The sequence below is a fragment of the Trinickia camelliae genome (assembly GCF_053525655.1).
The window spans coordinates 57,672-115,342 of sequence record NZ_JBCHAA010000002.1; the positions used below are offsets into that span (position 1 = coordinate 57,672).

Annotated in this window: 48 protein-coding genes and 1 pseudogene (2 of these 49 cut by a window edge); 17 read left to right on the forward strand and 32 right to left on the reverse strand. The window is 61.3% G+C overall.

Annotation, left to right across the window (positions count from 1 at the left end; all coding sequences use genetic code 11):
- Nucleotides 1–279: the final stretch of a LysR family transcriptional regulator gene (locus AAHK20_RS03750; protein WP_449180099.1), read on the forward strand. It extends 612 nt beyond the left edge of the window; only the last 279 of its 891 coding nucleotides appear in the window; its start codon lies beyond the left edge, outside the window; its stop codon occupies nucleotides 277–279.
- A 40-nt stretch (nucleotides 280–319) separates the two neighbouring features.
- Here the strand turns inward: AAHK20_RS03750 and cyoD are convergent, their stop codons facing one another.
- From cyoD to AAHK20_RS03825, 15 genes are all read right to left on the reverse strand, one after another.
- On the reverse strand, nucleotides 320–655 hold the full coding sequence (gene cyoD, locus AAHK20_RS03755) for a cytochrome o ubiquinol oxidase subunit IV (protein ID WP_449180100.1): 336 nt from the start codon (nucleotides 653–655) through the stop codon (nucleotides 320–322).
- The gene (gene cyoC, locus AAHK20_RS03760; protein WP_449180101.1) at nucleotides 656–1,270 is read right to left on the reverse strand and encodes a cytochrome o ubiquinol oxidase subunit III; all 615 of its coding nucleotides are present in this window, start codon (nucleotides 1,268–1,270) and stop codon (nucleotides 656–658) included. It lies immediately after the preceding gene.
- The gene (gene cyoB, locus AAHK20_RS03765; protein ID WP_449180102.1) at nucleotides 1,270–3,306 is read right to left on the reverse strand and encodes a cytochrome o ubiquinol oxidase subunit I; all 2,037 of its coding nucleotides are present in this window, start codon (nucleotides 3,304–3,306) and stop codon (nucleotides 1,270–1,272) included. The genes cyoC and cyoB overlap by 1 nt, the downstream gene beginning before the upstream one ends.
- Nucleotides 3,307–3,316: 10 nt before the next feature.
- Nucleotides 3,317–4,204: a ubiquinol oxidase subunit II gene (gene cyoA, locus AAHK20_RS03770; RefSeq protein WP_449180103.1), complete on the reverse strand. Its 888-nt coding sequence runs from the start codon at nucleotides 4,202–4,204 to the stop codon at nucleotides 3,317–3,319.
- Nucleotides 4,205–4,639: 435 nt separating this feature from the next.
- Complete coding sequence (locus AAHK20_RS03775; RefSeq protein ID WP_449180104.1) at nucleotides 4,640–6,241, reverse strand: peptide chain release factor 3; 1,602 nt, start codon at nucleotides 6,239–6,241, stop codon at nucleotides 4,640–4,642.
- 74 nt (nucleotides 6,242–6,315) lie between these two features.
- Nucleotides 6,316–7,437, reverse strand: a complete 1,122-nt coding sequence (locus tag AAHK20_RS03780; protein WP_449180578.1) for a glycosyltransferase family 4 protein — start codon at nucleotides 7,435–7,437, stop codon at nucleotides 6,316–6,318.
- Between the two features lie 95 nt (nucleotides 7,438–7,532).
- Nucleotides 7,533–8,741: a glycosyltransferase family 4 protein gene (locus AAHK20_RS03785; RefSeq protein WP_449180105.1), complete on the reverse strand. Its 1,209-nt coding sequence runs from the start codon at nucleotides 8,739–8,741 to the stop codon at nucleotides 7,533–7,535.
- The gene (locus AAHK20_RS03790; RefSeq protein WP_449180106.1) at nucleotides 8,738–10,234 is read right to left on the reverse strand and encodes an O-antigen ligase family protein; all 1,497 of its coding nucleotides are present in this window, start codon (nucleotides 10,232–10,234) and stop codon (nucleotides 8,738–8,740) included. The genes AAHK20_RS03785 and AAHK20_RS03790 overlap by 4 nt, the downstream gene beginning before the upstream one ends.
- Nucleotides 10,235–10,246: 12 nt before the next feature.
- Nucleotides 10,247–11,401 (reverse strand): glycosyltransferase family 4 protein, encoded by a 1,155-nt coding sequence (locus AAHK20_RS03795; protein ID WP_449180107.1) that lies wholly within the window; start codon nucleotides 11,399–11,401, stop codon nucleotides 10,247–10,249.
- Nucleotides 11,402–11,418: 17 nt separating this feature from the next.
- Complete coding sequence (locus tag AAHK20_RS03800; protein ID WP_449180108.1) at nucleotides 11,419–12,342, reverse strand: glycosyltransferase family 2 protein; 924 nt, start codon at nucleotides 12,340–12,342, stop codon at nucleotides 11,419–11,421.
- 13 nt (nucleotides 12,343–12,355) lie between these two features.
- Nucleotides 12,356–14,590, reverse strand: coding sequence for a polysaccharide biosynthesis tyrosine autokinase (locus tag AAHK20_RS03805; RefSeq protein ID WP_449180109.1), 2,235 nt, complete (start codon nucleotides 14,588–14,590; stop codon nucleotides 12,356–12,358).
- 82 nt (nucleotides 14,591–14,672) lie between these two features.
- Nucleotides 14,673–15,842: a polysaccharide biosynthesis/export family protein gene (locus tag AAHK20_RS03810; RefSeq protein ID WP_449180110.1), complete on the reverse strand. Its 1,170-nt coding sequence runs from the start codon at nucleotides 15,840–15,842 to the stop codon at nucleotides 14,673–14,675.
- Nucleotides 15,836–16,270, reverse strand: a complete 435-nt coding sequence (locus AAHK20_RS03815; protein ID WP_449180111.1) for a low molecular weight protein-tyrosine-phosphatase — start codon at nucleotides 16,268–16,270, stop codon at nucleotides 15,836–15,838. The genes AAHK20_RS03810 and AAHK20_RS03815 overlap by 7 nt, the downstream gene beginning before the upstream one ends.
- Nucleotides 16,271–16,935: 665 nt before the next feature.
- A complete protein-coding gene (locus tag AAHK20_RS03820; RefSeq protein ID WP_449180112.1) occupies nucleotides 16,936–18,342 on the reverse strand; it encodes a UDP-glucose dehydrogenase family protein in 1,407 nt (468 codons plus the stop codon).
- A 79-nt stretch (nucleotides 18,343–18,421) separates the two neighbouring features.
- Nucleotides 18,422–19,807, reverse strand: a complete 1,386-nt coding sequence (locus AAHK20_RS03825) for an undecaprenyl-phosphate glucose phosphotransferase (RefSeq protein ID WP_449180113.1) — start codon at nucleotides 19,805–19,807, stop codon at nucleotides 18,422–18,424.
- A gap of 449 nt (nucleotides 19,808–20,256) precedes the next feature.
- Here AAHK20_RS03825 and AAHK20_RS03830 point away from each other — a divergent pair, with 449 nt between their 5' ends.
- The gene (locus AAHK20_RS03830; protein ID WP_449180114.1) at nucleotides 20,257–21,789 is read left to right on the forward strand and encodes a mannose-1-phosphate guanylyltransferase/mannose-6-phosphate isomerase; all 1,533 of its coding nucleotides are present in this window, start codon (nucleotides 20,257–20,259) and stop codon (nucleotides 21,787–21,789) included.
- 13 nt (nucleotides 21,790–21,802) lie between these two features.
- Here the strand turns inward: AAHK20_RS03830 and AAHK20_RS03835 are convergent, their stop codons facing one another.
- The 5 genes from AAHK20_RS03835 to AAHK20_RS03855 all read right to left on the reverse strand — a co-directional run bounded on the left by AAHK20_RS03835 (nucleotide 21,803) and on the right by AAHK20_RS03855 (nucleotide 26,946).
- Nucleotides 21,803–22,948: a DUF6566 family protein gene (locus AAHK20_RS03835; protein ID WP_449180115.1), complete on the reverse strand. Its 1,146-nt coding sequence runs from the start codon at nucleotides 22,946–22,948 to the stop codon at nucleotides 21,803–21,805.
- Between the two features lie 598 nt (nucleotides 22,949–23,546).
- Complete coding sequence (locus AAHK20_RS03840) at nucleotides 23,547–24,128, reverse strand: DUF3501 family protein (RefSeq protein ID WP_449180116.1); 582 nt, start codon at nucleotides 24,126–24,128, stop codon at nucleotides 23,547–23,549.
- Between the two features lie 89 nt (nucleotides 24,129–24,217).
- Nucleotides 24,218–25,555 carry a (Fe-S)-binding protein gene (locus tag AAHK20_RS03845; protein ID WP_449180117.1) on the reverse strand — a complete coding sequence of 446 codons (1,338 nt, stop codon included), beginning with the start codon at nucleotides 25,553–25,555 and terminating at the stop codon, nucleotides 24,218–24,220.
- Nucleotides 25,556–25,724: 169 nt separating this feature from the next.
- Nucleotides 25,725–26,147 carry a rubrerythrin family protein gene (locus AAHK20_RS03850; protein WP_449180118.1) on the reverse strand — a complete coding sequence of 141 codons (423 nt, stop codon included), beginning with the start codon at nucleotides 26,145–26,147 and terminating at the stop codon, nucleotides 25,725–25,727.
- A 238-nt stretch (nucleotides 26,148–26,385) separates the two neighbouring features.
- On the reverse strand, nucleotides 26,386–26,946 hold the full coding sequence (locus tag AAHK20_RS03855; protein ID WP_449180119.1) for a TetR/AcrR family transcriptional regulator: 561 nt from the start codon (nucleotides 26,944–26,946) through the stop codon (nucleotides 26,386–26,388).
- A 205-nt stretch (nucleotides 26,947–27,151) separates the two neighbouring features.
- Here AAHK20_RS03855 and AAHK20_RS03860 point away from each other — a divergent pair, with 205 nt between their 5' ends.
- The 10 genes from AAHK20_RS03860 to AAHK20_RS03905 all read left to right on the forward strand — a co-directional run bounded on the left by AAHK20_RS03860 (nucleotide 27,152) and on the right by AAHK20_RS03905 (nucleotide 42,377).
- On the forward strand, nucleotides 27,152–28,180 hold the full coding sequence (locus tag AAHK20_RS03860; protein WP_449180120.1) for a YncE family protein: 1,029 nt from the start codon (nucleotides 27,152–27,154) through the stop codon (nucleotides 28,178–28,180).
- Between the two features lie 15 nt (nucleotides 28,181–28,195).
- Nucleotides 28,196–29,167 carry a sterol desaturase family protein gene (locus tag AAHK20_RS03865; protein ID WP_449180121.1) on the forward strand — a complete coding sequence of 324 codons (972 nt, stop codon included), beginning with the start codon at nucleotides 28,196–28,198 and terminating at the stop codon, nucleotides 29,165–29,167.
- A gap of 521 nt (nucleotides 29,168–29,688) precedes the next feature.
- Complete coding sequence (locus tag AAHK20_RS03870; protein WP_449180122.1) at nucleotides 29,689–31,365, forward strand: methyl-accepting chemotaxis protein; 1,677 nt, start codon at nucleotides 29,689–29,691, stop codon at nucleotides 31,363–31,365.
- A gap of 45 nt (nucleotides 31,366–31,410) precedes the next feature.
- The gene (locus AAHK20_RS03875; protein WP_449180123.1) at nucleotides 31,411–31,902 is read left to right on the forward strand and encodes a chemotaxis protein CheW; all 492 of its coding nucleotides are present in this window, start codon (nucleotides 31,411–31,413) and stop codon (nucleotides 31,900–31,902) included.
- Complete coding sequence (locus tag AAHK20_RS03880) at nucleotides 31,899–33,296, forward strand: CheR family methyltransferase (RefSeq protein ID WP_449180124.1); 1,398 nt, start codon at nucleotides 31,899–31,901, stop codon at nucleotides 33,294–33,296. The genes AAHK20_RS03875 and AAHK20_RS03880 overlap by 4 nt, the downstream gene beginning before the upstream one ends.
- Complete coding sequence (locus tag AAHK20_RS03885) at nucleotides 33,293–34,006, forward strand: chemotaxis protein CheW (protein WP_449180125.1); 714 nt, start codon at nucleotides 33,293–33,295, stop codon at nucleotides 34,004–34,006. The genes AAHK20_RS03880 and AAHK20_RS03885 overlap by 4 nt, the downstream gene beginning before the upstream one ends.
- Nucleotides 34,003–36,402 (forward strand): hybrid sensor histidine kinase/response regulator, encoded by a 2,400-nt coding sequence (locus tag AAHK20_RS03890; protein WP_449180126.1) that lies wholly within the window; start codon nucleotides 34,003–34,005, stop codon nucleotides 36,400–36,402. Before AAHK20_RS03885 ends, AAHK20_RS03890 begins: the two co-directional genes overlap by 4 nt.
- 22 nt (nucleotides 36,403–36,424) lie before the next feature.
- On the forward strand, nucleotides 36,425–37,429 hold the full coding sequence (locus AAHK20_RS03895) for a chemotaxis response regulator protein-glutamate methylesterase (protein ID WP_449180127.1): 1,005 nt from the start codon (nucleotides 36,425–36,427) through the stop codon (nucleotides 37,427–37,429).
- 61 nt (nucleotides 37,430–37,490) lie between these two features.
- Nucleotides 37,491–38,624, forward strand: a complete 1,134-nt coding sequence (locus tag AAHK20_RS03900; RefSeq protein ID WP_449180128.1) for a diguanylate cyclase — start codon at nucleotides 37,491–37,493, stop codon at nucleotides 38,622–38,624.
- 141 nt (nucleotides 38,625–38,765) lie between these two features.
- On the forward strand, nucleotides 38,766–42,377 hold the full coding sequence (locus tag AAHK20_RS03905) for an SIR2 family protein (RefSeq protein WP_449180129.1): 3,612 nt from the start codon (nucleotides 38,766–38,768) through the stop codon (nucleotides 42,375–42,377).
- A 305-nt stretch (nucleotides 42,378–42,682) separates the two neighbouring features.
- Here AAHK20_RS03905 and AAHK20_RS03910 read toward each other — a convergent pair whose 3' ends face one another.
- Nucleotides 42,683–43,666, reverse strand: a complete 984-nt coding sequence (locus AAHK20_RS03910) for an arsenic resistance protein (protein WP_449180579.1) — start codon at nucleotides 43,664–43,666, stop codon at nucleotides 42,683–42,685.
- 175 nt (nucleotides 43,667–43,841) lie between these two features.
- Nucleotides 43,842–44,837: a GlxA family transcriptional regulator gene (locus AAHK20_RS03915; protein WP_449180130.1), complete on the reverse strand. Its 996-nt coding sequence runs from the start codon at nucleotides 44,835–44,837 to the stop codon at nucleotides 43,842–43,844.
- Between the two features lie 141 nt (nucleotides 44,838–44,978).
- Here AAHK20_RS03915 and AAHK20_RS03920 point away from each other — a divergent pair, with 141 nt between their 5' ends.
- On the forward strand, nucleotides 44,979–46,031 hold the full coding sequence (locus AAHK20_RS03920) for a helix-turn-helix domain-containing protein (protein WP_449180131.1): 1,053 nt from the start codon (nucleotides 44,979–44,981) through the stop codon (nucleotides 46,029–46,031).
- 51 nt (nucleotides 46,032–46,082) lie between these two features.
- Here AAHK20_RS03920 and AAHK20_RS03925 read toward each other — a convergent pair whose 3' ends face one another.
- Nucleotides 46,083–46,583 carry a hypothetical protein gene (locus tag AAHK20_RS03925; RefSeq protein ID WP_449180132.1) on the reverse strand — a complete coding sequence of 167 codons (501 nt, stop codon included), beginning with the start codon at nucleotides 46,581–46,583 and terminating at the stop codon, nucleotides 46,083–46,085.
- Between the two features lie 210 nt (nucleotides 46,584–46,793).
- On the opposite strand from AAHK20_RS03925, the gene AAHK20_RS03930 reads away from it, so the two are divergent.
- Together AAHK20_RS03930 and AAHK20_RS03935 are read left to right on the forward strand one after the other, a co-directional pair.
- On the forward strand, nucleotides 46,794–47,237 hold the full coding sequence (locus AAHK20_RS03930) for a thioesterase family protein (protein ID WP_449180133.1): 444 nt from the start codon (nucleotides 46,794–46,796) through the stop codon (nucleotides 47,235–47,237).
- A gap of 58 nt (nucleotides 47,238–47,295) precedes the next feature.
- Nucleotides 47,296–47,721, forward strand: coding sequence for a VOC family protein (locus AAHK20_RS03935; RefSeq protein WP_449180134.1), 426 nt, complete (start codon nucleotides 47,296–47,298; stop codon nucleotides 47,719–47,721).
- Nucleotides 47,722–47,865: 144 nt separating this feature from the next.
- Here the strand turns inward: AAHK20_RS03935 and AAHK20_RS03940 are convergent, their stop codons facing one another.
- Nucleotides 47,866–48,462, reverse strand: coding sequence for an NADPH-dependent F420 reductase (locus AAHK20_RS03940; RefSeq protein WP_449180135.1), 597 nt, complete (start codon nucleotides 48,460–48,462; stop codon nucleotides 47,866–47,868).
- A gap of 144 nt (nucleotides 48,463–48,606) precedes the next feature.
- On the reverse strand, nucleotides 48,607–49,341 hold the full coding sequence (locus AAHK20_RS03945; protein WP_449180136.1) for an SDR family NAD(P)-dependent oxidoreductase: 735 nt from the start codon (nucleotides 49,339–49,341) through the stop codon (nucleotides 48,607–48,609).
- A 104-nt stretch (nucleotides 49,342–49,445) separates the two neighbouring features.
- Between AAHK20_RS03945 and AAHK20_RS03950 the strand changes: the two genes are divergently transcribed.
- A complete protein-coding gene (locus AAHK20_RS03950; protein WP_449180137.1) occupies nucleotides 49,446–50,387 on the forward strand; it encodes a LysR family transcriptional regulator in 942 nt (313 codons plus the stop codon).
- 265 nt (nucleotides 50,388–50,652) lie between these two features.
- On the opposite strand, the gene AAHK20_RS03955 is transcribed toward AAHK20_RS03950, so the two are convergent.
- The 5 genes from AAHK20_RS03955 to AAHK20_RS03975 form a co-directional block, all read right to left on the reverse strand.
- Nucleotides 50,653–51,264 (reverse strand): VOC family protein, encoded by a 612-nt coding sequence (locus AAHK20_RS03955; RefSeq protein WP_449180138.1) that lies wholly within the window; start codon nucleotides 51,262–51,264, stop codon nucleotides 50,653–50,655.
- Nucleotides 51,265–51,394: 130 nt separating this feature from the next.
- A complete protein-coding gene (locus AAHK20_RS03960) occupies nucleotides 51,395–52,816 on the reverse strand; it encodes an epoxide hydrolase family protein (RefSeq protein ID WP_449180139.1) in 1,422 nt (473 codons plus the stop codon).
- A gap of 103 nt (nucleotides 52,817–52,919) precedes the next feature.
- Nucleotides 52,920–54,263, reverse strand: a complete 1,344-nt coding sequence (locus AAHK20_RS03965) for an epoxide hydrolase family protein (RefSeq protein WP_449180140.1) — start codon at nucleotides 54,261–54,263, stop codon at nucleotides 52,920–52,922.
- 140 nt (nucleotides 54,264–54,403) lie between these two features.
- A complete protein-coding gene (locus tag AAHK20_RS03970) occupies nucleotides 54,404–54,712 on the reverse strand; it encodes a DUF4148 domain-containing protein (protein WP_449180141.1) in 309 nt (102 codons plus the stop codon).
- A gap of 139 nt (nucleotides 54,713–54,851) precedes the next feature.
- The gene (locus AAHK20_RS03975) at nucleotides 54,852–55,640 is read right to left on the reverse strand and encodes an SDR family NAD(P)-dependent oxidoreductase (RefSeq protein ID WP_449180142.1); all 789 of its coding nucleotides are present in this window, start codon (nucleotides 55,638–55,640) and stop codon (nucleotides 54,852–54,854) included.
- Nucleotides 55,641–55,748: 108 nt separating this feature from the next.
- Between AAHK20_RS03975 and AAHK20_RS03980 the strand changes: the two genes are divergently transcribed.
- On the forward strand, nucleotides 55,749–56,309 hold the full coding sequence (locus AAHK20_RS03980; RefSeq protein ID WP_449180143.1) for a TetR/AcrR family transcriptional regulator: 561 nt from the start codon (nucleotides 55,749–55,751) through the stop codon (nucleotides 56,307–56,309).
- A 66-nt stretch (nucleotides 56,310–56,375) separates the two neighbouring features.
- Here AAHK20_RS03980 and AAHK20_RS03985 read toward each other — a convergent pair.
- Nucleotides 56,376–56,609, reverse strand: a pseudogene (locus tag AAHK20_RS03985) (hypothetical protein); the annotation flags it as partial.
- A 321-nt stretch (nucleotides 56,610–56,930) separates the two neighbouring features.
- On the reverse strand, nucleotides 56,931–57,671 hold the 3' portion of the coding sequence (locus AAHK20_RS03990) for an arsenic resistance protein (RefSeq protein ID WP_449180580.1). It continues 243 nt past the right edge of the window; 741 of the gene's 984 nt are visible here — the last part of the coding sequence; the start codon falls outside the window, past its right edge; it ends in the stop codon at nucleotides 56,931–56,933.

The window sequence follows — 57,671 nt, forward strand, 5'->3', positions numbered from 1 at the left end:
CGCTACGCGGAAAACGGGATCGAGTTTTCGAATCTGGAACAGGCAATTCACGCCGCGCGCAAGGGCGTCGGGCTTGCGGTCGTCGATCGCAACATGATTACCGAGGAGTTGGTGGACGGCTCGCTGGTCCAGATCTCCGATGTCGAAGTCGAGGGACCGTATGGCTACTGGCTCGATATCGGCGCGAACCATGCGACGCTTGAGCACGTGCAAGCGTTCGCCAGCTGGATGCGTGAGGAAGTGCTGAAAATGTCCGACGCGGACGACGGCACGCACTAGCAAAGCCCGAGGCCAAACACCTCGGGCTTTGCGCTGTGCACTATCGCGCCATCATGTTCATCGCGACGTTATGCATCACCCACACCGTCCCGATGACGAGGATGAGGATACAGAGCACCGAATAGGCAAACGACATCGAATCCCAGCGCTGCTGAGACGACGCCAAGCCCATGTGCAGGAAGTACACGAGATGCACGAGGATCTGCACGATCGCCAGCGCGGTAATCACGATCAGCGACGTGCTCGGCGACAGATAGCCGCCAATCACGAGCCCGAACGCCGCAACGGTCAAAATCACCGACAGCACGAACCCGACGACGTAGCCACGCGGGCTGCCGTGCCCCTCTTCCACTTGAGTTGTATGCGTTTGAGCCATTTAGATCACGCTCGCAAGGTAGACAAAGGAAAACACGCAGATCCACACGATGTCGAGAAAGTGCCAGAAGAGACTGAGGCACGTAAGCCGCGTGATTTCGCGTTGCGTCAGGTTGGGCTTCTTGATGACCTGCACCATGAGCACGGCCATCCAGATCAAGCCGATCGTGACGTGCAAACCGTGCGTGCCGACCAGCGTGAAGAACGCCGAGAAGAACGCGCTGCGCTGCGGACCCGCGCCTTCGTGAATCAGGTGCGCAAACTCTTGCATCTCGAGCACGAGGAACCCGACACCGAGCAGGAACGTGACCGCGAGCCACTTGAGCACGGTGCCGGTCTTGCGTTTGTAGGCGCCGATCATCGCGAAGCCATACGTGATGCTCGACAGCAGCAGCAACGCCGTTTCCAGCGCGACGCCTGGAATATCGAACAAGTCCTTCGCTGTCGGCCCGCCCGCAAACTGATGCCCCAAGACCGCGAACGTCACGAACAACGACGCGAACAGGAAGCAGTCGGTCATCAGGTACAGCCAGAATCCGAACACCGAATGCGACTCGTGGTGGTCGTGGCCGTGGCCCAATTCGCCATGTGCGGCGACAAGGGTTTTCGTCGACATCAGTTGACCTCCGCTTCTTCAAACGCATCGCTGCGTTCTTTTTCCTTTGCCTTGCCCGTGCGCGCACCCGGCAACGAGGCGCGGTACTTGTCCTCGGTCGCCTTGACGACCGCGGCGGGAATGTAATAGCCGTCGTTATCCTGGAAGCTGCGACCGATCACGATTGCGAAGATCGAGAAAAGCCCAACGGCCGCCAGCCACCAGATGTGCCAAACCAAGGCAAAACCGAGCACCAGCGAGGACATGCCGATAAAGAACCCCGCGCTCGTGTTCGACGGCATGTGAATGTCCTGGTAGACGACATCCTTGCCGAGACCACGGCCCGTTTCCTTCATGTGAGCAAACGCGTCGAGTTCGTGAACCGTCGGAATAACCGCGAAGTTGTAGACCGGCGGCGGCGACGACATCGCCCATTCGAGCGTGCGGCCGCCCCACGGGTCGCCCGTCACGTCGCGATATTCCGGCTTCTTGCGGTTGACCACGGCCACCCACACGCTCGCGATCTGGCACACGATGCCGGCCGCGATCAGCACCACGCCGAAAGCCGCAACCATCAGCCACGGATGCCATGCCGGGTTGTCGTAGTGGTTCAGACGCCGCGTCATGCCCATGAAGCCGAGCACGTAGAGCGGCGTGAACGCCACGACAAAGCCCCACAGCCAGAACCAGAACGACGCCTTGCAGAGCTTCTCGTTCAGCTTGAAACCGAACGCTTTCGGGAACCAGTACTGGACGCCCGCCAGATAGCCGAACACCACACCGCCGATGATCGTGTTATGGAAGTGCGCGATCAGGAACACGCTGTTGTGCAGCACGAAGTCCGCGCCCGGAATCGCGAGCATCACACCGGTCATCCCGCCGATCGTGAACGTGATCATGAAGCCGATCGTCCACAGCACGGGCGCCGTAAACTCGATACGCCCGCGGTACATCGTGAACAGCCAGTTGAAAATCTTCACGCCGGTTGGGATGGCGATGATCATCGTCGCGATGCCGAAGAACGCGTTGACGTTGGCGCCGGAACCCATCGTGAAGAAGTGGTGCAGCCACACGAGGAACGACATCACCATGATGGCGCACGTCGCGTACACCATCATCCGATAGCCGAACAGTGGCTTCTTGGCGAACGTCGCGATCACTTCCGAGTAAATGCCGAACGCCGGCAGAACCAGAATGTAGACCTCGGGGTGTCCCCAGGCCCAGATCAGGTTCAGGTACAGCATGACGTTGCCGCCGAGCTCGTTCGTGAAGAAGTGCATGCCTGCGTAGCGGTCGAGGCCGAGCAGCGCCAGCGTCACGGTCAGGATCGGGAACGTTGCCATGATCAGCACGTTCGAGCACAGCGCGGTCCACGTGAACACCGGCATCTTCATGAGCGTCATGCCCGGCGCGCGCATCTTGATGATGGTCACGAAGAAGTTGACCGCGGTAATCAGCGTGCCGACACCCGAGAGCTGCAAGCTCCATATGTAGTAGTCGACCCCGACGCCCGGACTGTACGCGAGCTCCGACAATGGCGGATACGCGAGCCAACCCGTCTTCGCGAATTCGCCGACCACCAGCGACACGTTGATCAGAATCGCGCTGATCGCCGTCATCCAAAACGACAGCGAGTTCAGGAACGGGAAGGCCACGTCGCGCGCGCCGACCTGCAGCGGCACGATCAGGTTGAACAGACCCACCATCAACGCCATCGCCATGAAGAAGATCATGATGACGCCGTGCGCCGTGAAGATCTGATCGTAGTGATGAGGCGGCAGATAGCCGGGGCCGTCGAAGGCCATCGCCTGCTGCAAGCGCATCATGACCGCGTCGGCGAAGCCGCGCACCAGCATCAGCGTGGCGACTACGATGTACATGACGCCGATCCGCTTGTGGTCGACGCTCGTCAGCCACTCGGTCCAAAGATATTTCCACTTGCCGAAATAGGTGATCGCGCCACCCACTGCCAGCACCAGGATCGCCATGAAGCCCGCCGCGCCCATGATGATGGGCTCGTGGTATGGGATCGCGTCGAGTGTCAGTTTTCCGAACATCTCGTTACCCCTACAGGATTCGGCACACGTTCCCCGACATGTCGAGGTAGTGGCCGTTGTTGTACTTCGCCATGATCTTGTGGAACAGCTCCGGATCGCTCGACGAGAAATAGCGCACCGGATTCTTCTCGCTCGGCTTCGCCACGGCGTAGTAGGTATCCATGTCGAGCCGCTCGCTCGACGCCTTGACCTTCTGCACCCACCCCTTGAACTCCTCGGGGGACACGGCAAGCGCACGGAATTTCATGTCCGAGAAGCCTTCGCCGCTGTAGTTCGCCGAGATGCCCGCGTAGTCGCCCGCGTGGTCGGCGATCAGATGCAGCTTCGTCTGCATGCCGGCCATCGCGTAAATCTGGCTGCCCAGCTGCGGGATGAAGAACGAGTTCATCACCGCATCCGACGTGATGCGGAAATTGACTGGCGTGCCGACCGGAAATGCGATCTGGTTGACCGTCGCGATGCCGTACTCCGGATACACGAAGAGCCATTTCCAGTCGAGCGCGACGACCTGAATTTCGATTGGCTTGACCTCCGATTCGATCGGCTTGTACGGATCGAGCTCGTGCGAGGTTTTCCAGGTCAGGACGGCGAGGAAAAGAATGATGAGCGTGGGGATGGTCCAGACCACGACTTCGATCGCCGTGGAGTGCGCCCACTTCGGCGCATAGGTTGCCTTCCGATTCGACGCGCGGTAGCGCCACGCGAACACCAGCGTCAGAATGATCACTGGTATGACGACGATCAGCATCGCAAACGTTGCCGTTCCGATCAGCGATTTCTCCGCCACGCCGATGCTGCCCTTCGGGTCGAGCACTTCGAGATTGCTGCAGCCGGCCAACAACATGACCAGTCCGATCTCGAAGGGCACTAACCACCTTCTAATGGTTTTTCTATCCATACCTTAGCCCGGTTTATTGAACCACCCTGGTTGCTCCTTGGCATTCCTCAACGCAATGACCCACCCTGGAATGCGACCGGGATTGTAGGTAGAGTCCTTTAGGGCGTCCGTGATCTTTCTCAAACAAAGCGCATAAAGCGCTTAAGTTTGCGGAACGGTCGCGGGGAATGCTGGATGGAAGCGGGTTTGACGGGACGGCGGCGATCGAAACGCGGCGGTATGTCGCAGCAAAAAGCTATGTTTTTTGCGTCGCTTGCGGCTTGGCCTAACGGGGCGGCCCGGACGCGATTGAACACGCGATCACAATCAGTGGCCGCGAAGTCTGAAGAAGATGACGATTAGGAAATATCTGAAGCGGAACTGCGGCAGCAATGGACCGGCGGCTTCAGACTCGTCCCAAACGAAACGAGCGGAGCCGAGCCGCCGGCCGGCGCATCACATGCTTTTTCTGAACGGCGCGCCCGAGTGCTCGCGCAACTCGTTGAAGACGATCTTCGGCCACGCCTTCTGCGCGACCTCGATCTCCGAAATGTGCGATGCGAGGTAAGTTGGCGCATTCGACGCGTCGAGCGCAATGCGCACCGCGTAGGCGTCCATGAAGCGGCGCAGTTCGCCCGCGTCGTCGCAGGTGACCCAGCGCGACATCCGGTAGCGCGCCGGCATGATCCGCACGTCGACCTTGTACTCGGCGGAAAGCCGGTGCGACACCACCTCGAATTGCAGCTGCCCCACCGCGCCGAGAATCGTCAGGCCGCCGTGCGCCGGGCGGAACACCTGAATCGCGCCCTCCTCGCCCAACTGCTTCAGCGCTTCGCCGAGTTGCTTCGCGCGCATCGGATCGACCACCTCGATGGTCTGGAAGATTTCCGGCGCGAAGAACGGCAGGCCGACGAATTGCAGCATCTCGCCTTCGGTCAGCGTATCGCCGAGGCTCAGCGTGCCGTGGTTGGGGATGCCGATGATGTCGCCGGGATAGGCTTCGCTCACGGTTTCGCGCCGCTGCGACAGGAACGTCACGACGTTGTTCGCGCGGAACGTCTTGCCCGAGCGCGACACCTTGAGCGCCATGCCGCGCTCGAAACGGCCCGAGCACACGCGAATGAACGCGACGCGATCGCGGTGCGCCAGATCCATGTTCGCCTGCACCTTGAACACGACGCCCGTGAATTTCGGCTCGTCCGGCTGCACCGGACGCTGGACCGCCATGCGCATCGACGGCGGCGGCGCAAGGTCGACGAGCGCGTCGAGAATTTCCTTCACGCCGAAGTTGTTGATCGCCGAGCCGAACAGCACGGGCGACTGGTCGCCGGCGAGGAACGCTTCGCGGTCGAACGTCGGCGTCGCGCCCGAGATCAGCTCGACCTCTTCCATCGCCTTCTTCCAGGGAAAGCCGAAGCGCTGCTCGCATTCCTCGTTGCCGCTGCCTTGCAGCGTCTCGACGGCGCCGCCCAGCGAATCCTGACCCGCGCGGAACACGCGCACCTGATCGCGCTGAACGTCATAGACGCCATGGAATTCCTTGCCCATGCCGATCGGCCAGGTGAACGGCACGGCCGAGACGCCCAGGTGCTGCTCGATCTCGTCGAGCAGGTCGAGCGGCTCGCGCACTTCTCGGTCGAGCTTGTTGATGAACGTGACGATCGGCGTGCGGCGGCTGCGGCAGACTTCGAGCAGCTTGAGCGTCTGCGCTTCGACGCCGTTCGCGCCGTCGATCACCATCACGGCGGCGTCGACCGCGGTCAGCACGCGGTAGGTGTCTTCCGAGAAGTCTTCGTGGCCGGGGGTGTCGAGCAGGTTGATGACGGCGTCGCCGTATTCGAACTGCATCACCGAGCTCGCGACCGAAATGCCGCGCTGCTTTTCGATCTCCATCCAGTCGGAGGTCGCGTAGCGGCCGCTCTTGCGGCCCTTGACGGTGCCCGCGATCTGAATCGCGCCCGAGAACAGCAGGAGCTTCTCGGTCAGCGTCGTTTTACCGGCGTCCGGGTGGGAGATGACCGCGAACGTGCGGCGGCGCTTGAGTTCAGATACGGGCATTTTGGTCGGCGAATCAGGGGGTTACGAGCAACCCGCAATGATACACGGAGTTGGTCGCGCCCCTATTCTCGACATCACCCCGCCGCAATCGCCTCCGAATAAACCTGCGCCACGCGCCGTGCAATCACCGCGTTGTCGAAGTTATCGCGCGCATAAGCATGGCACGTCTGCGCGTCGGGCAGCTTGATCGCGCCGTCCAGCACCGCTCCGACGCCTTCCGCGATCGCGTCGGACCCCGTCGAGCGCAGCACGAGGTCCTTCGACAACCCCGCCACCGCCTCCGGCAAGCCGCCTACCGGCGTCACCAGCACCGGCGTGCCCGCCGCGAGCGATTCGACCGTAATCAAGCCGAAGCCTTCCAACGCCACCGTCGGCACGACGCTGATCGTCGCGGCGCGGTACAGGGCCGCCAGATGCTCATCAGGTACGAAGCCGAGCAACTTCACGTTGTCCTGAAGCCCGCTCGCATCGATACGCGCCTGCAGCTCATCTTGCAGCCGCCCTTTTCCGGCAATCAACAGCAAGACGTCAGGGTGACGCGCTTTCACCACCTTGATCGCTTCGATCAAATCCTCGAGCCCCATGCGCTTCACGAGCCGCCGCACCGCCAGCACAATCGGCCGGTCCTGCGGCAGTTGCAAACGCCGGCGCGCCTCGCGCTTCGTGATATCCAAGTCGAACTGCGCGACGTTCACGCAGCCCGGCACCACCCGAATACGGTCCTGCGGAATGCCATAGCGCGAATGCAGAATCTGCCCGAACGCGTCCGACAGCACGATCAGCCGCGACGAGCGCGCGTACACCTTGCGCTCGAGAAAGTGCTTCGCGCGCTGCCCGAGCGAATCGGCGCCTTCAACGTGGCTCTCGTCCGCCCACGGCCCCTGGAAATGCGACACCTGCGGAATGCCGCGCAGCACGTCGAGGCCGGGGAACGTATAAAGCGCGAAGTGCGACGAGATCACATCCGGCCGCTCGGCACGCACGACGTTCGCCAGCATCTTGCGCGCCGCCATCAGGCGCAGCGGCAGCGAACGCGCGGCCGAGCCGAAGCCCTGGATCGCGCCGCCCGTATCGGCGGCCACGCGCGGCGAGCCCGCCACCATCCCGCGCACGGCGACGCCCGCCCCAGGCAGCGCGCCGACGAGCGAGTAATACATGCGGTCGAGGCCGCCCGCGCGCTCCGGAAACCAGTGCATGCCGATTTGCAGCGACTTGATCTGGCGCGGCGGGCGGCCTGCGGGGGCTGCATCCGATGCGCGAAAGGAAAGGACTTGTGCGGCAGCCGCTTTGTTCATGATTGTTTCGCTCCTTCGTTGGACACAAACGGCGCCGGTGCGAGTGTCGCATTCGTGCGCGCGGGCACCTCGCCCTTCGCGTCCGCCATCTGCCGATACAGCGCGATGTATTGCATCGCCATGCGCGACCAGCCGAAATCGCGCGCGAGGCGGCTCGCGGCGGCCCCCATGGCGCAGCGCGTGCGGTCGTCGGCGGCGAGGCCTGCGATGGCGTTCGCGAGTGCTGGCGCGTCGTCGGGATCGTCGAGCACGATGCCGCATTCGGTCGTGATGATCTCGGCGCCGCCCGCCGTGCGCGCGGTCACGACCGGCAAGCCCGCCGCCATCGCTTCGAGCAGCGACAAGCTCATCGCCTCGTAGCGCGACGGAAACACGAACGCATCGACCGAGTGCATCAACGCCGGCATCTCCTTCACGAGCCCGAGGAAATGCACGCGCGATTCGATCTTCAAGGCACGCGCCTGGTCCGGATACGGGCTGCCCGGCAGATAGCCCGCCACCGCAATATGAACGTGCTGGGGCAAGCGCGTGAGCGCCTGCAGCACCGTGCCGAGGTTCTTGCGCGGCGTGCGCAAATCGCCGACGAACAGCAGCAGAAACGCGTCCTGCGGCAAGCCGAACTTGCGGCGGTCGCCGAGCGCCGCGGCGAACGTCTCGGTATCGACGCCGTTGTAAATCACGCCGACCTTCTGCGCGGGCACGCCGGTATTGCGGATCTCGGCGGCGACCTTCTGCGAGACGGCGGTGACCATGCGCGAGCGGTTATAGGCCCAGCGTTCGAGCCGCGAGTTGATCGCCGTATAGACGAACTGATAAGCCGACCACGGCCCCTTCGCCAATCCGAACGGGTAGTACGGGCTCGCGAACCAGCCGCCGTGCACGAAGTGCGCGGTGTTCACGTCGGCATGCGCCCACGAGATGAAGCCGTTCACATGCAGCACGTCGTATTCGTCGCGATGCTTCTTGAGCCACAGCGCGCTCTTCAACGCGAACACCTGCTGGCGCAGCAGATTCGACGGCCAGCCGCGGCCGATGCGGATCGGCACCCAGCGCACGCGCGGATTCGCGAGCAATTCCGGCGCGACGTGCGAAGCGACCAGTGTCACCGAGATATTTTCTTCGAGCGCGGCGCGCGCGATTTCGTAGTTGACGCGGCCTTGTCCGTCGTTATGACGTACCACGTGCGTAACAATGGCGACTCTCAATTTGACAGACTCCCCCGTAAAAGCCGCCGGCGCTGGATCTTCTGCCAGTGCGCGGCGGACAGCAGCAAGAACACGCTCATGAACAACAGCAGGCCGCCGGTGCCGACGAGCGAATTGGTGAAGACGAGCATCGCGAACACCGCGAGCGCGAGGCTCAGGCATGCGCCGGCGAACTTGTCGTCGCCGAGCGCGAACGACGCGCGCACCGCGCGCGCCAGCAGCCAGACGATGCCCGAGAGATAGAGCAGCGTGCCGGGCCAGCCGAGCACGAACGGAATGTTCATCACGCCGCTGTCGAAGCTGCCGTATTTGCCGAGCTCGCCGCTGTCGCTCGATAGTTTCGTCGACGAGCCCGTGGCGCCCATGCCTTCGCCGGAGACGTCGGTGAAGGCCGTTTGCGCGAACGTCGCGTAGAACTGGTTGCGCGCTTCGTAGCTCTGGTCGTCGTGCAGGTTGCCGACGCTCTGCAGACGCGTCGCCAGGCGGTCCGCGACGGGTCCCACCGCGAGCAGCGGCACGCACAATCCGGCGAGCAGGATGGCGCTCATGATGATCCGCACGCGCACTCGGTTGCTCGATTTCGCGAGCTGGATCACCACCGCGATCACCCAGCCACCCCACGTCGAGCGCACGAGGCACAAGCAGAACGAGATGAAGCCCGCGGCCCCCGCGAGCCAGCGAATCCGCTGCGCGGCGGCGAGCATGAAGATGAGCGAGCCCATCATCGCGAACGCGAACGGCCCCGACGAATTCATCGTGCTGAACACGCGCACGCCGAACGGCACGGGGTCGCCTTGCGAGTTCATCTGCGAGCCGAGCATCCAGAGCGCGTCCCACGGCGGCATGATGAAGAACTGCACCATGCCGTAGAGGCCCATGATCAGCATCCCCCACACGAACGCCGAGAGAATCGCCTCGCGATACTGCGGATAGTTGCGCGAGTCGGCCATGATGTGAAAGCCGATCAGGATCGGATAGAGCCAGTTCGCCAAATCGTAGAGAGCCGCGAGCGGCCCGCTCGACACCACGCCGACGAGGAACGCATACGTGAGGCCGAGCAGGACCAGGAGCACCGGCAAGCCGCGCCGCTGCGCGAGGATGCGGTAGTGGCGCAGGAGCGTGAGGCCGGAGAGCATCGTCACGGCGAGCGGCGCGATCTGGATCAGGCTCGTCGGCGTGAAGGCGCCCTTCGCGAAGTCGGCGAGACGCCGCACTTCAGGGCTCAGGAACCACATCCACCACATGAAGCCGACATAGCGCGCGGGGCTCTTGAAGTAGAGCCAGATGCCCGCCATCGTCGCGAGCACCGGGAACGCGAGCGTGAGTACCGTGCCCTGGTGCGCGACGATCAAGAGGAGCGTGATGAACCACAGGATCGCCTGCGCCGCCCAATGCTTCGGTTCGGTGCTGAAGAGACCGCTCTTCGCGCGTTTCGCGCTTTTCGCTTCGTCGGGTGAGGCTCCGAAGTTGCGTGCGAGGTTGGGTGTACTCATGCGGTGCGGACCTTAGCGACGCTCGACCGGCACGGCACGCTCGGCGATCGCTAGATCGCTTGCGCTGTTACGCCGGCGCGCGGCCGAAGCGCCGCGCTCGCCCAACATCGCCCGCGTGATCTGCACGTGCTGCTGCGCGAAATGCTGCGTTGTCAGGCGGCGCGCGCTCAATTGCGCGCCGGCCGCCCACGCTCGGCGCAGCGTGGCCTCGGGATGCGCAGCGAGATCGTCAGCGGCGCGGCGCAATGCGATGGGGTCGTGCGGCGCAATGTAGGTGACCTGCTGCGCGGTGAAATAGTCGCGCAGGCCGCCCACGTCCGATGCGATCACCGGCTTGCCGAGCGCCGCCGCTTCCAGCACGACCGTGATGCCGGACGCGTGATAGTTCGGCCGCAGCGGCACCACGACGATATCGGCCCAGTCGTACAACTCGCGCTGCTTCGCCAGCCCGGAAGCAGGCGCGATCTGCACGTTCGATGCATGCAGCGCCTTCGGGATCTTGCGGCGCGTCGCAAGCCGCACTGTATAGCGCGAATCGTTGCCGAACGCTTTGACGAGCGTGGTCCAGTCGCGGTCGCGATCGTTGCCGATCGCCGCGATCCGCAGCGGCGTATGCGGCTGCCACGCGTGCGGCTCGGCAAGCGGAAAGTCCGTCGTGTTCAGGCCGTAGTAAACGTGGATCGCGTCGCGCTTCAAGAAGCGGCGGCACAGCTCGGCGTTGTCGCGCGCGAGCGTGGTCAGCACGTCGGCGCGCGCGAGCAGCTTGCGATAGAACCAGCGGCGCAGCGCGCCATAGTCGCGCCATTTGTCAAAGAGCCACACGCTTTGCGCGAGCAGCAAGGGCTTCCTGCCGCGCTCGCCGGCCAGCAGCAGCACGAGCGCGACGGCCAGATGCTCCGCTTCGGTGTGCGTCCAGATCACATCCGAGCGCAGAATTTCGTCGCGATTTCGCAGCGTGTGGATCAGATCGAAGCCGAGCATCAGCTTGAGCGCGCGGCGTGCGAGGCTCATGGGCTTGCTTTCCTTCGCGTCGCGCGAGTACGTCAGCGCGAACTCGTCCGACTCCGCGTGGTGATAGCCGTACAGACAGCCGAAGTCTTCACCCTTGCGGTAGACGCGCGGGTCGGCGCCGTAAAAGAGGTGCACGTGCACTTTGGTGGCTTGCATGCTTGAGCTCCGATCGGTCACGAGGTCGCCCGTCGCGCGTCTTGTGCGCCGAGGCGCACCGCGCGCCAGCGCGAGCGGACCGTCGCGCCATCCTTCGAGGTGGCCGACAGCACCGCGTGTACGAGCCCCGGATAGACGCGCGTGCCGACCAGCGTGTACCACCACCATGCGGTCTCGCGCTTGATCGGCGGCAGATGCTCGCGCAGCACGAGATGCAGGTTGTAGGCGGCATTGCGCACGGCGGCCATCGTCTGCACGTCGCGCTTGTTGTCGTCGAAACGTTCGGCCGGGTAGTGATCGACGGCCACGTGCGGGTCGTACACGAGCTTCCAGCCCGCGCGCTTCACGCCCATGCTGAACGCCATGTCGTTGTGAACCTGCGCGCCCGCGCCGCGCAGACGCTCGTCAAACCGCAAACCGGCGATCGCCGCGCGGCGGTAGCTCATGTTCGCGCCCTTGAGCATGTCGACTTCGCGCGCTGCACCCACGCCGAGATGGTGATTGCCGATGATCTTGCCCGACGGCAGGATCTTGCCGACCTGATCGCGCTCGCCGTCGAGCACGCGGCCTCGTTCATGCACCCAGTCGCGTCCGCCGAGCGCGCCGAGCTTCGGGTCCAGCTTGAACGCGGCGGCGATGCGCTGCAGCCAGTCGGGGCGCGGCGCGGCGTCGTCGTCGGTGATCGCGATCACGTCGCCCGACGCCGCGTCGAGGCCGCGATTGAGCGCCGCGACCTGCCCCGGCACTTCGATCAGCGCCACGCGCAGCGGAAGATTGCCGCGCACCGCGGGGTCGGCGAGCCGCTCATGCGTCGCGTCATCCTCGGGGCGCGCGACGACGATCACTTCATCCGGCTTCTTCATCTGCCGCTGCAGCGCGATCAGGCAGCGCGCGAGATCGGCGGGCCGGCGGTAGGTCGGTACCAGTACGGATACTTTCATGCGCTCCCCTCGTTCAGGCAGTCAGATATTCCTGCACGGCTGCATAGCCCGCGCGACCGTAGCCACGGTTGACTTGCGGCATCGCGTTGAAGATGCCGCCTTGCACTTGAATGCCCGCCGAGCGCAGACGCTTGAGCGAATCGGTGATCTCGACTTCGTTGTGCATGCCCGAGCGCAGCACGAGGAAGGTCGAGCCGGCCAGCTCCGCGATGATCGAGGCATCGGTGACGGCAAGCACCGGCGGCGTATCGATGAAGATCACGTCATAGCGCTTGCTCAAGCCGTCCAGATAGGTCTGCAGGCGCGGCGACATCAGCAGCTCTGACGGATTCGGCGGACGCGAGCCGCTCGCGACGAAATCGAGGCCTGTCACGACGGTCGGACGAATCGCTTCCTCCAGCGAGATCTGTCCGCTCAGCAATTCGGACAAACCGCTGTCGCGCTGACCGCCGATATAGCGCTCAAGCGAGCCGCGCCGCATGTCGCCGTCGATCAACAGCACACGCTTGCCGGAATTCGCGAGCAGCACCGCGAGATTCACGGTCAGGAAGCTCTTGCCGATGCCAGGCGAGGGACCCGTCAGCACCGTGACCTTGTTCTTCGCATCCATCAGCGTGAACTGCATCGAGGTGCGCAGACTGCGCAGGCTTTCGACACAGACATCCTTCGGCCGCAAGAGCGCGAGGATCGGCCGGTCGACGCGATTCATGCGCTCGTTCTGCAGTTCGAGCTTGACGAGTTCCTGGCTCAGCGGCACGAGACCATAGAGCGGCAGGCCGAAGTTGCGCTCGACGCGCTCCGGATCGTCGATACCCGCAAACAGGTTCTTGCGCAGGAACACGACGCCCGTACCGACGATGAGCCCCAGAAACACCGCCGCCGACAAGATCAGCACCTTCTTCGGCTTGACCGGCTCGCCGGGACGCAGCGCGGGGTCGACCAGATGCACGTTGCCGCCGGTGCCCGCCTTCTGCACGGAGAGCTCCTGCACGCGATTGAGCAGCAGCACGTAGATGTCTTCGGCGACCTTCGCATCGCGCTGCAGCGCCACCGCCTTCACTTCCGAAGCGGGCAAGTCGCGGAAGCGGTCGGAGAACTTCTGCTGCTCGCCTTGGAGTTGCGCAAGCTGCTGTTTCGCGGTCTGCATGACCGGGTTCTCATTGCCGTAGCGCTGCTCCATCGACGCGATCTGCAGCCGCAATGCCGCGATCTGCTGCTCGTACTGAATGCTGCCTTCGAGGTAGACCTTCGCTTCGTCGCTAGCGTTGATCGAGCCCGACTGTTGCTGATATTGCGTGAGCGCAGCCTCGGCGCGTTCGAGATCGGACTTCAGACGCGGCTCTTCGCTTTGCAGGAAGGTCAGCATCTTGCTCGCCTCTTCCTGCTTGCTCGCGATGTGCTGGCGCAGGTACGACTGCGCGAGCGCATTGGCGATTTCCGCGGCACGCGCCGGGTCTTTGTCTTCGAGCGAGATTTGGATGACGCCCGTCTGCTTGCCTTGCTCGGTCACCGTGATCGCGGATTGGAACGCCGTGATCGCATCCAGATCGTTCGCGCGCATCACCTTGAATTGCGTGCCGGGACGCGCGACGAGCTGATTGACCGTGATCGTCACGCCGTTGCCCTTCTCCTGCTCGCCGACGCGGCCGCGCAACAGCAACTCGCCGTCGGAGGCCTGCAGCGAGTATTGGCCGTCGCCGAGCGCGGTCATCGTGAGCTTTTGGTTTTCGAGCGACGGCGTCACTTCGATCGAATCGACGTCGGCGATTTCGCCGCCCCATGCATACGACGCGAGGCCGAGCCACGGCTTGCCCGGTTTGCCCGGTTCGGCCACATGCGCGGCGATGCTGCCCAGCAGCGGAATCGTCTTCGGCGTCACCGAGAAATTCAGCTTGCACTGCGTGACCACCGGCGCAACCACGCCGCGGCTCTTGATGATTTCGATTTCCGCGTCGGTGGGCAGCGTCTGCGAGCCGCTGTTGATGACCGCGCCCGTCTGCGTTTGCGTGAGCGCTTGCGAGTTATTGTCGCCCGTCTCCACGCGCACGTGCGCGTCGGCCGAGTAGATCGGCTTGGCGAGATAGCAGTACAGCGCAGCCATCACGACGATCGTGAGCGCGATGCCGATGAGCCACCACACGTCGTCGAGAATCACCTGCAGCAACTGACCGAGGACGAGGTCCTCCTCCTCGGTCTTGATCGCCGCGAGGGGGGCGTTATGGGTATGTGTGCTCAAACTTGTGCTCATGCTTCGTTCCCGTTTCTGGTCACGGCCGCAGCCAAACGGCTGCGGCCTAGGGGCCCTAAACTTATCGCGCTTACTACTGCGCTTACTTCGTCAGCTCTTTCAGATAGAACGCGGTCTCCAGCGCAGGCAGCACCTGCTGGATGACGCGGTTGAACTGAACCGCGCTCGCGGTGCCGACATAGACCACGTCCAACGGCTGCAACTGGAACTGCGCGGACAGCAGCAACGCGTCGGGCTGCGTCATGTCGAGTCGGTAGATGTCGGGCGTGCCTTGCTGTTTGCCTTGCAGACCGCGAATCACGTAGACCTGGCGCGGATTCGCGTCGGTATCGAGAATGCCGCCCGCGTTCGTCAGCGAATCGGCGATCGTCAGGCGGCCGCGGATCATCTGCACGGGCATCGGCGTTTTCACTTCGCCCATCACGAACACGCGGCTATCCGAGCGATCGGGGATATTGATGATGTCGCCGTCCTGCAGCATCACGTTGTTGCGCACGTCGCCGCGATCGAGCACGCCGTTCAGGTCGATCTGATAGAACTGGCTGTTGCGCGTGAGGCGCACGCGCTGCAGATCGGCGTCTGTATTCGCGCCGCCGGAACGCGTGATCGCATCGACGAGCGTGAGCGGCACATCGGTGACCGCGAGCGGCCCGGGCGTCTTCACGTCGCCTGTCACTTGAATCTTCTGGCCGCGATACGCAAGCACGCGCACGTCGAGCTGCGGGTTCTTGATATAGGGACCAAGCTGCGCCGAAAGCTGATCGCGCACTTCCTCGGTCGTCTTGCCCGCCACCTTGAAGCGGCCGATGAACGGAAAGAAGATCGTGCCGTCGGCGGACACCGTCTGCCCGAACGGATCGGCCTGACCCGGCAGCGCTGTGGTGTACGGCTGCGCGAGCGCGCCGGCGACCGATTGCGTGGTGTTGCCGCCGGTCGAGAACGACTGCCCTTGCTGCGTCGTCAGCTCCGGGTGGTCCCAGATCGTGATGCCGAGGATGTCTTGCGGCGAGATGCGATAGACGTACTTCGACGAGTCAACGAAACGCGATTGCGGCAACGGAGCCGGCGCCGCCTGCGCGGTCATTTCGTTCCTTAGCAGCGTGGGCGTGATCAAGTGGACCGGATAGGTCTCGGTCGGCGCCGCGTCTTTGTCCTCGAGGCGCGACCGGTCGAGGTTGTAGCCGGGAGCCCAGGCGCAGCCTGACAGAAAAGCCGTCAGCAAAAGAGAAGTCGCAGCGCAACGTTTCAGCATATTTTTTTCAGCCATCCGGTGACGAGATGTTCGATGAGGGCGAAGCTCTGGCGATAGGCGTCTTCGTGACCGCCGTGGGGATCGGCGACATCCGAGTTTTCCCATTTGCCGAGCAGATGGACCTTCCCGCGCGAGGTCGGCTCGATGGATTCCACGGCTTTAATTTGCTGCCGCTCGCTGACCAGGATCAGGTCCGCGTCGCGGATGTAGCGCAGGTTCAGGCGCTTCGCGCGGTGTTCTGTGCTGTCTATTCCATTGGCGGCTAAAAGGTTCCGCATCGTTGGGTCGATTGAAGCGCCGTCTTGGGCGCGCAGTCCCGCTGAGTGAAACTCGATGCTTTTATTTGGGCGCCGGGCCCTGAATAGCAGCTCCGCTGCGGGGCTTCGGCATACGTTTGCGTGGCACACCACTAAGATGTTTTTAAACATACGCTTTGGCCTTGGTCTTCAGTGCGCTCGCGCTGGGTCGTTCGCCAAGGTCTTTGTGAACACCTTGATTTCGCGTCGGTCCGTTTAGTCCGTCCCTCCCCGGGACCGGGGTCACTTTTGTCCTTGCCAAAAGTAACCAAAAGCGCGTCCTCGCCGGACGGCCCGCCCGGAGGCACTCAACCCTGTTAGTACGGGAAGCCCGGGGCAAGCTTGGGAAACCGCTATTGCGCGCCGTACGGCCCATTAGCACGTGGCACGGAATAAGGTCCGCTCGAATCAAATCGCGGCTGGAGGTCAGCAAAGATCTGAAGACGCTTGTCTTGCAGTGCGCCCACGCACATGGGCCCGCGTCCAATCGTAAGCAACGTGGGGCGCGGCCAAATCGATGACTTCGATTTATTTCGGTTCTGAGCCGTTCTGTGCCGCGTGCAAACGGGACGTGCGGCGCGCAATAACGGTTTCCCAAGTTTGCGCTTGGAACACCGGTACTAACAGGGTTGAGTGCCTCCGGGCCAGGCCGTCCGGCGAGGACGCGCTTTTGGTTACTTTTGGCAAGACAAAAGTAACCCCCGCCCCGGGGAGGGGCGACGCTTGTGCACCGACATGAAATCAAAGTTTTCATGAAAGCCTTGGCGAACGACACAGCGCCGCAGGAAAAAACGAATTCACCGCGCCGCGACGGCAACAGAACCTGCGCTTGCGCCGACGAGAGCACCACCGCGTCCGATAGCGTGATACTCGACCCCAATCTCCCGCATCGCATCCGGCTCATACAAATTGCGCCCATCAAAAATCAAAGGCGTTTTGAGCCCCTTCTTAAGACTGTCGAAATCCGGACTCTTGAAAGCCTTCCACTCGGTAAGAATCACAAGCGCATCAGCATTCTTAACAGCCTCCATCTGCTCATTAGCAAACGTCAGCCGCTCCAGCCACTCAGGCTCGTCCTGCAAATCAAGTTCAATAACGCGCTTAGCGTCCCGAATCGCAACCGGGTCATACGCCACCACATGCGCGCCCCGCGCAAGCAAAGCGGCGATCAAAGACCGGCTAGGCGCCTCGCGCATATCATCGGTATTAGGCTTGAATGCAAGCCCCCAAACCGCAAACGTGCGATCGGACAGGTCCTCGCCCAAGCGCGCAACGATCTTCTCCGCAAGCACTTGTTTCTGCGCATCGTTGACCGAAGAAACGGCCTTAAGAATCTTCAACTCATGCGAGTTCTCAGCCGCCGTACGAATCAGCGCCTCCACATCCTTGGGAAAACACGACCCGCCATACCCGCAGCCCGCATACAAAAAGTCGTAACCGATACGCGGATCCGACCCAATACCGCGCCGCACCGACTCAATATCAGCCCCAATACGATCCGCAAAATTCGCAAGCTCATTCATGAACGAGATCCGCGTCGCGAGCATCGCATTCGCCGCATATTTCGTGAATTCCGCCGAACGCACATCCATCCACAGCGTGCGTTCGTGATTGCGGTTGAAGGGCGCATAAAGACGCCGCATCACCTCACGCGCCTTCTCACCCGGCACGTCTTCATCGCAGCCAAGCACGATGCGATCCGGCCGCGTAAAGTCGTCAACCGCCGCCCCCTCCTTCAGGAACTCGGGATTCGACACGACCGAGAACATATGCTCTTCACCGCGTGCAGCCAGCTCCGCCGCCACGGTCTCACGCACGCGCAGCGCCGTCCCGACGGGCACCGTCGATTTATCGACGATCACCTTGAAGCCAGTCATATAGCGGCCGATGTTGCGCGCAGCCGCGAGCACGTATTGCAGATCGGCCGAACCGTCCTCATCCGGCGGCGTGCCAACCGCGATGAACTGCACGTCGCCATGCGCCACCGCGGCGCGCACATCGGTCGAAAACTTGAGACGGTTCGCGGCGAGATTGCGCGCGATGACTTCCCGCAAGCCCGGCTCGTGAATCGGAATGCCGCCGCTATTCAACACATCGATCTTCTTCTGATCGACGTCGAGGCAAAACACGTCGTGGCCGATGTCGGCAAGACATGCGCCCGTCACGAGACCCACGTAACCGCTGCCAATGATGGTCAGGTTCATCCGTTACTCCAAGAAACAGGAAACTGAGCAGGAAAGTGTCGCGAAGCCGGCACGCGATGCGCGCCGCCGGCTCGCATCCTCAATATGCGTTGCTGCCGGCAAAGCCCTTCCACAAGGTCAGAACGACGATCTTGATGTCGAGCCAGAAGGTCCAGTGCTGCATGTAGTACAGATCGAGCTTCACGCGCCCCATCATCTTTTCGACGCGGTCGGTTTCGCCGCGATAGCCGTTGATCTGCGCCCATCCCGTGATGCCGGGCTTGATCCGGTAGCGGTGCATGTAGCCGCGTACGAGATCCTTGTAGATGTCGTCGTGCTGGAGCGCGTGCGGGCGCGGCCCCACCACCGACATCTCGCCTTTGAGCACGTTGATGAACTGCGGCAGCTCGTCGAGGCTCGTGCGGCGCAGGAAGCGGCCGACCGTCGTCACGCGCGTATCGTTCTTGGTCGCCTGCGTCACCGTGCCGGCCTTCTCGGCATGCACTTTCATCGAGCGGAACTTGTAGATCTCGAACTCGTTGCCGTCGAGACCCTTGCGCTTCTGCCGGAAGAACACCGGGCCCGGCGACGTCAGCTTGACCATGGCCGCGATCACCACCATCAACGGCGAGAGCGCGGCCAGCGCGCACAGCGCAAAGAGTCGATCGAACACGAACTTCGGCAGAATGCGCACGTCGGTGATCGGCGAGGCCGCCAAATTGATCGCGGGCACGCCCAGCAGATCGACCACCGCGTGATTGAACAGCGACAGGCTGCGCACATCGGGGATGAAGCGGATGTTGACGAAGTCGTCCTTGAACTCCGTCACCATCTTGTGAATCGTGCGTTCCTGCGAGATCGGCAAGGCGAGCCACAATTCACGAATCGCGCGGCGCTTGACGAGATCCGTCAGCTTCGCGAAATCGTGCTCGATCGGCACGCCGGCCACCATCGCAGCCGCGCCGCCTTGGATGCCCGCTTCCTCGTCGAAGATGCACACGGGGCTGAATCCCGCATCGGGCCGCTTTTGCATCTGTTCGACCAGGAACTGCCCGTATTGCTTGCCGCCCACCACGGCAACCGCCTTCTGATTGAAGCCTTCGCGGCGCAGTTGGCGCAGGATCGCGTAGACGACGGTCTTCGTCACGAGCAACAGCGCGATCGTCGCCACGGCCCAATAGAAGAGCCACAAGCGCGACAGCTCCTCCGCGCGATGCGCGCTGAAGCTCATCAAAATGCCCGTGCCTTCGACGATCAGCCAACCGATCCCCACGCGCCACAGCAGTTCGCGCACCGGCTTGCCGCGCCACGACTGATAGATGCCGAGCGCCGGAAAGAACACGATCACCAGCACGCTGTTGAACGCGACCGCGATCGTTTCCATGTCGTTGAGCCACACGAAGCGCCCTTCGTGCAGCCCCGCCGCGATGAGCGCGCCCAAAGCGGCCATTGCGATGTCGATGATTCTCGATAGAACGCTCAGCATCCGATACACCCCAGTTCGTCAGTCACGTTCCGCGTATTGGTCCGGTGTCGCGAGGGCTCGAACGCATTGCCGCGATTCGTGGAAACCCTTGCTTGGCGTCAATGAAGCGGCATTAAAAAACTTGCTGCAAGTGCAGCAATATTTCGAAAATTATTCAGCAAGATTTGCCGATTTTTTTCCGATTTCGTGCGGAACGTTTTTCCGAAAGTGAGCGAGGAAAGCCGTGCAGACGGCCAAATCGGCGGGACATGGGCGCGATTTCGCATAGGCGTCGGCAGACGAGCTCGCAACCCGCCGCTCGACGCCGCTGTCATGCGCAATTCATTTTCCCAATTGTTTTCTATTTTTTTATTCGCAGCGATTCAAATTAACGAAACACGATCTTTTATTGTGAATTTACGTCGTGCTAAAACTTGAGGCATTCCTTTTTATGCCCAAGGAGTACCACCATGATTGCTCCGGTTGCCGTGGCCGACGCCGATCTCGACGTCAAACACGAACAGGAACGTCCGCGCGCAGCGGGCGTGCGGCTCGAAGTGCACCCCGTGATTCTCGCGGGCGGCTCAGGCACGCGCTTGTGGCCGATGTCGCGCCAGCACCATCCCAAGCAGCTCATCGGTTTGCTTGGCGACGAGTCGCTGCTTCAATCGACGACGCATCGCCTCGAAGGACTGATGAGCGGTTATGCGCTCGCGGACCGCGTCACCATCGTCTGCGGCGAAGAACACCGCTTCACCACCGCCGAACAATTGCGCGCGAGCGGCCACGCCTCGCGCATCGTGCTCGAGCCGCTCGGACGCGATACGGCGCCCGCGCTGACGGTCGCGGCGCTCGATATCGCCGCTAATGCCGGCGATGCGCTGATGGTCGTGATGCCCGCCGACCACGCGGTCGCCGATCTTGAAGGCTTCCAAGCCGCCGTGGCGGCCGGCGTTCACTACGCGTCGGAAGGGATGATCGCGACGATGGGCATCGTGCCCGATCGTCCGGAAACGGGCTACGGCTACATCCGCCTTGGACAGCCAATTGGCGAAGCGGGCGGGATCGCGGCGCGCAAGCTCGAACGCTTCGTCGAGAAACCGCACCTCGAACTCGCGCAGCAGTACGTCGCGTCGGGCGAGTATTGGTGGAACAGCGGCATCTTCATCGTGCGCGCATCGACCTGGCTCAAGGCCGTTCAGCACTTCCAGCCGGCCATTCACGAAGCCTGTGTGCGCGCGCACGCCAGCGGAAAAACCGACGGCGACTTTTTCCGCATCGATACCCAAGCGTTTGCCAGCTCACCGTCGAACTCGATCGACTACGCGGTGATGGAGCCGCTAAGCAACGATCAATCCGTGTGCGGCAGCGTGGTCGTGCCTCTGAACGCGGGGTGGTCCGACGTCGGCTCGTGGGACGCGATCTGGAAGATTCTGCCGAAGGACGACAACGGCAACGTCGGGCGCGGACGCATCATGTTCGAAGGCGCGCAATCGACGCTCGCCCACTCCGAGGGCCGCCTGATCGCTTGCGTCGGCACGCAGGACCTCGTCGTCGTCGAGACGGCCGATGCGATTCTCGTCGCCGAGAAATCGCACGTGCAGGAGGTCAAGAAGATCGTCGGCCGGCTGAAGGCGGAAAGCGGCCCCGAAGCAGCGAGCCACCGCAAAGTGCATCGCCCGTGGGGCCATTACGATTCGGTCGACAACGGCGAGCGCTTTCAGGTCAAGCGCATTGTCGTGAAGCCCGGCGCGCGGCTTTCGCTGCAGATGCACCACCACCGCGCCGAGCATTGGATCGTCGTGCGCGGCACCGCGCTCGTGACGCGCGGCGAGGAGTCGTTCATCCTGTCCGAGAACGAATCGACCTACATCCCGCTCGGCGTCACGCACCGGCTCGAAAACCCCGGGAAAATGCCGCTCGAAATCATCGAAGTGCAGTCCGGCGCCTATCTCGGCGAGGACGACATCGTGCGCTTCGACGACAAATACGGACGCGAATAAATCGCGTCCGCAGTCATCCGACCTGGTAAAGCAGTTCGGATGACTTAGCAGCATCCGAGCGGCCGTCCTTAGCGGCGCGCCGCTCGGGAACGTGGCGTTTGACCACGGGTTCGAGCGGCAGCGTGATGCTCGTTACCGTCGGCTTGATCGCGACCGGCGGCATGGCAGTGGAAGAGTCGGAAGAAACCGATGCGGATGTCGGCACGGGCAACACGAGCGATACCGCAGCGGCCTCAGCGGCGCTTTCGACTTCGTCCTCGATCGGCGCGACGCGGTCGACCGCTTCCGTGCGGCTTTCCCCTTCGATCCAGTCGCGGCCCCAGCCAAGCGCGAAATGCTGCGCGGCTTGCGGATCCGTGAAGCGCGGCCCGATCAGCCCGGAGCGCTCGATGCGCTTGCCGTCCTTCACGATTTCCGTCCACGCGCGATACATCAGCTTCGCGACCGGCTGCGCCGACGCGTAGATCGTATAGCCCTTGTAGTGGTCGACTTGCGCATCGCTCGACCCGAAATTCAGCCAGGGCGTGCCGCGCGGCAGATCGCGCTTCGCCGCCTTGCCCGGCGGACCGGCCAAGCTGGCGTCGGCCGGCGAAGCCACGCTTCGGACTGGCTCGGATGGCGCCGGTTGAGTCGCCGCCCAAGCGTCGGCTCGCAAGCGCAAGCCTTGCAGGGCGTTGACTTCAGGCTCGGACAGCGCCTCCCCGCCCGACAGCTGGCGCGTCATCGCGGCAATCGGGTCGCCCGGCGCGCAAACGTTTGCGGCGACCGGCGACGAATGCCACGAATCAGGATTTTTCCAGAACACGCCACGCAGACGGTCGATGTCGGCAGCCGGCTCCGGACGCGGCGCGGCGACCGGCACCGGGGGTTCGGGAATATAAGCGAACGTTCGGCCGAATTCCTTCAGCACACGGATCATTTCCATCATCGTGCCGTCGACCAGCCATTCTTCGAAACGGCGCCGGCAAGTGGGCCCGGACGGATAGCGTCCCGGCAGCTTCGACCAGGGGTTGCCCGTCGTCAGGATCCACAGCACCGCGTTCACCACCACCCGCGTTTCAGCGCGGGGTCTGCCGCGACGATTCAGGCGCACGGGTTCATCGGCCACCAGACGGGATAGTCGTTCCCATTCGTCGTCGTTCAACTCGTCGAAGAACATGCTTTTCTCCACGCGGCCAGGCCGGGCCGCGACTATCGGCGAATGTGCGCAGATCATGCGCATTCGCCATTAGGTTGCACAAATTGCTGGTTCACTGGGCGCGTCGGTCAATTTCGCACGTATGCAGTGCAGAATTTCCCTCGCTTGACGCACAAAACTCGGTCTCACTCGTGCATGGGAAAAATTGTGCACGAAGCATACCATCGCTAGGGTTTGTCTGAATATCCCGTACTCTTTATGTTACGTACAGAAACAAGTTGGCGGCAATTCGTTACAGAATTATGAATGGAATTATTTATTCGATCGTTATCGATCCAGACGGAAAGCAACCGTAAGGCAAGAGGCTTGAGACCTCAGCCGCTAGGGGCTAAGCCTGTAGAAGCGGGCTCACACCATACAACGAAAGGCATAAATCAATAGCAAATGACTGGTAAGAATTTGCAAAGACGTTGTAAAAGCGTATTGAATTTTGCTAAGCGCGCTTTTACGAGCGAATGGAATGGAGAGGCAATCGAGGGGAGAGAGGCGGCATGCGTCGAGCACGCCGCATCGAGAGAGGAAGCTCAGGCCGGGCGGCCAAAGCCGTATGCCTAAAGGCTCAAGCCAAGTCTTTAAGAAGCGAGGCGAGTACCCCAGGCTCGATCGGCGTGAGCGGCACCGGGTAGTTCGGATGATCGCATCCCGCCAACAACCGCGCGCCCTCTTTCAGCTTCACCTTCATGTGCGGCGTGAATTCGAAGCGCACGAAATGCACGGCCGAAGTCTTTTCATCGTTCTCGCGATCGAGGTCTTCGTCGGCGATCGCATAGACGGGCTCCTCGCCGTCCACCTGCATGAATACGCGGTCTTCAATGCCGATCAACCGACCCAGCGCCGCACGGCGCTCGATCAAGTTCTCGTATTCGATCTGCATCGTCGCGATGAGGTTGTTGCCGTTGGGCACGAGCGGCAAGTACGTGTTCAACTCGCCGAGAATGCCTTCTTCGTCGAAGATCTTTTCGATGTGGAGCATTTCCTGAATTTGATAGCGAATCGTCGTTTCATCTTCAAACAAGAACACGATGTGGTTGCCGAGATGCACGGCGCGCGTCTTCTTATGTTCGATCACCCTTGCGCGCATCTCCGGGCGCACCTTCGAATAAGCCTCGAGTGTCAGCAGCGAATTCCTGGAAATGGTCATTGCGCGTTCCTTGCATAAAAAGAATAGAAGCGGCCCGAATCGAGCCGCTAAGCGAGCCGTCGCTTGAACGTCATGCGAGCTTCATGCCGTCATACGCCATAGGCTTTGCGCAGCAACGTCAGCGGATGCGCCAGCGGCGCTTCCTTCAAGCCGTTTTCCTCAATGCCTTGGGCAATGTGGTGCCCGGCCAATTGGCAATCGGACGCAATGTAATCCGGCTGCGCCCCGGCCATCGCCTTGAATACCGGCGTGCCGATCTGCATCGCCATGCGATGAAACTCTTTCTTCACGCCGAAGGTGCCCGCATGTCCCGAGCAACGCTCGACCACGTTGATCTCGGTGCCCGGCACGAGCGATAGCGTCTCCGATGTTTTGCGCCCGATGTTTTGCACGCGCCCGTGGCAAGGCACGTGATACGAGATCTTGCCGAGTTCGCTTTTGAAGTCCGTCTTCAAGAGACCATCGCGATGGCGCGAGACAAAGTATTCGAACGGGTCCCAGAATGCGTCGCTCACTAGCTTGGCTTCTTCGTCATCGGGAAACATCAGCGGCAACTCGTGCTTGTACATCAGCACGCAGCTCGGAATCGCCGACATCAACGCATAGCCTTCGCGCGCGTACTTGGCGAGCACCGGCATGTTCTGCGCCTTCTTCGCCGCCACGCCATCGAGATTGCCTTGCTCCAGGAGCGGCATACCGCAGCACGCTTCGCTCGACACGAGCACGTACGGAATCTCGTTGTGCGCCAGCACGGCAAGCAGATCGTGCCCGATGCCCGGCTCGTTGAAGTTCACGTAGCACGTCGCGTAGATCGCGACCTTGCCGGGCGTGCGCTCGCCGTCGCGCACCGCATGCTCGGGGGATTTCTGCGCGGCGCTGCGGAATTTGCGCGGCGCGAAATCGGGCAGCCATGCATTCTTGTCGACGCCCAACGCCGATTCCATCATGCCGCGTGCGAACGCCGTGTGATTCACGGCGTTGACCGTCTGCGTGACGATCGGAATGCCGGCGAAGTTGCCGAGCGCATCGGTATTCGAAAGAAACTTGTCGCGCAGGCCCACCTCGCCGCGTTTATATCGCGCTGCCTTCGAGCGCAGCATCAGATGCGGAAAATCGACATTCCACGGATGCGGCGGGACGTACGGACATTTCGTCATGTAGCAGAGGTCGCACAGATAGCACTGGTCGACCACTTTGGGATATTCGCTCGGGCTGACATCGTGCGCCTCGCCGGAATCGGTTTCGTCGACGAGATCGAACAGCGCGGGAAACGCGCCGCATAGCGACACGCAGCGCCGGCAGCCGGCGCAAATGTCGAAGACGCGCGCGAGTTCCTTATCGATTGAAGCCTGATCGTAGAAATCTTCCGAGCGCCAATCTAGCGGGTGACGGGTGGGCGCCTCGAGACTGCCTTCTTTGTGCGGCATGACATCACGCTCCTTGACGGGATCGGCCCTGAAAGCGATGAGCCAGGCTTAGGTCTGTGCTTGGAGACAGCAGCCTTTAAGCGCGCAGCACCCTCCCGGGCGCCGCGCGCTCTTTGAAACGATGCCGGGCATGCCGGCGCGAGCCAGCATGCTTGCATCCGCGTCTCTATCAATCGACGAGCGCTTCGAGCGCCTTCGTATAGCGATTGGCGTGACTGCGTTCGGCTTTCGCCAGCGTTTCGAACCAGTTGGCGATTTCGTCGAAGCCTTCGTCACGCGCGACGCGCGCCATGCCCGGATACATGTCCGTGTATTCGTGCGTTTCGCCGGCTACAGCCGATTGCAGGTTAAGCCGCGACGAGCCGAACGGCAGGCCCGTTGCGGGGTCGCCCACTGCCTCCAGATATTCCAGATGACCGTGCGCATGGCCCGTTTCACCTTCAGCCGTCGAACGGAATAGCGCGGAGACGTCGTTCTGTCCCTCGACGTCCGCCTTGGCCGCGAAGTACAAGTACCGCCGGTTCGCCATCGATTCGCCTGCGAACGCGTCCTTCAAGTTCTGCTCCGTCTTCGTACCCTTGAGTTGTGTCATCTGGACCTCCTGTTGATCCGGCGTCGTGGGGACGCGCTGTTCGTGTATCTGGGATCTGCAAGGCTTGTAGGGAGAATGCACGTCGCGGCACCCGCCGGAGGGCGCCGTACTCTAAATCTAGGAGGTGAGACGCCGGTTCCCAATTGGCATTTTCAATGCCAGCGATAGCCGGGACCGGCGCTAAGGAGGAAGGGGTAAAAATCGAAGAAATTGCTGTCCTGCAGCACTTTATGCGGGACTACGCGGCCTTGACCGTATTCACCACATCGTCGAGCCGTGCTTTCGTGTGAAACAAGCGGCTTGCCGTCACACTGCCCTGGAACGATGCGAACAGCACGCGCGCCGCGCCTTCGGGCTTGCCGTTGATGCGCAGCGTGCCGTCGGCCTGCCCTTGTTCGAGCAATTTCGCGAGCCACGCCTCGTTCGTCTTGTAGAACGCCTGCACCGCGTGTCGGACGTCGTCGGGCAGCGACTCGATATCGGCCGCCAGCATGCCGCACAGACAGATTTGCGTGCCGTCGCCCATCACGCGGCCGAAGAGCTTCGCGTAGCGCTCGAGCTTCTTGTCGGCGGGCAGCGAGGCGTCGATCGTGGCAACCTGCTCCATCACGTCGCGGCTGTAGACGTTCACCGCTTCGAGCGCCAAGTCCTCTTTCTTCGGGAAGTAATAGTGAATGCTCGACGTTTTGACGCCGACGAGCGCGGAGAGATCGCGATAGCTGAAGCCGTTGTACCCGTGCGTCATCATCAGCGCCACGGCGTGCTCGATCAGTTGTTCGCGGACAGTTGAAGTTTCCATGGACTTGAATTTATCTACCACTAGGTAGTTAGTCAAGCGCGGTAATGAATGCATGCGCAAGATTCATCAAAAACCCCGTACGGTATGGCGAAAATGAAAGAATCGATGCGTATAGTGACCTGCGACCGCTTCACCATTGAACGCATTCCTCAAGTGGCAGCGCTTGCGCTTGGAGCCGCTGCCGCGCTCCGCACCTCACACATCCATGAAGCTTTCCCGTCGCGAACTACTCGGCCATAGCCTGGCCATTCCCCTGAGTCTCAGTCTGTCGCCCATTCTCGCGCTGCGCCCGCGTATCGCCAGCGCCGCGACATCCGCGGCCGCGCCGCAGCTCGCCATCGTGATGAACTCGGGCGAAGCGAGCGTCTCGGTCATCGACATGACGACGCACCAAGTCGTCCGCAATCTGCCGACGCTGCGCGAACCGAGCCACTGGGCGCTCTCGCCGGATCGCAGCAAGCTGTATATCGCCGACGCCAGCGGCAACGCGCTCTTCATCGTCGATCCGAAGACGGGCACCGCGCTCGGCCACAAGACCATCGCCGATCCTTATCAGCTTGGCTTCACGCCCGATCACCGCTATCTCGTCGTCAACGCGCTGCGTCTGAACTACGTCGATATCTACCGGGCCGACGATCTCTCGCTCGTCAAGCGCTTCTCGCCGGGCGGCATGCCGAGCCACCTCGATTTCTCGCCGGATTCGCGCTGGAGCTTCAACTCGATGCAGCAGTCGAGCACGCTCGTCTCGTTCGACCTGACCAACATGACGACGCGCTGGACCTCGAAAGTGGGCTCGACGCCCGCCGGCGTGCTCTGGCACAACGGCAAGGTGCTCGTCTGCGTGATGGGGGCCGACCATGTGGCGGAAGTCGATCCGGCCAACGGCAACGTTCTGCGCCGCATTAAAACCGGTGTGGGGCCGCACAATATTTTCCTCACGCCGGATGGCAAGACGCTCTACGTGAGCAATCGGATCGGCGGCTCGCTCGTCGCGCTCGATCCCGCGACCTACGCGATTCGCCGCACCTATCCGTTCCATGCGTGCGGTCCCGACGATATGAGCGTCGCGCCCGACGGCAAGCTCTGGGTGACGCTGCGCTTCCGCGAGCAGGTCGCGGTGCTGGACCCCGAGAGCGGCAGCTACCAGACGATCGACGTGGGCCGCTCGCCGCACGGCATCTTCCTCACGACCGAATTGAGCCGCCCGGGGCTCGTCACCGCCGAAATGCTTTAAAGAGGCTAACGCGCCATGCTGGTTTTCCTCGACCGATTCTTCAACATGCTCGCCGGCGAAATCGACCAGTACCTGGTCTTGCCGGTGCTTTATCACTTCGGCTGGATGGAGTGGGAAGAGCTCTCGTTCGATTGGGCGCTGATCTGCGTCTATGGATTCTTTGCCGTGATCGCGACGTACGCCATTTGCTGGCCGCTCGAAGCGATGTTCCCGATCGAGAAGTGGGAGGACCGCAAAGCGGTGCTGACCGACGCGTTCTATACGATCCTCAATCGCGTCGGCGTGCTGCCCGTGGTGGCCTTCCTCTTGTTCTATCAGGTGCAGGTGTGGGTGAACGGCTTCGTGGTCGCACAAGGCTACATTCCGCCGACGCTCGAAACGCTGATCCCGCCGCTGCTCGGCCACCCGATCATCACGTTCATCGGCTACGCGCTGATTCTCGATTGCGCCGATTACTGGCGTCATCGGCTCTCGCATTCGTTCCGCAGCTGGTACGCGCTGCATGCCTTGCATCACGCGCAGCGGCAAATGAGCTTCTGGTCCGACGACCGCAACCATCTGCTCGACGATCTCGTCGCCGGAGTTTGGTTCGGCGTCGTGGGGCTGGCGATCGGCATTCCGCCGCTGCAGTTTCCGCTGCTGTTCCTGTTCATGCGCTTCATCGAGAGCTTGAGCCACGCGAACATCAAGCTCTCGTTCGGCTGGCTCGGCGACCGGATTCTGGTGTCGCCTCGCTTTCATCGCCTGCATCACGGGTTGCGCGCGGCGGGCCGCAATTCGTGCAATTACGGCGCGGTGTTTCCGATCTGGGACATGGTGTTCGGTACGGCGGATTTTTCGGCGGAGTATCCGCCGACCGGCGACAAGCGCGCGCCTGAATCGATGGCGACGGGGGGCTATCTTGAGCAGCAGCTTGGCGGCTTGCAGTTCTTCGTGGATGAATTCAAGGCGGCCTCGAGAAGCAAGCGCAAGCGGCAGAGTGCGTGAGGCGCGACGGTCGCCCGCAAACCTCGCCGCGCCCGAAAAGTTAGCCCACAACTCACAACTAAAAAGTCAACGCCACGGGCCGCCACTCCTTACCCAGCCTATCTGTTAAATAGCGTGGAAATACCAAAGAAAAGCGCGTCTCGACCTAAAGTTTGTCTAAAATTGGTCGATATAAATGCCTCGCTTTTTGGTGCGGCGCACTGAAAAGCGCGCATTACGGGCTTTCAATAAGCTTTCCACTTAGCTTTCGCTGCATTGTCATAATTACTGATTGACCGGCACGATCCGGCCTATAAAAATCCTTCAAACCATAGACAAGCGAGACCACGCGAGCCGTTACTGGCGGCATTGCCTTTGACCGGAAGGCCCGCCGCCCAAGCCGAAGCATCGATCTGCCGGGCATTACGTGCACTTTTCGGCCAAATGGCTCGCGCCGAAGTCGTTTAGCTTTAGGTCATTGCCGGAATTGCGCCTGTCGCACTGGCGCCCGCACCTATTCACTTCAGAAAGAGGCATTGACGATGGCTACCGTGACGCCAGGCGCAAACCGCGCCCCCCTGCCCGGCGTTTCCGTCGGCGCGAGGTTTACTCTGAGCCGCCGCATTGTCGTGAGCTTCGGCGCGCTGTTCGTGTTGATGCTTGTGATGGCGGCGATTTCCTATACGCGCTTGCGAGCGATCGACGACGAAGCGGTCAGCCTGAACCGCGACTCGGTGCCCGGCCTCTACTACGCGGCCGCGCTGCGCATCACGTCGGTCGAAAGCTATGAAGCGCTCGAACGCGCCGTGTTCGCCAATACCGACGATCAAAGCGAGAAGCGCGATTTCGATCACTTGGCGAGCGTCATGAGCACGTTCGACAAGAACATCGCCGACTATGAAACCACCCTCTTCCGCGACGACGACAAAGCGCGATTCGCCCAGTTCAAGACCGCTTACGGCGCGTATCTGCCACTCGTGAACAATGTCGTGCAGCAGGCGCAGACCTCGCACGGCGCCGCGCAGGCCGCGTTTGCCCGCGTGTTCCCTGCCTGGGAAAACGTGATCCGCCAAGCGGATGTCCTCGTCGCGGAGAACCACGGCCAGGCCGACGATTCCGCCCACGCGATCCGCGATTCCGTGAGCGGCACCGAGTACACGCTTGCTACTGCGCTCGGCGTCGTGCTGCTGGTCGCGCTCGTGACCGGCTATGCGCTCTTGCGCGCGGTGACGGTGCCGATGGCGCGGCTCGTCGAAGTGCACGACGTGATGCGCACCGGCAACCTCACGCAGCGCCTGAACCTGCGCCGCAACGACGAGTTCGGCACGCTCGAGGACGGCTTCAACCGCATGGCCGAGGAGCTCACGAGCCTCGTTGCGCAGGCGCAAAAGTCGTCGCTGCAAGTGACGACGTCGGTCGGCGAGATCGCGGCCACCTCGAAGGAGCAGCAGGCCACCGCGAGCGAAACCGCCGCCACCACCACCGAGATCAACGCGACCTCGCGCGAAATCTCCGCCACGGCGCGCGATCTGCTGCGCACGATCAACGAGGTGTCGGCGGTCGCGGAGCAATCGGCGACGCTCGCCGGCGCGAGCCAGAGCGGCGTCGCGCGCATGGAGGAAACGATGCGCGGCGTGATGGAAGCCGCCGGCTCGGTCAACGCGAAGCTCTCGATCCTCAACGAGAAGGCCGTCAACATCAATCAGGTCGTCGCGACGATCACCAAGGTCGCGGATCAAACCAACCTGCTCTCGCTGAACGCCGCGATCGAAGCCGAAAAAGCCGGCGAGTACGGACGCGGCTTCGCGGTGGTCGCCACCGAAATCCGCCGCCTCGCGGATCAGACCGCCGTGGCGACCTACGACATCGAACAGACCGTCAAGGAGATCCAATCGGCGGTCTCGGCGGGCGTGATGGGCATGGACAAGTTCTCCGAGGAAGTGCGCCGCGGCATGCGCGACGTGCAGGACGTGGGCGTTCAGCTCTCGCAGATCATCAACGAAGTGCAGGCGCTCGCGCCGCGCTTCGCGCGCGTGAACGACGGCATGCAGACGCAGGCGAACGGCGCCGAGCAGATCACGCAGGCGCTCTCGCAGCTGTCCGAATCGGCGCAGCAGACCGCGGAGTCGCTGCGCCAGTCGTCGCAGGCGATCGACGACCTCACGCTCGTCGCGAACCAGCTTCGCACCGGCGTGTCGCGCTTCAAGATCGAAGCCTGATTCGAAGCTTGATTAACCGACGCAACGCTAAAGCGGCCTGACGCGATGCTTTTTCTTCTGTTTGAACTCGACGGCGACCGGTACGCGCTCGACGCGGCGCAGATCGTCGAAGTGCTGGCGCTGACGCCCGTCAAGGCGATCCCCGGTGCGCCCGCGTGGGTGGCCGGCGTGTTCGAGCGGCATGGCGAGCCGGTGCCGGTCATCGACGTGCCGCAGCTCGCGCTCGGCCGCCCCGCGCGAGCGCTGCGCTCGACGCGGCTCGTACTCGCGCACTATCGCGTGAGCGTCGATGGCACCGCGGTTGACCGCGCGCTCGGCCTGATCGTCGAGCACGCGACGCAAACGCGCCGCATCGCGCGCGAGCAATTCGCCGACAGCGGCGTGGCGACGCCGCACGCGCGCTGGCTCGGACCCGTGGCTAGCGATGCCGACGGTCTCGTGCAGTGGGTCGATGTGCGCGACATGCTCGACGACGAGGTGAAGGCGTTGCTGTTCGCCACGACGCACACCGAGCCGCAGACGGCGCCTGAAGCATGAGCGCAACCCAAAGCGCCACCCAAAGCGCAACCGATTTGCGCTTCGAAACATGGCTCGCCCGCGAGACCGGCATCGATGCATCGACGCTGGGCGTCAGCGCACTGTCGCGCGCGGTGCAGGAACGCGCTCGCTTGACGCAAGCGGCTGACGAAGCGCTCGACGCCTACTACCAGCTTCTGATCACCTCCCCCGAAGAACGCCAGGCGCTGATCGAAACGCTCGTCGTGCCGGAGACCTGGTTCTTCCGCGACAGCGAAGCGTTCGCCGCGCTCGCGCGCCTCGCCGCCGAGCGGCTCCTGCGCGAACCGGCGCGCGTGCTCCGAGTGCTGAGCGCCCCGTGCTCGACCGGTGAGGAACCGTATTCGATCGCGATGGCATTGCTCGACGCTGGCATCGCGGCCGAGCGCTTTACGGTCGATGCGGTCGATATCAGCGAACGAGCGCTCGCTCATGCGCGCACTGCGCTGTACGGACGCAATTCGTTTCGCGGCCGCGCGCTCGATTTCCGCGCGCGCCACTTCAGCGAAACACAGGACGGCTGGCTCTTGAATGAGCGCATCCGGCAAACGGTGCGCTTCACGCGAGTGAATCTGTTCGATGCGGCCTCCAGTGCGGATGCGTCATATGACTTCATCTTTTGCCGCAACATGCTGATCTACTTCGGCCGCGACTCGCAGGACCACGCGATTCGCCGCCTCGATGCGCAGCTCTCGCCAGGCGGCACGATCTTCGTCGGGCCTGCGGAGACCGGCTTGATGATGCGGCATCCGTTGAGCTCGGCGCGCATTCCGCTGGCGTTCGCGTTTCAGCGTGCGCGGCCGGAGGAAACGGCTGCGCGGGCGGCGTTTGCGTCGCCGCTTGTTACGCCGGTGTCGGCGCCAATGGTCGTGCCGCCTGCGCAAGCATTGCCCGCCAACAGGCCGCGCCAAACAGCGGCACCGGCCGCAGCGCCGCTTCATACGCCGCCAAAGCTGCTCTCCCCGCGTGTTCCCGTAGCGCCTCAAGCGAAAGCGACGGAGCAGTCCGCAGCGAATCAAACCGCCACGCTCGAAGACGCCCAACGCTGCGCCGATGCGGGCCGCCTCGACGAAGCCGAAAAACTTGCGCACGCGTACATGAAACAGCACGGCCCGCACGCGGACGCGTTCTACCTGCTAGGCCTGATCGCCGACGCGCAAAACCGCAGCGCGGACGCACGCGAGCACTACCGCAAAGCGCTCTATCTGGAGCCCGCCCACTACGAAGCGCTCACGCATCTGGCCGCGCTGCTCGACATGACCGGCGATGCGGCGGGCGCGCAGCAACTGATGCGGCGCGTCGAACGCGCGAAGCCGCGAGCGAATCCCGCCAACGGCTCCAGCAGCGCGCGTGAATCTTCCGTGAGGACGTCATGAACCGCGACGCCGCCGCCACTCCCATCGCCATCGCGCCCGTCGATGCCTGCTGGAATCGCATCGGCACGCGCGGCGACGGCTCGTGCGAGCAACTGTCGACCTATTCACGCTGCTTGAACTGCCCCGTCTTCGAGCACGCCGCGTCCACGCTGCTCGACCGCCCGCTCGACGACGCGGACCTCGCCGCCGCAGCGCAGATCGCGCGCACGACGAATACCGTGAGCGCACCCAGCGCGAGTTCAGCCGCAGCGGCCGCGCACTCCGCCCTCGTGTTCCGAGTCGCCGACGAATGGCTCGCGCTGCCGAGCACGGCCCTCAAGCAAATCGACGACATCCGCCCGATCCATTCGTTGCCTCACCGGCGCAACCGCATCGTGCTCGGGCTCGTCAACATACGCGGCGCGCTGACCGTCGCCGTATCGCTCGCCGAACTGCTGCATCTGGACCGCAGCGCGTCCTCCACGAACGCATCACGCAAGAGCTACCCGCGCATGCTGGTGGCCGCGCATCGCAGCGAGCCCGTTGCGTTTCCGGTGGACGAAGTCGAAGGCGTCATGCGCTTCGCCGCAAGCGAGCTGCAGCCCGTGCCGACGACGCTTGCGCACACAACCAGTTCGCACGCGAGCGGCGTGCTCGCGTGGCGCGACACCACCATCGGCCTGCTCGATCCCGACCGCGTGTTCGAATCGCTTGCCGGGAGCCTGCGATGAACACCGATGATGACCTGAGCCACGTATCGCTGCTCGATCTGTTCCGCGAGGATGCGCTGACGCAAACGCGCGTGCTCTCCGATGGCCTGCTCGCTTTGGAACATGCGCCCGCCGATGCCGCCGCGCTCGAAGCGTGCATGCGCGCCGCGCATTCGCTAAAGGGCGCCGCGCGCATCATCGGCTTGCAGGATGGCGTCGACATCTCGCATCTGATGGAGGAATGCTTCGTCGCGGCGCAACGCGGCGAGCTCAAGTTGAGCGCGTCGCATATCGATGCGCTGTTGCATGGCATCGATTTGATCGTGCGAGTCGGCGATGCGAATCCGGCTGCGGCTGTGACGCGCGCAGACGTCGACGCATTCGCGATGCGCCTCGCCTCGTCGCATGCCGCGCCGGGGCGCGGTTCGGCGGCAACGAGCAGCACAGGCCCATCGTCCAGCGCCGACGAAGATGCGACGATGCGCGCCGCGCTCGCGCTGCTCGGCGCGGAAGCTGCTGCGCTTAAGCCGTCAGGCCCTGGCCCTGCTACTACGGCTAAAGCTGACGTCGCCGCACAAACTTCTAGCAGCACTGCGGACGAGTCAAACGCTCAAGCATCCGAAGCGCCCGCCGCGTCGCTCACACAAGCCCCCGCTCGCGAAAGAACCACACGCGAACCCGACCGCATGCTGCGTGTGCGCGCCGACAGCCTCGACCGCTTGCTGAGCCTGTCGGGCGAATCGCTCGTCGAATCGCGCTGGCTCAAGCCGTTTGCCGAATCGATGCTGCGCGTCAAGCGCACGCAGCGCGAAGCAGCGCGCGCGCTCGATGCGTTCTACGACGCCCTCGCCGACCGCCTCGACCCGCTGATGCTCGCTACGCTCGGCGACGTGCGCGCGATGCTCTCCAACACGCAGCAACTGCTTGCCGCGCGCGTCGACGAACTCGACCGGTTCGACCGCCGCAGCACCAACCTCGCGCAACAGCTCTACGACGAAGCGCTGCAATGCCGGATGCGCCCGTTCGGCGACGCGACGCACGCGTATCCGCGCCTCGTGCGCGACCTCGCGCGCTCGCTCAACAAGCGCGTGCGCTTTTCGATCGTCGGTGCGGCAACGCAGGTCGATCGCGACATCCTCGACATGCTCGACGCGCCGCTCGGCCACCTGCTGCGCAACGCCATCGACCACGGCGTGGAAACACCCGAAGAGCGCGAAGCGAAAGGCAAGCCGGCCGAAGCGACGCTCACGCTCGACGCAAGACATAGCGCGGGCAAGCTGCTGATCAGCGTCAGCGACGACGGCGCGGGCATCGATCTCGACCGCTTGCGCGAAGCCGTCGTACGCCGGCAATTCGCCGACGAAGACACGGCCGCGCGCCTGACCGAACAAGAGCTGCTCGAATTCCTGCTGCTGCCGGGCTTCTCGATGCGAGAGCACGTGACCGACGTGTCGGGCCGCGGCGTAGGGCTCGACGCCGTGCGCGAAATGGTCACCGCCGTGCGCGGCACTGTGCGCATTCACAACGAGCCGGGCCAAGGCACGCGCTTCGTGCTGCAACTGCCGCTCACGCTCTCGGTCATTCGAAGCCTGCTCGTCGAAGTGGGCGGCGAAGCGTACGCCTTTCCGCTCGCCCACGTGCGCCGCACGCTCGAACTGCCGCGCGAACGCTTGGACATGCTCGAAGGCCAGCAGCATTTTCCGTTCGAAGGACGGCCCGTCGGGCTCGTCACCGCGCATCAATTGCTCGGTGCGGACGCACCCGAGGAAACGCGCGAGAACGTGGCGGTCGTCGTGATCGGCGATGAGCACGAGACCTTTGGCGTCGCCGTCGACCGCTTCCTCGGCGAACGCATGCTCGTCGTCCAGCCGCTCGATGCGCGCCTCGGCAAAGTCAAGGACATCGCCGCGGGCGCGCTGATGGAAAACGGCGACGTCGTACTGATCGTCGATATCGACGACCTCTTGCGCTCCGTCGACAAGCTCGTGCGCGGCGGCCAACTCGACAAAGTGCGGCGCGTCGAAGGCGTGGCGGCGCGCCAGCGCAAACACGTGCTCGTCGTCGAAGATTCGCTGACCGTGCGCGAACTCGAACGCAAGCTGCTGGAAAAACGCGGCTACGCGGTGACGATCGCGGTGGACGGCATGGACGGCTGGAACGCGCTGCACAGCACGAACTTCGATCTCGTCGTGACCGACATCGACATGCCGCGCATGGACGGCATCGAACTCGTCACGCTGATCAAGCGCGACGCGATGCTGAAGACGATGCCCGTGCTGATCGTGTCGTACAAGGATCGCGACGAAGACCGCCGCCGCGGCCTCGAAGCCGGCGCCGACTATTACCTCGCGAAAGGCAGCTTCCATGACGAAGCCCTGCTCGATGCGGTGCGAGATTTGATTGGAGAGGCACGGTGATGAACACCATGAGGATCGCATCGTGAACATCGGCATCGTCAACGATTTGCCGCTTGCCGTCGAAGCGATGCGCCGCGCGATTGCGAAGCGGGCGGACCATCGTGTGCTGTGGGTGGCGAGAGACGGCGCAGAGGCGGTCGACTTTTGCATCGCGCAACCTCCCGATATCGTGCTGATGGACCTCATCATGCCGAAGTTCGACGGCGTGGAGGCGACGCGGCGCATCATGGCGCGCGCGCCGTGCGCGATCCTCATCGTCACGCACAGCGTGGGCGCGAACACGCGGCGCGTGTATGAGGCGATGGGCGCGGGCGCGCTCGACGCGATCGATACGCCGACGCTCGCCGAAAGCAATCTCGCCGACGCCTCGCAGCCGCTGCTCGCGAAAATCGACCAGATTGGCCGCTTGCTCGACAAGCCGCTTGCGTACCGCGAGAACGTGCCCGTCATGGCGCATACCGGCAGCACGCCGCTCGTCGCGATCGGCGCATCGGCGGGCGGCCCGACGGCGCTGGCCGCCGTGCTCGGCGCGTTGCCCGAAGACTTTCGCGCGGCGCTCGTGATCGTGCAGCACGTCGACCGCGCGTTCGCCGACGGCATGGCGCAATGGCTCAACGACCAGACCCCGCTGACCGTGCGCATCGCGCAGGACGGCGACGCGCTGCAACCCGGCGTCGCGCTGCTCGCCGCGACTGACGACCACATACGCCTCACACGCAACGGCTCGCTCGACTACACGCGCGAGCCTGCGGAGATGCCCTACCGCCCCTCGGTCGATGTGTTTTTTCAGAGCGTGGTCGAGCATTGGCAGGGCGACGCCATCGGCGTGCTCTTGACCGGCATGGGGCGCGACGGCGCGATTGGATTGAAGGCGATGCGCGCGAAGGGCTACCACACGATTGCGCAGGACCAGGCGACGAGCGCCGTGTACGGCATGCCGAAGGCGGCCGCCGCGCTCGATGCCGCGCGCCAGATTTTGCCGCTAGAGAGCATCGCGCGCGAGCTGACGACGCTCGTCAAAACGTGACGGCGGCGCGGCGCTAAACGACAAGAACACACTTATTGGAATTCAGACAAGAGGCAACAGAATGACTGTCGATCACCTCGGCTCCCCTGACGACGCGGCGACCGCACGAACCCAAGGCGACGGCGCCGACGCCGCGCTCGAAGCGGCGCGCGTTGCGCTCACGACCCCGACGGCCGCGGACATGCCGGTGATGGTGCTGCTCGTCGACGACCAGACGATCGTCGCCGAAGCGGTGCGCCGCGCGCTCGCCGATGATCCCAACATCGATTTTCACTACTGCTCGCGGGCCGATGAGGCGATGGAGGCGGCGCATAAGACGCGGCCTACGGTAATCCTGCAGGACCTCGTGATGCCGGGGATCGATGGGCTGACGCTCGTTAAGGAATATCGCTCGGACCCGGCGATGCGCGATGTGCCGATCATCGTGCTTTCGACTAAGGAAGAGCCGGTTATCAAGAGCGCTGCGTTTGCCGCTGGGGCTAACGACTATTTAGTGAAGCTGCCGGATCGGATCGAGCTGGTGGCGCGCGTGAGATATCACTCGCGGTCGTATATCAATCTGCTGCAGCGTGACGAGGCGTATCGCGCGTTGAGGCAATCGCAGCAGCAGTTGATGGAAGCGAATCTGGAGTTGCGGCGGCTGACGCATTCGGATGGTTTGACGGGGCTCTCCAACCGGCGGTATCTCGACGAGTATCTCGCGGCGGAATGGCGGCGCGGGGCGCGGGAAGACTCGGAGTTGGCGATGCTCATGATCGATGTCGATAGCTTCAAGCCGTATAACGATACGTATGGGCATGTGGCCGGGGATGATGCGTTGAAGCGGATCGCTTCGACGGTGGCGAATTGCTTAGGGCGGCCGGGGGATTTGGCGGCGCGGTTTGGGGGTGAGGAATTTGCTGTGGTGTTGCCGGCTACGCCTACGGGTGGGGTTAGGCAGCTGGCGGAGAAGATTCGCGGTGAGGTCGAGGGTTTGCGGATACCGCATGCGGGGTCGACTACTGGCGAGTTTTTGACTGTCAGTATTGGTGGGGCCGCGCTTGTGCCTGCTGTGGAGATGCCGATTATGTCTCTAGTTGAATTGGCGGATTTCGCGCTTTATCAGGCTAAGCGGGAGGGGAAGAATCGGGTTGTGGTTGTGGAGGATTCGGTGGGGGTGGGGGAAAGGTCGGGGGTGTTGGGGGGGAGGGGTTAGGGGTTTATTGGCTTATCGGACGTCCGCTCGTTAGCGGAAGCATCTGACTAACGCATGAACGCAACCTCATTTGCGCCACAATGCGCTGGCGTTCAACAATACAACATACTAATATTTGCAGAATTAAAGCAAATTTAAATCATGTCCAATGAAAATCAAATTGCTCGACTTCGAAACGTATTGCAAAAACCAGATACGGTCCTTTTAATTGGCTCTGGAGTATCGCTCTGGAGCGGCCTACCAACCTGGGGTGGCCTGATTCACGAATTGGCCACATACGTTACATCCTTGGGGCGTGATGCAGGTGCAATTTCAAAGGAATTAAATGGCGGAGATCTTCTTCTCGCCGCTAGCTACGGAGTGTTTGAGTTATCTCAAAGTGAATTTTCGAGCTTTATACGAAAATTCTGTGGCAGTGAATCTTTCAAGCCGGCTGAGATACACCGCTTGCTCATTGAACTCGGCCCAACTTCCTTCGTTACGACCAATTATGACACCTTGATCGAGGACGCGGCTGATAATAATTTTGTTTCACGCGCGGGGCGTCGACTTCAAGTAGTGAATAACAGAAATTTTGTAGAAATCGGGCAGATAATACAAAGCTCTTCGCGTGATTTCATTTTTAAATATCACGGTGATATCCGCGATTCGGAAAGCATTATTTTGACGCGAGAACAATATCAGTCATTGAAATCAAAATTCAGAATAGTGAATGACGCGTTGACTGTGCTTCTGGCCACACGCCCGGTAGTTATGATAGGTTTCGGATTAAGGGACCCGGATTTTTTATCCATCAAAGACGATTTGATGGCTGCATTTAGCGGACCGGTTGGCGAGCATTTTGCGATAATGCCAGATTTTACAACCCAAGAAACGGACTATTGGCGTAAGCAATACGGAATCGAGGTTGTCAGTTACGCAACAAAGAAATTAGACGATGGTCGCTCGGACCATTCTGCGCTACTTTCTCTTCTCGGTTCATTGCAAACCCGAGAGCTGGCTGTCAAGCCTATATCTCCACCGATCGATTGGAAGACCCTACTCAGTCGGGTAGCAGGACGATATCTAGCTCGAAACCGAACAACCGATGAGAAAATCTTCCCGCTGCGCGCAACAGTTCGCAAAAATCAAACGACTGTTTGGGAAGGATCGGTTGAACAAATATTTTCGGAATATAATCGAAATATAATAATTGGTGGGCCCGGATCGGGGAAAAGCTTTTTATTAAAAAGAAGAGCCGCACAACTGGCCCGCGACTTGCTAGAAGCGTGTTGGAGCGCGGAGGCAATCGAACGACCAGTCCCTATTCTGGCAGATCTACGACAATATAACGGAGACTTACGGACGCTCCTTGAAGCGCAACTACCGGAGTCATTGTCGCTCGAACTTTTAGTTAAATCAAGAGAATGTATTTTCCTATTAGACGGTGCAAATGAGATGCCCGAATTCCTGGTCGAAAGTGGCGCATTTCAGGAGGATCTCGCAAAGCTTCTACACTTTGCTCCCAATGCACAGATCACGGTTACTGGACGTGACGGCGGATGGTGGACCAATATTGATTTTTCCATATCAGAGCTTCAGGCGGTCGATCAAAAATGGGTGCGGGAGTATTTGAATGGCGATGCAGGTAAGGACAATATTATCAATCGAGATATTCTCGAGATATTGGAAACTCCGCTGCTTCTCTCCTTGGTCACTGCGAAGAATATTTCTACCGACAACATCAAAACGCCGGCGGACATTCACGAACGAGTGTTTGCGCAGATAGATCGGTCATGGAATTTGGTCACGTCGTCTTCGGTCAATTTCTCGCGACTATTGGCTCCTTTGGCCTTCGCGTTACTTGATAACGGCGTTGAATATTTCTCACATGAAGATATCGATTTTCATCTGGCGAACAATTTGTGCACGACAGACGGATCAAGCCAGAAGGTTCTTGAATTTTTAATCTCTGAAAATATTCTCCACGTCCTACCACAACATAGAATCGCATTTTTCCACCAGACGGCGACCGAATATCTTGCGGCGATGGCACTAGCGACGCAACGGGAAGGAAATCTCGACCAAATTCTGTCACGTCTAACGTATCGGCGCTGGGATCAAGCCGTATTTGTCGCAATTCGGCTTCTTGCAGGGGACAGAGCGACAGAGCTATTTGACCGCCTCGCCAGTATCGATCTAGTCGCGGCGCTTCGAGCAGTTCAATATGTGACTGTTGAGCAGTCGGCCATCATCGGCTCACTACTGCAGCGACTTTTGGATACGAAACCAAGCGAATCGCTTGCGTCAGCGATAGGTTTCACTCACACGATCGCTCATCAATTGCAAAGTGTTCCTCTCGGATCAGAGCATGAAAAACTTCTCGTCGAATTAGCGAACAAACGCAATGATCTCGGTGCCGCGGCGGCGAAAGAGCTAATGCGTCTAAATCCTGGGCATCGGGGTTATTTTCTTGCTGAACTGGTGAACGGCATTGGTACTTATGGATATATGACCGGCCTCGGTCGCGCGTTAGCAGGAGACGCCACTCCAGAGGAAGTTGAAGCTGTTTTGGTTCGACTTCCTACTAAGACCACGTTGTCTGACGGGCATAGCTCGGCGATCGAGAAATTCGCTTCACAGCTGCCCTCGAACGACATATTTGTACTGACGCAGAGGTGCTTTCTTTTGAGCAGTAATGGGAAGGCAATTTTGGCTACGATCTGCGCGGAGCACTATGAACAATGGTCATACGATTTCGTTGTTGATTGCCTTATTGAAGGTACCAAAGATGTGACATACCCGCTTTATAGAATTATTCGGCGCCGGCCTGCTGAGAAGATGATTTTGCCGTCGAAACTGGATGCTTTGAGCTCGGCACTTTTTTCAATTCTCACTGATCAGGACTCTGGAAGGTGGGCGATAGAAGTGATAAATCTATTAGCGGGGCGAAATCCCGATTTTACGACTTTTCTATTGGATGCCGCCTCACGAGGGAGCGAAACGCTTTATTTGCTATGCCAGGCAGCTGTAAATTCTGATTCAATCAAGCGCTACGTTTTTTTACAGGAAGTGATGTCCGATCTGCCCACCTGGACTGAGGCAGAGTTGGAGTTGTTGAGCGCAAATTTCTTTTGGGAAGACGCGCCAGGAGATTTTTTGCGCAAAGTTTTTAGTTTCAAGAATTCCAAATTAATTGGAAGAATATTGACATCATTTTCAATTAATTCGAAAAGTCCGTCGGAAATAGCCACCGCGGCCTGGTGGTATGATTTTCTCGAGGAATACGTTCAATGTGACACTCCAGATAATTTCGTAATGCTGTCCAACCTAACCAATTGGATCGTAATGGATGAGGAATTTTGTGATCTCGCGCTTGCAAAATTCAACGAAGCCACGGACAAATCTTTTTCGTTTATGGCTCGAAATATAATCGATAAGATGACCGGTGTGAGCGTGGACATGCTTTCCAGTCCGGCCATCAATCGATTGTTGACAAGTGATTTCGGAATCCGCAATCGATTTGGACAATCTATTCTTGGATCGTTGGCTACGGAGGTGTTCGTACAAGAGGAATTGTTGCCGAGGTTCCTTGCTGCGAAAGAAGATAGTGTCGAGAGAATCGAATTGGCGCATGCATTGTATGCTGCGGGCCAAAAACACAATCGTCGCTACTTGCTGACAGCGGAGGATGTAGCTTTATTGTCTGCAGATAAGGATAAACGTACGCCGCACAGGCAAAACAAGGAGTGGTCATTGAAGTTAGGCGACTAGCAGTCTTTGGGTAATTTTTGTGGCGGTCGCGGACTACGTCGCCTTCTTATGGTAGTTCGCGAGGTCAAGGTCCGCACATTGACCGTCAAGGTGCTGACTTGGGGTGAACTAGATAATTGGCTTCAGTCGACAGCGGTCTGGAATGATCTCACCCACGTTCGGTGGGCATCTGCTTCTCGACTGCGGATTCAACCGGTGCGCATTGGCGTTTGCTGTGGCATTGATCGACGCATCCGAGTCCTAGCCGCCATCACCACCATATGAAACCGGAGCCCGACAAACCGGTGCCGTGCTCCGCCTTCTAATCAAGATGTTTGAGAAGACGGAGACGCTCCTCCACCGCCAAGTTTCGGAACCAACCGAACATAGACCAGTTCACTGAGCAACTCCACAAGCGTCTGAGTAACAATAACCGCAGGCAGCACAGGAATCGCCCCAGGTATCGCAAAGGCAAGAGCCAGAATCACAAGCGAGTTACGTGTCGAAGCGCTAAATGCAACTGCCCTTGCAGCGGCTGTATCAAGCTGAAAAGCGCGAGCAACACCCCACCCCAACAACGGCGCAGCAATCGAAAAAGCGACATAGATCGGCGCGACGCTCAGCGCCGACCCAACGACAGGTGCAAGCCGAGGCACCACTGCTGCGATAACCACGAACAACACCAATGCAGTTGACGGCACAGGCAGCACGCCAAGTGCACCGAAAATACGCTCTCCGGTCCAGTGCCGCGCAGCCCATAACTGCATCGCGACCGCAAGGACGAGCGGCACGGCAATGAGCCAGACGAACGCGTGCACAAAAGGACCGGCCTGGATCAGACCAGACGCGCTGTCACCAAGCAAGAAACGGAGATAAACAGGCAGCAACAACATTTGCGCGATCAACAGCGCAGGCGTCGCGGCCAGCAGCAAACGCGCATCCGCCCGGCCCAACTGAGAAAACGTGACCACATAGTCAATGCATGGCGTAAGCAGCACAAGCAACACGCCAAGACGGACCATCGGATCGCCCGGCAAGAACTGAACAAGTCCCGCCACGAGAACCGGTACGACGATGAAGTTAGCCGTGAACAGCGCCGCCAGAAAGCGGACTCGTGAGAAAGCCTGCGCTAAAGCCGCAAGCGGAACCTGCAAGAACGTCACGAACAGCATGAGCCCCAGCGCCGGGTTGATCCAGTCCTCAAGCGCGGTGGTGCCACGTACCAGCACGGCCAAGCCTGCTGCGATTACGACCGCGCTAAAGTAAATGGCGATCCGACGACCTTCGAGTGTTTCGCGCAAACCTTGAATGCTCACAAATTCTGCTTTGACTAATCGACACCACGAGCAATGCGCTGCATCGACCGGTTGAATTCGCAGGCCATAACCGCCTTCCCGACGGCCAGCGACCGAGTCGACAGGAGCGGCGGTGACTACAGCTCGGCTACCGTCCCAGACTGCTTTGCCGAGCCACGCCGCGCACCCATCAGGATGCGCTGCTCGGAGTCACCTCCTCGCGCATCCGGTATTCAGTGGGTGTCGTCGCCAGATATTTTCTAAACAGTTTAGCCAACTGCCCCCCACTACCGACCCCGCAGCGCCTAGCAATTTTGTCGACCGGCAAGCGTGATTCGACAAGCATTCGACAGCTTATGCTCAGGCGCGCGCGAAGCAGATAGTCGGAGGGTGTCATGCCGATTTCGCTCTTGAAGCGCCGCAGGAAATTGCGCTCGCTCATCGCTGCGACCTGCGCGGCGTCGTCGATAGAAACGGGACGATCGGCGTTCGCCTCCAGCCACCGCGCCGACGCCATAATCTTCTCGCTGACCTGAGGCGCCACGCCGTGCGTCATGGATGAGCTAAGGAGCGTCTCGCTTTGCGGCGCAATCGATTCTGCGACTTGCCGCGCCAGTTCGGGTCCAAGATCATCTTCGACGATGCGCAGTGCCGTGCGCACGGCAGCAGGCGCTTCGCCAAGCGGCGGTGCCGGATAAGGTTCGTGCGCTTCGTTGCTGCCATATAGAAGCGCGTGATAGCGGCTGGGAAGCCCTGCCGCGTCCAAAAGCAGTTTTCCTTCTGCGATGGGATGAACAATCTCGTTGAAGGGATGCCTACGGCGCAGCCAATTGCCAAGGCGTTCGTCGCGGCACGCCTGCTGCACGCCCGCGCCACCTGCAATGAACAGCAGGTGCCTGTCATTCGCACTTCGGTGCGACTCGACGCTCTCCGTCCAGACAAACACCGACGACGCGCTTGCGATGCGGCCACCCGCAGCCGAAAGCAGCGAGACGTCATAGTGTGCGCGACCCGATCGCTGCGATGCGATGAGTGAGTTTGCCTTCTGGAAAATCTCTATAAGCGCTGCAATCTTTGGCAGCGCAAAGCCATTGAACAGCACTATGTTGACACGTGTGATCTCGCTCGTTTGCGCGGCCACGGAACATTGCCGCGACCAGCGCGGCGGGGAATGTACTAACTCCATTTGCTTTTTTCCGGAATATTTTGGCCTGGAAAGGTCTTTTTGAAGACTCTGTCTTTTTCTTATAATTGATAAAGCAAAAGCAAATTAATTGATTGTTTGCCCCTCGGCTATCCGAAATTAGTCACGCACGGAAAATTACGCATGGATCTGCCGGACCAATCAGTGAATGGGGCTGCCCAAGGCGCGTCGGACGAGCGCGCGGCGGATATCGATGGCGGGCTCTCATGGCTGGACCTTACGACGACCGATGTAGAGGACGCCGCAGGCGTTCAGCGTCATTGGATGCCAACGGAGTACGACCAGGTTGATGGAGGCGCGTTTGCCGGTCGGTTTCAGCAACTGAGTTTCCACGACACACTCGTGGCTGCTGAAGTACAGAATCGCACCGTGCTGAAGCGGCTACATTTCCCGCCCGAGTACTGCTCGGTGAGCTTCGTTCGTTCGGTCTCAGGTCAGGCACGATGCGACCTCGATGCTATTTCCGAAGGGACTATCGCCTACCTGCCGGCAAACAACGAGTACGAAGTGCTTTTGCCGCCAAGCGACATCGCCTATTTTCGGATCCGCCAGGACCGATTATTGCAATCAGCCGACACCTTGGGTTACGACATGGCGGGAGACGGGTGCCAAGCGCTGATGTTCGATAGCATTGATTCGAGTGATCTAAACGACATGCTCGAGACTTTGATGTCGCTTCGACATTCGCCTGATTCAAGCCAGCTTGCGGCGTTGAATCACGAATACCTGGAAAAGGTCGTGCTGGAGCGCACTCTGCGCATCCTTTCCAACTCGACTGCCAGATCCTCTCAGATGCCGTTGGGCAGCGCGTATCGAATCACCCAAGCCGCGCAAGCATTGATTGAAAGCAGCCCCGACGATCCTTTGACGGTAATGACGTTGTGTGAGGCGCTGGGAGTCAGCCGTGCCTCGCTTCAGCGCTCCTTCTTGCAGATTCATGGTGTCGCGCCGCTTGCATACTTGAGGATGCGACGGCTCAATAGCGCGCGGCGCGCCCTGAAAGCGGCGCGCGGTACAAGCGCCACGGTGACGGCCATCGCCATGCACTGGGGGTTCTTTCATTTTGCTAGATTCGCGCAAGATTATTTGCGCCAATTTGGCGAACTCCCCTCCACGACACTCGGCAGGTCGGGCAGGACGAAGTCCGCGCCTGGCCGATCCCGTCTGCAACGTTAGCGCCGAATTATTGGCGAGGAGTCGAACAGACAGAGAGCGGGCCGCTTTGTATCACGGTTTCCGGTTCGCGAACGGAAGGGCGCCGTGCAACTCGCGGAACTCCGCCAGCAGCCGACGCGCGGTGTCGCGAGGTTCGGGCGGACTACCAGTGGGCATCGCGCGTAATAACAACGAGTCATACGCCGCGAATTGCCAAATGATCTCGCCGCCCTTGTGCGGTCCCTTTTTAGAGGTCTTTCCGGCGCAATGATCTAAGAGGTCCCCGAGGCGCTTGCGTAGCGAACGTGGGGAGCGATCTCCGGCGAGCCCAATGTAGACGACACGAGTACCGTAGATCCACTTCGTCCTCAACTGGTCGACATCGCGCGGGAATATGACATTGCCGGCTTCGCGAGTCTCTTCCGCGTCAAAGAAGGCGACCTTGTACTCCGGCGGGAGAATCAGAGCGTAGACACCGCAACGATCCAGCCAATCGTCCGGGGGCAACCCAGTCCTAAGGAGTGCGGCTATGACTCCCACGTCACGAAAGGCAAGGTCGGAGATCGGCGCCAAGCGCCTCGACTCGAGATTACTGAAGTGGTGCTCGCCGTGCATGGTCATATTGGGAACTTGGCGCCGAGGTCGCAATAGATTCAGAAGGCTGAAATGAAGTATAGCGGCATCGATCTGCACTCGAATAACGCCGACGTCGAGCAGGCCGGCTAGAATCAGGCGTCAGCGCCCTTCGAGTGCGCAATTTTTCCAAACCCCGAGTTTCACGCCATGGCCCGCATTCACCTGAAGTTTCCCGAGGACCAGTTTTACTACTCGACGCATCTCACGGTGCGCGTCACCGACATCAACGGCGCGAACCACCTCGCGAACGATTCGATGATCTCGATGATTTCCGAGGCCCGCGCACGCTTCCTGTTCGACGCTGGTATCGAGGACATGAAGGATGCGCACACGAGCATCATCGTGACCGATCTCGCCACAACCTATCGCGCTGAAGCTTACGCGCGCGACCAGTTGTGCTTCGAAGTCGGCATCATGGATTTCAACAGATATGGCGGCGACATCATCTTCCGCATCACGCGGCCTGCCGATGGCGCTCTCATCGCGATGGCGAAGTCGGGTTTCGTGTTCTTCAACTACGAGATGAAAAAGGTCGTACCGATGCCGCACGCGTTCCGTAGCAAGTTTCCGAACGTCAACGCCGTTGACTGAAGTTTCCGGGCCCCGCTCTTATGAACAAACAATACCTATCCACGTCGAAGGCGTCCAAATGATCGACCACGTTTACATCTCAGTCACCGACATCGACAAGTCACTGGCCTTCTACTCTGAAGCCTTGAAGCCACTCGGCTGGAGCGTTTTCGGCAACTACGACTCCGCTTCGGGCCCCGAGGGCGTCCCCGATCTTTACGGCATCGGTGACGACACGTACGGCAAGGGAAAGGCGGTCGGATCAAGCATCTGGCTACGTCAACGCAAGCCCGGCGAGACCGGGCTGTACCTCGGGATCGTCTGCGACACCAATGAACTGGTCGACGCCGCCTACGCGGCTGCAATCAAAGCCGGTGGCATCGACGAGGGAAAGCCTGCGGATCGTACCTACTTCGCCCCCGGCTACTACGCCGCCAACGTCGCCGACTTCGACGGCAACCGTCTTGAGTTCGTACACAAAGCGTGGAACCCCAAGCGACACTAATAACAATCCATTTGATACAACGGCATCGTCGCCATTCGTACAAGCTTTGGACAATCCTGCGCCTTGCCGTTCGGACGTTCAGACGTCGGTCGTGCCCGGCAGTCGGCCATTCGACTCAGCGAAATGTCCAGAAACGGTTGTTCATCAGTCAAACTTAATAAAGTCCTTGAAGATCAGTTGTCCCCAGCTATTTTCGCGCGCGTGCACAAGCAGTCCACCGTCCGAAAGCCCGCCAAGTTTGATCGGCGAGAAACCGAGATTTTCCGCAAGCGTACCAATCTCCGCTGCGGCGCCGTCATCGTCGCTCGCCAGGAACACGACTCTCCTGCCACCATGTACGGCCGGGTCCTGGCCGAGGACGGAAGCAGCCAAATGATTGAAGCCTTTCACCAGCTTGGCTCCGGTGAATGCGTTCGCGACGAAAGCTGAGGACGGGAGACCGTCCAGTTCCTCAGGCGGGGCGAACGTGTTCATCACGTCGATGATCGTCTTTCCCTTCCAACTGGGCAGCGCCTTCGCGACCTCCGGGTGCGACTCGAATCGGACAGCCAAAAAGATGGTGTCCGCCTTGACGGCTTCCCCCAGGGTTTTGGGAATGATTCCGGGTCCGATCGCGGCCGCATCGGATGCAAAGCTTGTCGGGTCGCGCGTGGTTGCAACGGATACTTCGATACCGCTGCGGGCAAACGCCTCGGCAAGCGCGTGGCCGATCTTGCCGAAGCCGATGATTGCGTAGCTCATATGTTCTCCTTCGTATTGTCGGCGCGGTCAGAGCTTGTAGCCGCCGCTCGCCTCAATCGTCTGGCCGGTCACCCAGTGGCCTTCATCGGAGCCGTGGATTTGCGCATGATCGGATCACTGGAGTGTCCGGCCGGGCGTGGTGCATCAGAGTTGCGCCAGGCCACCGTCGACGGCGACCTCGCTGGCTGTCATGAAGCTGCTGTCCGACGACGCGAGAAAGGCGGCCACCGCCCCGATCTCCGCCGGATCAGCCATGCGCTGGAGCGGAGTCATCGAGGCGAAGACCTTCTGGCCCTCCTCGCCCAGCGCTTCCTTCGCGAGTTCGGTCGCCGTCGCCCCGGGCGACAGCACGTTGACCCGGATGCCGGTGCCCTTTAGATCCTCCGCCCAGGTCCGCGCGAGGTTGCGCACTGCCGCCTTGCTCGCGCTGTAGGCGCTGAACGCCGGGGCGCCCGTGGTGCCGGCGCTCGATCCGGTCAGGATGATTGAACCGCCCTGGCCCATCAGCGGCAGCGCCTTCTGGACCGTGAAGATCGTGCCTTTCACATTGGTGTCGAAGGTTTCGTCAATGTGCCCGGCGGTGATCTTGCCGAGCGGAAGCGGGCTTCCCGTGCCGGCATTGGCAAAAACGATGTCGAGGGTTCCGCGCTCGGCCTTTACCACCGCGTAGAGCCGGTCGAGGTCGGCCAGATCGGAGACCGAGCCCTTCACCGCGCGGGCATTGGGCCCGAGGTCGGCCACAGCGGCGTCGAGCGCTTCCTGCCGGCGGCCAAAGATGAAGACGAAGGCGCCCTCCTCGATGAAGCGCTTTGCCGCGGCGCGGCCGATGCCGGTCGCGCCGCCGGTGATCACCGCGGTCTTTCCATTCAGTCTGGTCATGTCATGCATCCTTCGAAAAAAACGACAAACACCATTCTGGAGCGCTTGATTCATGAAGCCAATTGACTAAATATCTATCACTACCATCTACTTTTTAGATACCTATGCTCGACAACGTCACCATCAATCAGCTCCGGGCTTTCGTCGCCGTGTGTGACCAGGGAAGCTTTTCCGGGGCTGCACGGGAGCTGAGGCGTGCACAGTCGGCGATCAGTCACGCGATCAACGCCCTCGAGAGTGCCTTTGATGTGGTGCTGTTCGAGCGCAATACCCGCAAAGCGACACTGACGGCCGCGGGCCGCAGCCTCCTGCCTGACGCTCGTGCGGTGATCTCACGCACCGAGGAAATGAAGATGCGCGCGGCTGCGATTGCTGAGGCCGGGGTTCCAGAGGTCTCGATTGCCGTGGATACCTACTTTCCGCGTGCGCACTTGATCGAATGCCTGCGCACCCTGCAGGCAGACTTTCCAACGGTTGCAATCAATCTGCGCATGACGACCATGCAGGGCGGCGAGCGTTTGGTTCTCGAAGGCACGTGCGCATTGGCGGTGACGATCACGGACGTGCCGGAGTTGAGCCCCGGCACCATAGAAAGGCAGCATCTATGTGACGCGAAAATGGTGACCGTCTGTGCGCCATCGCATCCGCTGGCCGCAATCGCGGGGCCGATCCCGCGGGAGGAATTTGGCCGGCATATCCAGCTCGTCGTAACCGACAATCAGCCCGATGCGGAGAAGTCACAACAGGGGGTCGCCAGTGAACGCCAGTGGCGCGTGAATGACCTCGGCGCGAAGCACGATTTGCTCAGGGGAAGCTTGTGCTGGGGGCACATGCCGCATCATATGGTTGCGGAAGACCTTGTGAACGGAACACTTGTCGAACTCCAACGGCGCGCATGGCACATGCGCCCCCTCACGTTCATGATCTCGCAGCGGCGCGGGTACTCGTTTTCCGAATGCGAGACACGGCTGGTCGAGCTCCTTGGCAATCGTCATTCCTTCTCGAAAGGTGGGTCGATCAAGGCCAGCGTAAAGCGCGGTCGCTGATGCGTTTGCTCGGAGACGCTGCGATCCAAACCGTGACGTGAGCACCGGCGGAGTTCGGCCATCTGCCACCATTGCCTCGTGCGTTCTCAAGGACATTCGAACGTCGACTCCGCACCGAATAGCGGCCCTTCGTGCGCGAATCCAGTTGTTGGCTATCCGGAGAGTCATTCCGGCCCACAGCGAGACCACCGCCGAACTTGATATTGGGAGGCAGGTGCCGGCGGCGCGCGGCAATGCGCGCCGCCGGTGGCCGTCGCGTCGCGGCTTACGCCGGCAGCGCTTCGCCGGACTGCTCGCGGGCGAGGTACTGGGCGTACCACTCCGGCCAGTTGTCGTCGTGCTTGCCGCCATTGCGTTTCTCATGCTCGCCGTGCGCGACGGCGGCACGCCGCAGCGCGGCCGCGAGGTCGTTCGGCGACGTGAACTTCGTATCGCCGCTCACACGACCAGGCAGGCGCGTGGTGACTTCCTGCAGCAGCCAGCTGTTGCCGTCCGGGTCGCTGAACCTGGCGTATGAGGAGTAGGTGTTGCGCTGCGGATGCGGGCCGCTCTGTGCGGGTTCGCCGGGGGTCAGGTGGAACACTTCGCTCACGTCCACGCCCAGGTCGATGAGCTCGGCGCGAGCCGCCTCGATGTCGGACACGACGAGATAGAGCTGCGCCGAGCCCGGCGTGGCCGTCGTGACCCCCTTGCCGAAGTGGATCGAGCCCGGCGAGCCCGGAGGCGTGTACTGCAGGATCCGGAAGGCGTCCCCTTTGTTGATCTCGGCGTCAAGCTTCCAGCCCAGGTTACTGTAGAACCGCTTGGCGCGATCGACGTCCGAAACGGGGATGACGACCACTTCGAGCTTCAGGTCGTTCGTGGCAGTGATGTTCATAATCAAACTCCATTCAGAGAGATGGCTTGAAGGGATGCGGCCGACGTCTACACGCCGGCCGCCGTGCTTGCGCCCCGGCGGCACTGGGACCTTGAATCCCGAAGCGCCGAGCCCTCCTGGCTTTGGGACGTCACGAGTTGCGCAGCGGCCTGAAGGCTGCGCGTAGCTCTTCGGCGAAGAGCCGGGGCTGCTCCCACGCCGCAAAGTGGCCGCCCTTATCGAGCTTGTTGTAATGAATGAGCTTGGGATAGGCCCGCTCCGTCCAACTCCGCGGTGCCGCATAGATCTCATCAGGAAAGACGCTCACGGCAACCGGGATGGTGACGTGCTTCGGGGCGAAGAAGTCGAGCTTGTTTTCCCAATAGAGACGAGCCGAAGAGACCGCCGTGTTCGTCAGCCAGTAGAGCGTGATGTTGTCGAGGATGTCGTCTCGCGTCAGGCCTTCACTCTGACCGTCGAAGACGCGTGCAACGAGCGCGTAGCTGCGCGCGTCGTGATCGAGCATCCACGCGGCGAGACCAACAGGCGAATCCTCGATCCCGTACAGCGTCTGCGGGCGATTTGCCATCTCCTGAGCGTAGCCCAGGCCATGCTTGTAGAAGAAATCGAGCTGGTCGTAGGCATGCTTCTCGTCGGCTGAGAGGCCGGCTGGCGGCGGGCCGCCCGACTGAAGTGCCTTTGCAACATCGTCCGGCACAGTGGCAGGCATATTGGTGTGAATGCCGAGCAATTCTGGTGGCGCCTGCAGTGCCATCTGCTCCGATACCGCGTCACCCCAATCGCCGCCCTGCGCCACAAATTGTTCATATCCGAGGCGCTTCATCAGCACGGTCCACGCGCGTGCGATGTGAGCGGGGTCCCAACCGGGTGTGGTGGGTTGCCCCGAAAACCCGTAGCCTGGCAGCGACGGAATCACCACGTCGAAAGCGTCCGATGCACTCCCGCCATGGGCCGTTGGATTCGTCAGCGGATCGATGATCTTCAACTGCTCGACGATCGAGCCTGGCCATCCGTGCGTGATGATCACCGGCAACGCATTCTTGTTCTTCGAGCGAACATGGATGAAGTGAATGTCGACCCCGTCGATGGTCGTCACGAACTGCGGCAACGCATTCAGCCTCGCTTCGACCTTGCGCCAGTCATAATCCGACTGCCAATAGCTCGCGAGCTCGCGCATCGTTGCGAGTTGCACGCCTTGCGACGCATCCGTTACCGTTCCCTGCCTGGGCCACTTTGTGTCGGCGATCCGCCGACGCAAGTCCGCGAGAGCCTCGTCGGACACATGGATTTTCGGGAACGGACGGATCGACGTGTCGTCTGCAGTCGACGCCGCTGCGGCGACCCCGATCACGGAAGCCTGCGCAGTCGCCGCGCCGGAGTTCGAGGTGATGGGTGCCTGGGCAGCGACCTCTACGCCAGCGGACGCAGGAAGTGTCGTTTCGGCGTGCGCGGCGACCGCGGAAAGAGCAATGCCGATGGCTGCTGCGACCAATGCGGAAGCCGCAAAACCACGGCGTCTGCCAATTCGCGAATAAAGTCCGAACATGATCAATCTCCTGATCGGCGGAAGGCGCCCGAAGGCTGCCGACACGCCTTTGAAATTCGTGGGGCGAAGACGCGGACGGCGGGGAGGAAGACCGTCGGCGTCCACTAGCTCAGCGCAGCGGCCTGAACGCCGCCCTAAGTTCCTGAGCGAAGATCATCGGCTGCTCCCACGCGGCGAAGTGGCCGCCTTTCTCTGCCTGGTGGTAATAGATGAGGTTGGGGTAGGCCTTCTCTGTCCAGCTCAGCGGCGCCTGATATTGCTCGCCGGGGAACACGCTCACGGCCACCGGGATCTTCACGCCTTTGGCGTTAAAAAAGCCGCCCTTATATTCCCAGTAGAGACGAGACGCAGATACCCCGGTATTCGTTAGCCAGTACAGCGTGATGTTGTCGAGGATCTCGTCACGCGTCAGTTCACCGGTGGCGCTCGTGGTCCGGTTCAGAGCCGAGACGACCGCCGCGGCCGGCTGGCCATCGGCATCGTTGTGGTCGAGGAGCCACGCGGCGAGGCCGACGGGTGAATCGGCAATGCCGTAGAGCGTCTGCGGACGCGATCCCATCAACCGGGCGTAGTCCACTTCCTTGAACGTCAGGGCGAGCTGCTCGTAGGCGCGTTTCTCCTCCGCTGACAGGCCGGCTGGAGCCGGGGCGCCGATCTGGAGCGCCTTGTCGACGTCGGCTGGAACCGTTGCCGGCATGTTGGTGTGGATGCCGAGCAGTCCCGGAGGAGCCTGCAAACCCATCTGGTCGACGACAAACGCACCCCAGTCGCCGCCTTGGGCGACGTAGTGCGTATATCCGAGACGGCGCATCAGCTCCGCCCAGGCGCGGGCCATGTGCTCGGGCCCCCAGCCGGTGGTCGTCGGCTTACCGGAGAAACCGTAGCCCGGCATCGAGGGGATGACGACATCGAACGAGTCTTCGGCCTTCCCGCCATACGCTACCGGGTCCGTCAACAATCCGATGAGCTTGGTCTGCTCGAGCACGGAGCCGGGCCAGCCGTGGTTGATGATCAATGGAAGCGCATTGGGGTTCTTCGAGCGAACATGGATGAAGTGAATGTCCACCCCGTCGATGGTCGTCACGAACTGCGGAAGGGCATTCAGCTTCGCTTCAGCCTTGCGCCAGTCGTAGTCCGTCGCCCAATAGCGCGCGAGTGCCTGCATGGTCGCGAGCGGCACGCCCTGCGAAGAATCTGCGACGGTCTCCTTTTCGGGCCATTGCGTGGCGGCGATCCGGCGGCGAAGGTCATCAATGGCTTCCTGCGGCACATGGATTTTGGGGAACGGACGGATCGAGTCGTCTTCAGCCGTTGCACGCTGAGTCGCGGAAGGCTGATCCGCAACCGGAGCGGCGTGGGTGTAACTAAAGGCAGCGGTCAGGACAAGGCTGAGCGCAGCCGCCGCCGATGCAAATGAGCTGCGCCGGGTTGGCAGTGGCGATGCGATAAACATGATCATTTTCCAAATAAGAGCGCGCGAGTCTGCGGCGCGCGCCGGGTTATGCGCTCCGTTAGCGTTATCCGAGCGCTCATAGGGCTCTGCCGGAGGACGGAATGCGACCGGCGTCCTGTTGTCGCTCGGGCAACTGCCAGTCAGTGATGGTGGTACATCGCGCTCCAGTCAGCCTTCGAGATGGCCGGGCGACCCGCGTCGGACGAACCGCCCGCGACGCCGCCGGCGCCTGTCGCGGCATTCTGTGCAGCGACCTTTGCTTGAGCCGCCTGAATGTCGGCGGGGTAATAGGGGTCTTGGCCATGGGCCGGCTTATAGCCGGCCTTTTCGAGCTGGATCAACTCAGCACGCACCTGCGCACGGGTAACGAGCTGGTTCGTCTGGGCGAACACCACGACAGGAGCAGCGAGGGCAGCGGCAACAACAACGGTTTGAATCAGAGACTTCATGGGAACTACCTCCAAACGGGTGTGGTGCAAATTCGCTAGGCGAGCGAAAATAAATTAGGCATACGAAATAATTAACTTACTCGACGACATTCCGTGAATGAACCTCAGCGAAGGCTATATCGCGACGAGCGTCGCGCGCTTACTGCACATCGCGATAGCGTGCCGCCGCATGCTCCTGCGCGAAGTTCGGCGACATGGCCTGCCTCGCCGCCTGGTACGCGTCCCACTGGCCGGCGTCGGGAAGCGGTGGAATCGTGACTGCTTCACGGCGATCGAAGCCGACGAGCGCGGCATCGACGAGTTCATCCACTTCCATCACGCCTGGTATCGCGTCGACGTTCTTGCCTGCTCGCGCCCAGATTTCCGTGCGCGTCGCCGCAGGCAGCACCGCTTGCACGTACACGCCCTTTGACCCGAGTTCGAATTGCAGCCCCTGCGAAAGGTACAGCACGAACGCCTTCGTCGCGCCATAGACAGTCGCCCCAAACTCCGGCACGAGCGCGACCACCGACGCGATATTGACGATCGCACCCGTGCCCGCCTGCACAAAACGAGGCGCGACCGCGGCAGCGAGGCGCACGACTGCGGTCGTGTTCAGATTGACCAGCGCGGCGACAGTGTTCGGAGTCTGTTCGACGAAGGCGCCCGGCACACTCGTACCGGCGTTGTTGACCAGCACGCCAATGTGTGCGTCGTCGCGCAAGCGCGCTTCGACCTGGCCGAGTTCGGACGCATCGGTGAGGTCCGCCTTGATGATATCGACGCCGACGCTATTTTCCGCACGCAGTCGTGCGGCTAGCTGCTCCATGCGGCCGCGATCGCGCGCAACCAGTACGAGATCATGGCCGCGCTTCGCGAAACGATCGGCATATGCGGCGCCGATGCCGGTGGACGCGCCCGTAATGAGCACCGCGGGTTTCGTGGACATATCACTTCTCCTTTCAAGACCATTGCATTTATACATGACGATCATCATGTATAAATAATCATGACGATCGTCATGTATAATGTCAAGCACTATCTGTGGGGAAGGAAAATGAGAGTGAGCCGAGAGCAGGTTGCCGAGAACAGGCGGACGATTCTGGATGCTGCGAGCCGCCTGTTCCGCACGCGAGGCTTTGACACAGTGACCGTCGCCGACGTGATGAAGGCCGCCGGGCTTACGCACGGCGGTTTCTACGGCTATTTCAAATCCAAGGACGATTTGATTGCGCAAACGCTCACGCATGCGCTGGCGAAGAGCGCGAGCGCAGACGCGGACCTCGCACGTTATGCTGCGGCCTACCTGTCGCCGGCTCATCGTGACAACGTCGCGGCGGGCTGTCTGTTCGCAGCGCTTGGCGCAGAAGCGGTGCGGCAGACGCCCGAAGCGCGCGCAGCAATGGAAGCGGGGCTGCGGGAGCAGTTCGAGCGGGTCGCGGCGAACGCGCCGCACCTCGACGCCGCAGTTGCGCGACGGACTGCAATTGGCAGCCGGGTGGCGATGCTCGGCGCCGTGATCCTCGCGCGGCTCGTGCAGGATCCAAAGCTTTCCGACGAAGTGCTCGAGGAGACGAAGGCGTGGATTCTGGAGAACGCGCAGAGGCTGGAGGGATGAGAATCTGGCTGATGCCAGACCGGCAGATTGGCGGCCGGCAGCCGGCCAACGCCATGGCCGTGAGAATCAGACAGCACGGCGGTTGGCCTGCGCTGGGCGAGACCGCCCGGCGCGCTCAGGTGATCCGGGAGTCCAACGATAAACAATGATGCTGAAACTGTTGTAGTTGGCCTTGGTAATCACCTACTCCCCAATGGATCGCAGGCACGCTCTGAGGCGATACATCGAGTCCACGTCATTGCCGACGTACACGGTATCCGAACTGCTGTCGATCAGCGTGGTGTCAATCTTGCCTCTGGTGAACCATGGCACAGCACGCTTTGTAGATCTCAAGGTCCCGGCAGCAAGACCAATGACCGCTGTGCACTCAACTGCCGCCCCTGCCAGAATGACCGTTTGACGGACCGTTTCGGGTCGACTACGGTCCTCCACATCGAGCAACGATCAGCCATGCAGAGACGTCCGCAATACCGCCCTGCTGGCTTAAACACACTCCATATCGGTCAGCCGGTGCGCAGTAGTGTTTGCTCTGGCATTGACCGATGCATGCCGGCCTCTATCCGGAATCACCACCTTATCAAACCGCAGCGCGCCAAACCGGTGCCGTGCTCCGCCTTCTAATCAAGATGTTTGAGAAGACGAGGACGCCCCTCCACCGCCAAGTTTCGGAACCAACCGAACATAGACCAGCTCACTGAGCAACTCCACAAGCGTCTGAGTAACAATAACCGCAGGTAGAACAGGAATCGCGCCGGGTATCGCAAAGGCAAGAGCCAGAACCACAAGCGAGTTGCGAGTCGAAGCGCTAAAAGCAACCGCCCGCGCAGCGCCTATATCAAGCCGAAAAGCGCGAGCAACACCCCACCCCAATAACGGCGCAGCAATCGAAAAAACGACATAGATCGGCACAACTGTCAGCGCCGCCCCAACAGCAGGTGCAAGCCGAGGCACCACCGCTGCGATAACCACGAACAATACCAATGCAGTTGACGGTACAGGCAGCACGCCCAGTGCAGCGAAAATGCGCTCTCCGGTCCAGTGTCGCTTAGCCCATAACTGCATCGCGACCGCAAGAATGAGCGGCACGGCAATGAGCCAAACGAACGCGTGCACAAAAGGACCGGCCTGGATCAGACCAGACGCACTGTCACCAAGCAAGAAACGGAGATAAACAGGCAGCAACAACATTTGCGCGATCAACAGCGCAGGCGTCGCGGCCAGCAGCAAACGCGCATCCGCCCGGCCCAACTGAGAAAACGTGACCACATAGTCAATGCATGGCGTAAGCAGCACAAGCAACACGCCAAGACGGACCATCGGATCGCCCGGCAAGAACTGAACAAGTCCCGCCACGAGAACCGG

Excerpts from the sequence above, each read along its gene's own strand:
- AAHK20_RS03980 (WP_449180143.1), top strand. The coding sequence starts at position 55,749 with ATGAGAGTGAGCCGAGAGCAGGTTGCCGAGAACAGGCGGACGATTCTG.
- AAHK20_RS03850 (WP_449180118.1), bottom strand. The coding sequence starts at position 26,147 with ATGACACAACTCAAGGGTACGAAGACGGAGCAGAACTTGAAGGACGCG.
- AAHK20_RS03870 (WP_449180122.1), top strand. The coding sequence starts at position 29,689 with ATGGCTACCGTGACGCCAGGCGCAAACCGCGCCCCCCTGCCCGGCGTT.
- AAHK20_RS03800 (WP_449180108.1), bottom strand. The coding sequence starts at position 12,342 with ATGAAAGTATCCGTACTGGTACCGACCTACCGCCGGCCCGCCGATCTC.
- AAHK20_RS03775 (WP_449180104.1), bottom strand. The coding sequence starts at position 6,241 with ATGCCCGTATCTGAACTCAAGCGCCGCCGCACGTTCGCGGTCATCTCC.
- AAHK20_RS03950 (WP_449180137.1), top strand. The coding sequence starts at position 49,446 with ATGCTCGACAACGTCACCATCAATCAGCTCCGGGCTTTCGTCGCCGTG.
- AAHK20_RS03915 (WP_449180130.1), bottom strand. The coding sequence starts at position 44,837 with ATGGAGTTAGTACATTCCCCGCCGCGCTGGTCGCGGCAATGTTCCGTG.
- AAHK20_RS03810 (WP_449180110.1), bottom strand. The coding sequence starts at position 15,842 with ATGCTGAAACGTTGCGCTGCGACTTCTCTTTTGCTGACGGCTTTTCTG.
- AAHK20_RS03965 (WP_449180140.1), bottom strand. The coding sequence starts at position 54,263 with ATGTTTATCGCATCGCCACTGCCAACCCGGCGCAGCTCATTTGCATCG.
- AAHK20_RS03830 (WP_449180114.1), top strand. The coding sequence starts at position 20,257 with ATGATTGCTCCGGTTGCCGTGGCCGACGCCGATCTCGACGTCAAACAC.
- AAHK20_RS03970 (WP_449180141.1), bottom strand. The coding sequence starts at position 54,712 with ATGAAGTCTCTGATTCAAACCGTTGTTGTTGCCGCTGCCCTCGCTGCT.
- AAHK20_RS03815 (WP_449180111.1), bottom strand. The coding sequence starts at position 16,270 with ATGTTTAAAAACATCTTAGTGGTGTGCCACGCAAACGTATGCCGAAGC.
- AAHK20_RS03930 (WP_449180133.1), top strand. The coding sequence starts at position 46,794 with ATGGCCCGCATTCACCTGAAGTTTCCCGAGGACCAGTTTTACTACTCG.
- AAHK20_RS03795 (WP_449180107.1), bottom strand. The coding sequence starts at position 11,401 with ATGCAAGCCACCAAAGTGCACGTGCACCTCTTTTACGGCGCCGACCCG.
- cyoB (WP_449180102.1), bottom strand. The coding sequence starts at position 3,306 with ATGTTCGGAAAACTGACACTCGACGCGATCCCATACCACGAGCCCATC.
- AAHK20_RS03835 (WP_449180115.1), bottom strand. The coding sequence starts at position 22,948 with ATGTTCTTCGACGAGTTGAACGACGACGAATGGGAACGACTATCCCGT.
- AAHK20_RS03945 (WP_449180136.1), bottom strand. The coding sequence starts at position 49,341 with ATGACCAGACTGAATGGAAAGACCGCGGTGATCACCGGCGGCGCGACC.
- AAHK20_RS03920 (WP_449180131.1), top strand. The coding sequence starts at position 44,979 with ATGGATCTGCCGGACCAATCAGTGAATGGGGCTGCCCAAGGCGCGTCG.
- AAHK20_RS03975 (WP_449180142.1), bottom strand. The coding sequence starts at position 55,640 with ATGTCCACGAAACCCGCGGTGCTCATTACGGGCGCGTCCACCGGCATC.
- AAHK20_RS03860 (WP_449180120.1), top strand. The coding sequence starts at position 27,152 with ATGAAGCTTTCCCGTCGCGAACTACTCGGCCATAGCCTGGCCATTCCC.
- AAHK20_RS03905 (WP_449180129.1), top strand. The coding sequence starts at position 38,766 with ATGTCCAATGAAAATCAAATTGCTCGACTTCGAAACGTATTGCAAAAA.
- AAHK20_RS03900 (WP_449180128.1), top strand. The coding sequence starts at position 37,491 with ATGACTGTCGATCACCTCGGCTCCCCTGACGACGCGGCGACCGCACGA.
- cyoD (WP_449180100.1), bottom strand. The coding sequence starts at position 655 with ATGGCTCAAACGCATACAACTCAAGTGGAAGAGGGGCACGGCAGCCCG.
- AAHK20_RS03875 (WP_449180123.1), top strand. The coding sequence starts at position 31,411 with ATGCTTTTTCTTCTGTTTGAACTCGACGGCGACCGGTACGCGCTCGAC.
- AAHK20_RS03780 (WP_449180578.1), bottom strand. The coding sequence starts at position 7,437 with ATGCACTGGTTTCCGGAGCGCGCGGGCGGCCTCGACCGCATGTATTAC.
- cyoC (WP_449180101.1), bottom strand. The coding sequence starts at position 1,270 with ATGTCGACGAAAACCCTTGTCGCCGCACATGGCGAATTGGGCCACGGC.
- AAHK20_RS03890 (WP_449180126.1), top strand. The coding sequence starts at position 34,003 with ATGAACACCGATGATGACCTGAGCCACGTATCGCTGCTCGATCTGTTC.
- AAHK20_RS03935 (WP_449180134.1), top strand. The coding sequence starts at position 47,296 with ATGATCGACCACGTTTACATCTCAGTCACCGACATCGACAAGTCACTG.
- AAHK20_RS03940 (WP_449180135.1), bottom strand. The coding sequence starts at position 48,462 with ATGAGCTACGCAATCATCGGCTTCGGCAAGATCGGCCACGCGCTTGCC.
- AAHK20_RS03865 (WP_449180121.1), top strand. The coding sequence starts at position 28,196 with ATGCTGGTTTTCCTCGACCGATTCTTCAACATGCTCGCCGGCGAAATC.
- AAHK20_RS03790 (WP_449180106.1), bottom strand. The coding sequence starts at position 10,234 with ATGAGTACACCCAACCTCGCACGCAACTTCGGAGCCTCACCCGACGAA.
- cyoA (WP_449180103.1), bottom strand. The coding sequence starts at position 4,204 with ATGGATAGAAAAACCATTAGAAGGTGGTTAGTGCCCTTCGAGATCGGA.
- AAHK20_RS03885 (WP_449180125.1), top strand. The coding sequence starts at position 33,293 with ATGAACCGCGACGCCGCCGCCACTCCCATCGCCATCGCGCCCGTCGAT.
- AAHK20_RS03825 (WP_449180113.1), bottom strand. The coding sequence starts at position 19,807 with ATGCTGAGCGTTCTATCGAGAATCATCGACATCGCAATGGCCGCTTTG.
- AAHK20_RS03855 (WP_449180119.1), bottom strand. The coding sequence starts at position 26,946 with ATGGAAACTTCAACTGTCCGCGAACAACTGATCGAGCACGCCGTGGCG.
- AAHK20_RS03955 (WP_449180138.1), bottom strand. The coding sequence starts at position 51,264 with ATGAACATCACTGCCACGAACGACCTGAAGCTCGAAGTGGTCGTCATC.
- AAHK20_RS03845 (WP_449180117.1), bottom strand. The coding sequence starts at position 25,555 with ATGCCGCACAAAGAAGGCAGTCTCGAGGCGCCCACCCGTCACCCGCTA.
- AAHK20_RS03880 (WP_449180124.1), top strand. The coding sequence starts at position 31,899 with ATGAGCGCAACCCAAAGCGCCACCCAAAGCGCAACCGATTTGCGCTTC.
- AAHK20_RS03820 (WP_449180112.1), bottom strand. The coding sequence starts at position 18,342 with ATGAACCTGACCATCATTGGCAGCGGTTACGTGGGTCTCGTGACGGGC.
- AAHK20_RS03805 (WP_449180109.1), bottom strand. The coding sequence starts at position 14,590 with ATGAGCACAAGTTTGAGCACACATACCCATAACGCCCCCCTCGCGGCG.
- AAHK20_RS03840 (WP_449180116.1), bottom strand. The coding sequence starts at position 24,128 with ATGACCATTTCCAGGAATTCGCTGCTGACACTCGAGGCTTATTCGAAG.